This window comes from Phycicoccus avicenniae (assembly GCF_018139485.1).
Taxonomy (GTDB): domain Bacteria; phylum Actinomycetota; class Actinomycetes; order Actinomycetales; family Dermatophilaceae; genus Phycicoccus; species Phycicoccus avicenniae.
The window spans coordinates 112295-153252 of sequence record NZ_JAGSNF010000019.1 but is presented as its reverse complement, the minus strand read 5'-3'; the positions used below and the strand labels follow the sequence as shown (position 1 = coordinate 153252).

Here is a 40958-nt window from a genome sequence, read left to right as displayed (position 1 = left end):
GCGCCGGTGACCGTCGGCGGGAACGCCGTCTCGGTGATCGGTGACTCCTCGTCCGAGGGGTCGGTGACCGGTGTCGTGACCGGGGGCGGTGCCTCCAGTGGCGACTCCACCACCGGCGAGGACGGCCTGCTCGGCGGGAACATCCTCGCGCCGGGGATCGTGGCCCCCATCACGATCGGCGGCAACGCGGTGTCGGTCATCGGTGACTCCACCACCGAGGGCGCCACCACCACGGTGCCCGGCGGCCAGACGCCCGATCCGGAGGACCCGGGCACCCCGGGCGGGGAGACGCCCGACCCGACCGACCCGGGCACCCCGGGGACGCCGGGAGGGGAGACCCCCGACCCGGGGACGCCGGGCACCCCCGACGGGGAGACGCCCGGCCCCGGCACCCCCGGTGAGGGCACCCCGGAGGACTCCGACGAGGTGACGGGACCCGCGTCGGGCGGCGGCGCGCCGGCGGGCGCCGTCGGTGGCGCGGTCCCGTCCTCGGTCCCGACGGCTGCACTCTCGTCGCAGCTGGCGCAGACCGGGGTCGACCTCGGGCCCCTCGCTGGTCTCGGGGCGTTCCTGCTGCTGCTCGGGGCGACGTCCCTGCTCGCCTCGCGCCGCCGCACGTACGTGGTGAGCGCGGCCTGACCGCTCGGTACCGCCCCGGGTTCGCCCCCTGCCGAATCCGGTGCGGTACCGAGCTCGGAGGGGCGGTGCCGGACGCGGGACGACCCGCGTCCGGCACCGTCACGCGCCGTCAGGAGGTCGCTGCGCCGAACCGCCGGGCGACCTCGACCGATTGCGACACGTACGGGCCCCCGAACAGCACCGCGTGGACGACGAGCGGGTGCAGCTGGTGCAGGGCCACCCGCTCCGGCCAGCCCCGGGCGAGCGGCGATGCCTCGTCGTAGGCGGCGAGCGTCCGGTCGAGGTGCGGTGCGCCGAAGAGGGCGAGCATCGCGAGATCGGCCTCGCGGTGCCCTCCGTGGGCCGCGGGGTCGATGAGGGTGACACCGTCCTCGGTCCACATGACGTTGCCGGACCACAGGTCGCCGTGCAGTCGTGCGGCCTCCTCCCCGGTGTCGAACCGGCCGGAGGCGACGGCGTCAGCGCACCGCCCCAGCACGGCGGCGTCGGACGCGTCGTAGGTGCCCCGGTCGCGCCCCATCCGGACGAGCGGCTCGATGCGCGCCTGCGCGTAGAACGTCCCCCAGTCCTCCCACCGCCCGAGCCGCAGCGGCAGGGGTTCGCTGAGCGGCCCCAGCCACCCGTCACCGTCCCATCCGCGGGGTGCGGCTCCGTACCCCGCGGCACCGGCGGCGTGCGTGGCCGCGAGCCGCCGGCCGAACTCCTCGGCCGCAGCGGGCGTCGGAGGGGCCGAGTCGAGGAACGGCAGGTCGAGGTGGGTGTCACCGACGTCGAGGACCTCGGCGACGGGTGCGCCGCCGGTGACGGCCAGCCACCGCAGACCGGCGGCCTCCCACGCGAAGTACCCGTCCGGGACGGCGCGTGCGCTCTTGCGGTGCGTCCGGGCCATGGGTGTCATCGTCGCACTCCCGACGCGCGGCGTCGGGCGCTAGAGTCGGGGCCCGCCGGACCAGCACTTCCGAAGGACCCTCGCATGACGAACGCCGTGGTCACACCTTTCCCGGAGGACGAGGACGTCGACCCCTCCGCGGCCATCGCACGCCTGAGCCAGGAGCTGGGCGGTGTCCTCGAGTCGATGGAGGAGCTCTCCGACTACCTCGAGCGGGTCGTCCACACGGTGCGGCGCTTCGTCGACGGCTGCGACGAGGTGGGGATCACCGTCGTGAGTGGCGACCGGGCGCACACGGCCGCCTACACGACGGTCAAGACGCTCGAGATCGACGCCGCGCAGTACGCCCTCGGCGAGGGACCCTGCCTCGACGCCGCCGCCACGCGTGAGCCGCAGACCGTCCCCGACCTCTGTCACGACGACGGCCGCTGGCCCGACTTCGCCCGGATCAGCCGGCAGGACGGGATGCGCAGCCTCTACGCCGCACCGCTCATCAGCGGTGACGAGTGCGTCGGCGCCATCAACCTCTACGCGTGGGCGACCAACGCCTTCGACGACCTCGACACCGCGGTCGTCGAGATCGCGGCCGGCCGCTGCGCCGACGCGGTCGTCGCGGTCACCGCCCTCGACGGGATGCGCCGGCTCGCCGGGCAGCTCGAGCAGGCGATGGCCAGCCGGGCGGTCATCGAGCAGGCGAAGGGCGTCATCATGGCGATGCGCGGCCTCAGCGAGCACGACGCCTTCGAGGTGCTGCGCAAGGCGTCGCAGGACCGCAACGTCAAGCTCCGGCTGCTCGCCGAGGAGTTCGTCGCCTCGGTGTCGGGTCCGAAGCCCCCGGAGGACGCGGCCGCCGACGCCGCGCCGGAGGCCGCGCCGGCCGCAGCGGGCACGGGGTCGGAGGACTCGGTGACCCCCGTCCGCACACGGTGACCGGCCAGGTCATCTAGCATCACGGCATGGCGCGACCCCACGCGGCGGCCCTCGTCGAGGACGCCTACACCCGGCGCAAGGCCGGTCTGTTGGAGTCGCGGGGATGGGGGACCCGGGTCATCCCGTCCACGGGCTACGGCAGTGCCACCCAGCTGCGTCTGTTCGCGCGCGTCATCATGAGCCGGCGCCGCCCGGAGGACGAGCCCACCGAGCCGTCGTACGACGCGCAGCTGCGCGCCGTCGAGAGCGAGACGCGCGGATGGCGCGCGTTCTTCGCGACCCCGGTCGCCGACGAGCCGGTGACGATCCGGGTCGGCGGACGCATCGTCACCGCGCGGACCGACCGCGGGGGGTACGTCGACCACGTCGTGCGAGGCCACGGGCTCGCCCCCGGATGGCACCAGGTGTACATCGACTCCCCACGGGCCGAGCCGGTCGAGTGCCCCGTGCTCGTCGTCGGCTCGACGGTCACGTACGGGATCATCAGCGACATCGACGACACGGTGATGTCGACCTCGCTGCCCCGTCCGATGATCGCCGCGTGGAACACCTTCGTCCGCTCCGAGGGGGCCCGGCGGGCCGTCCCCGGCATGGCGACGATGTACCGCGAGCTCATGGCCGCCCAGCCCGGCACACCGGTCGTCTACCTCTCGACGGGGGCGTGGAACACCGCGCCGCACCTGCACCGGTTCCTCGAGCGGTGCGGCTACCCGGCCGGTCCGATGCTGCTCACCGACTGGGGTCCGACGCACACCGGGTGGTTCCGCTCCGGTCAGGACCACAAGCGCGCCCAGCTGCACCGGCTCGCCAGGGACCTGCCGAACATCCGGTGGCTCCTCGTCGGGGACGACGGCCAGCACGACCCCCGCCTGTACACCGAGTTCGCGACGCGGCGTCCGGACCGGGTACGTGGCATCGCGATCCGCGAGCTGACGGCCGGCGAGCAGGTCCTCTCGCACGCCATCCCCGTCGCGAATGACGACATCCTGCCCGCGCCGACCGAGCGGCTCGAGGTCCCGGTCGTGCGCGGGGCCGACGGGTACGAGCTGCGGCGACGGATCGCGGACGTCTGGGACGGCGACCTCGGGTACCGGACGCTCGCCGAGTACGCCTCCGGGGTCATCACCGACCCCGACGACCCGCCGGACTACCTCGTCCCGGAGCCAGACGAGCGCTGACCCGCCCACCCGTGGCGCGACCTCCCCTGCGGTGGACGTCGCGCTCACGACGACCACCGCTGCAGGGTCGGTCGCAGGTCAGCGGGCGATGCGGATGCGCAGGGCGGCCGACGGGTCGGTCGGCGTGACCCGCACGGACCCGTCCGGTCCGGTCGCGACCGTGTACGACGCGTCGCCGCCGACCGCCGTGCCGGGCTCGAGGTCGACGTGGCCCGCGCCCCCACCGACGGGGACGAGCGGACGGAACCGGATGCCGTCCTCGTCGACCCCCGCGACCTCGCCGCTCCCGCCGACGATCCGGATCGGCCCGACGTCCACCCCGAGCGGCAGGACGTACCCGGAGCGCGGCGGCAGGTCGAGGGTCCGGCCGTCGAGGAGTGCCCGACCGTCCACCGACACCGTCGTCGGCATCGGCACGCCGGTGATGTTGACGACGTGGAGCGCACGCTGCCCGTCCCCGGCGGTCGTCGTGACCACGACGCCGCGCCACGGGGCGTCGTGGCGGACTCCCGGTGTCGACCCGAGCCGGCTCGTCGCGCGCTCGACGACCTCCCGGCTCGGCGGTAGGCCGGCGGCGAGCAGGACGAAGCGCCCGTCCCCGACGGCGACGTCCACCCCGCAGACCGCCCCGTCGACGTCGGTGAGGACGACCTCCGCCTCGTCGGGCGCCACGACCTCCTGGCGCCACGACACCCGCAGCTCGGCCGACGGCGCCGCCCAGCCGTGGACGTGGACCGACGGGAAGGTCGAGCGGTCGGCCGCGAGCACGTCCCCGCCGTGGACACCCAGCCCGTCGGCGAGCACCGTGCACGGCCGGCCGTCGAGGTCCCGCTCCGGCACACGTCCGAGGAGCAGCACCCCGCCGCCGGCCCGCGCGTGGGCGAGGACCCGCCGCTGCACCGCCTCGGACAGGTACCGGCCCGAGCCCTGGACGAGGACCGACCCCGGTGCCGGGTCGCGCTCCTCGAGGTGGACGGCGCCGAACCGGTACCCGGCGTCGAGGAGGGACCGGGCCAGCGCGCGACCCTCGCCGGCGCCCCGGTGGGCCGTGAGGTCGTCGACGACGTCGGTCATGACCGCCGAGCCGGGGTGGTGGTACTCCGTCGCGTACGCGTCGAGGACGAGGCCGAGCGCGACGTCGTCGTGCTCCTCGTCCATGACGGCGAGCCACGGCGCGTTCGCCCGCAGCGCGTGCCCGACACCGGCGGTCGCCTCGTAGGCGAAGCCCTTGCGGCCCTCGGGGTCGACCGGTGCCGCCGTCCCGTGCCGCTCACCCGTGAACGAGACGCGGTCGTTGCCGTCGCCGACCGGCTCGTCGAGCATCGGGTTGATGCCACCCGCGAAGAGGTAGTAGCTGACGAGCCGGGCGCCCTGCGCGACGCACAGCCGGGTCTTGAGGTCGACCGTCGCCGGGTCGTACTGCCGCCCGGCGCCGGCGCCGTAGTCCCCGCTGCCGGCCTCGAACTCCAGGCTCGTCACCGGCTGGTCGGCGTCGTGGACGGCGTCCATGAACGCGTTCATGACGTAGAGGTCGGCCGTCGTCGTCGGGGTCATCTCGCCGAGGTAGTGGTCGCTGCCGGACACCATGCCGGGGATGCCCGAGTAGGTCCGCACGAGCTGGCTGATGCCGATGGGGAACGGCTGCCCGCCGGCCTCGCTCTCCGTGCCGTGGATGTTGACGAGGAACGGCACGTCGTCGACGCCGCGCTCGCGGGCCATCGCGACGAGGGCCGCCATGTAGTCGGCGAAGCGGACCCGCATGAACTCGCCGAGGTCGCGGCGCAGCGGGCCGGCCCACCCCTCCCCGGGGGAGCGCACGGCCTCGGCCCACCCGTCGGTGCCGGGCTCGAGCGGGTACGGTCCCGCGCCGTCGTACCGGTCCCGGACCCATCCGGCGAAGTGGTCGAGCAGGTGGTCGGTGAGGTCGGGGCTGTTGGTGACCCAGGCGAGCATCCCCACCTCGTTGTCGAGCTGGACGGCGACGACCGGACCGCCGCGGTGGTGCAGCCGGGAGGCGATGACCGGCAGGATCGCGTCGTACCAGCGGGCGGTCTCGGCGAGGAAGGCCGGCGCGAGGTAGTCGACGGTCCGGGTCGGGGCGGGCGCGCCGTCCCACCCGAACGGGACGATCTCCGGGTGCTCCCGGTAGACCCGGTACGGCACGCCTTCGTTCTTCAGCTCGGCCATGACGAACGGCCCGGGCCGGGCGATCACGAGGAGGCCGCGCTCGCGGCAGAGGTCGACGAACGCGCCGACGTCCCGCTCGGGCCGGGTGCGGCCCTCGACGTCGAGGCTGCCGTCGGGCAGCTCGTGGAGGAGCCACGGGATGTACGTCGAGACCGCCGTGAGGCCCGCCTCGAGGACGAGGTCCAGCCGCTGCCCCCACTCCTCGCGGGGGACGCGGAAGTAGTGGACCTCCCCGGCGAGGATCAGGCGGGGGACACCGTCGACGACGATGCGCTTGCGACTGGTCTCCACGGGCACCCGGCCATCGTGCCCCGGCGGCGGGGTGCCTCCAAGCCGAGCGGTCGCGGTGCTCCGATGGTCCGCCCGAGCCGCTGACGGGTGTCGGGGTGGGGCGGTAGCGTCGGCGTCATGCCCGAGCTGCCCGAGGTGCAGGCGCTCTCCGACTTCCTGCGCCAGCGCACGGACGGGCTCGTCGTCACCGGCGTCGAGCTCGGCTCCTTCGCGGTGCTCAAGACCTTCACCCCGCCCCCCGACGCGCTGGTCGGGGCACCGGTCGACGGGGTCGCCCGGCACGGCAAGTTCCTCGACCTCGACTGCGGCGGGACCCACCTCGTCTTCCACCTCGCGCGCGCCGGCTGGCTGCGCTGGTCCGACGCCGCCCCGACGGCGCGGCTGCGACCGGGCAAGTCGCCCATCGCGGTGCGGGTGCGCTTCGACGACGGGTCCGGGTTCGACCTCACGGAGGCGGGGACGAAGAAGGGTCTCGCGGCGTACGTCGTCAACCGGGTCGAGGACGTCCCCGGCATCGCCTCCCTCGGTCCCGACCCGCTGCTGGACGACTTCACCGAAGAGGTGTTCGCGGGCATCCTGCGCGGCCACCGGATGCAGGTGAAGGGCCTGCTGCGCGACCAGTCGATCGTCGCGGGGGTCGGCAACGCCTACTCCGACGAGGTGCTCCACGTCGCGAAGCTGTCGCCGTTCGCCATCTCCGCCTCGCTCGACGACGACCAGGTGACCCGCCTGTACACGGCACTGCGCGAGACACTCGGCATGGCCGTCGCCGCCGCGTCCGGCAAGCCGGCCAAGGAGCTCAAGGACGCCAAGCGCGCGGGGATGCGGGTCCACGGCCGCACCGGTCAGGCCTGCCCCGAGTGCGGGGACACCGTCCGGGAGGTCTCGTTCGCCGACTCCTCGCTCCAGTACTGCGCGACGTGCCAGACCGGCGGCAAGCCCCTCGCCGACCGGCGCACGAGCAAGTTCCTCAAGTAGGCGTCCGGGGCCCACGGCCGGAGGCCGCTGGCAGGATCGCGGCATGACGATCCTCCGGTCCGTGGCCCTCTTCGCGCTCGCCGCCGTCGCCGAGATCGGGGGCGCCTGGCTCGTCTGGCAGGGGATCCGCGAGCACCGTGGCCTGCTGTGGGTGGGCGCCGGCGTCGTCGCCCTCGGGCTCTACGGGCTCGTCGCCACGCTCCAGCCGGACGCGAACTTCGGCCGGATCCTCGCCGCGTACGGCGGGGTGTTCGTGGCGGGCTCCCTGCTCTGGGGGATGGTCGTGGACGGGTTCCGGCCGGACCGGTTCGACGTGACCGGCGCGCTCGTCTGCCTCGTCGGGGTCGCAGTCATCATGTACGCGCCACGCAGCGCGTGACCGGCGGCGCGGAGGGGTCGTCCGCGCCGTCGGTGGGCCGACGGCGACCTCGGCAGCGGCGGGGGTCCCCCGTGGTCTGCCATCCTGAGGGCATGAGCCAGTTCCCCGACGTGCCCGTGACCGACGTCGCCGACGACGCGGCGGTCCTCGACATCCGCGAGCAGGACGAGTGGGACGCCGGCCACGCGCCGAACGCCGTCCACATCCCGATGAACGACCTGCCGGTCCGCCTCGACGAGCTGGCCCCGTTCCTCGACCGGGACGAGCCGCTCGTCGTCACCTGCCGGTCCGGCGGCCGTGTCTCACGGGTGCTGCCGTGGCTGGAGCAGCAGGGCTACGACGTGGCGAACATGGAGGGCGGGATGCGCGCCTGGCACGCGGAGGGCAAGCCGCTCGAGGGGACCTCGGGCCAGCCGACGATCATCTGACCGCGCGGGAACGACCCGCCGCCGTCGACCGACGCCGCCCGACCGCTCCGGCCGGGCGGCGTCGACGCGTCAGTGGGTCAGCTTGAGGCCGGCGACGCAGCCGACGACCCCGAGGACGAGCAGGAGGCGGACGAGGCTCACCGGCTCCTCGCCGGTCGCCATCCCGTAGGCGACGGTGAGGACGGCGCCGATGCCCACCCAGACGGCGTACGCGGTCCCGGTCGGCAGCTCCCTCATCGCGTAGGCGAGCCCGCCCATGCTCGCGACGAGCGCGACGGCGAAGACGATGCTGGGGGCTACCCGGGAGAACCCCTCAGAGCGGCCGAGGGCGGTGGCCCAGACGGCTTCGAGGACTCCGGAGATCACGAGGACGATCCACGACATGGCTGGTGCTCCTGGGCCGTCTTGTCGCGTCGCCGGGTACGGCACCCCTCGTCCGGGAGCCCGTGACGGGCTCTGGGGACCACGATCTCACGTCCGGCCTCGCGCGGCGAACCGCGGAGCCCGGGGCGGTCGATCGGGGTCTCTCGTCCTCTCTAGGGCTGGTCGTAGACGCCCGCAGACGAGCGCATCGACCGTCGGTGACCGCACCCGCCGGCCTCTCCGTGACCACACCCTGACGACGCCCTGACGAAGCCCAGACCGGACGTCCACCGCAGGGGCGCCGAGGCTTCACCCGTCGCACGTGCAGCGCTCGTCCGCACGTCGTCCTCGCCCGGCCACAGTGACCGCCATGGTGATCTCATCCTCCCGCCGAACCCTCCTGCACGCCGGGGCGGTCGCCGCCGTCGGCGTCGCCACGACCACCCGCGTCGTCGCGGACGCCCGGCCCAGCGCCGCCGCCGTGACCCCGCGCACCGACCCGTTCACCCTCGGCGTCGCCAGCGGCGACCCGTCCGCGGACGGCTTCGTCATCTGGACCCGCCTCGCCCTCGACCCGCTCGCCGCCGACGGCCGTGGCGGCATGCCCGACAGGACCTACCGGGTGCCCTGGCAGGTCGCGACCGACGAGGCCTTCACCGATGTCGTCCGAGCCGGCGCGGCGACCGCCGACCCCGCGTGGGGGCACTCGGTCCACGTCGAGGTGGGCGGCCTGCGCCCCGGCCGCGAGTACCACTACCGCTTCCGGCTCGGCAGCCACCGCTCCGCCGTCGGCCGCGCGGTGACGACGCCGGCCCGTGGTGAGACGCCGTCCGCGCTGACGATGGCCTTCGCCTCGTGCTCGAACTTCCCGGCCGGGCTGTTCACCGCCTACGGGCACCTCGCCGACGAGCGGCCGGACGTCGTCCTCCACCTCGGCGACTACATGTACGAGGGCGCGGGCAGCGGCGTCGGCCGGGCCCACCTCGGTCCCGAGACGACGACGCTCGCCGGCTACCGGCAGCGGTACGGGCAGTACAAGACCGACCCCGACCTCCAGGCGGCGCACGCCGCCGCCCCGTGGCTCGTCGTGTGGGACGACCACGAGGTCGACAACAACTACGCCGACGACGTCCCCGAGCGGGCGGCCGACGCCCCGACCTTCCTCCAGCGCCGGACCGCGGCCTACAAGGCGTACTACGAGAACATGCCGCTGCGCCGCTCCTCGGTGCCGAGCGGCCCCGACCTCCAGCTCTACCGCCGGGTCCACTACGGGGACCTCGCGACCTTCCACATGCTCGACACCCGCCAGTACCGCTCCGACCAGGCGTGCGGCGACGGGTACAAGGACTGTCCCGACGCCGCCGACCCGTCGCGCTCCCTGCCCGGGGCCGAGCAGGAGCGGTGGCTGCAGGACGGCTTCGGCTCCTCGACGGCGCGGTGGGACCTGCTCGGGCAGCAGGTGTTCTTCGGTCGCCGCGACCGGGACGAGTCCGAGGAGGCGACCACCGTCTCGATGGACGCCTGGGACGGCTACCCCGCCTCGCGCCGGCGGGTCACCGACGCCTGGGTCGACGCCGGGGTGCGCAACCCGGTCGTGCTCACCGGCGACGTCCACGCGCACTGGGCGTCGGACCTGTTCGAGGACTACGACGAGCCGGGCGCCGTCGTCGGGTCCGAGCTCGTCACGTCCTCGATCACCTCGGGTGGCGACGGGTACGACGAGCCGACGGGGGAGCACCCGTGGGCGGACTGGAACCCGAACCTGCGGTTCTGGACGAACCTGCGCGGCTACGTCTCGACGACGATCACCCCCGACCGGCTCGAGGCCCGGTTCCGCTGTGTCCCGTACGTCGCGACGCCGGGGGCCGAGGTCTTCACCCGCGCCACCTTCGTCCTCGACGACGGGCAGCGGGGACTGCGTCAGGTCGAGGACGCCCCGCTGCCGTCGACCCAGCGCGGTGCCACACCGCGGACCGACGCGGAGAAGATCGCCGACACCCTCCGCTCGGAGCTGCACGGGTCGGAGTGACCACCGTCCACTCGCTCCGGCGCGTCCCCGCACCCGCAGGGTCGTGCCGGAGCGGTGCGCGCCCGCGACACGCCGTAGCAGTGTCTGCGGATGTATCGGGACCACGCTAGAGAGCCGCATACGCTGCGATCGTGGATCCCGTCCGGAACCCGTACGCCCCCGGTGCAGGCCAGCGACCCCCCGAGCTGGCCGGCCGGGACGAGCAGCTCGACGCCTTCGACGTCGTGCTCGAACGCGTCGCCCGCGGACGGCCCGAGCGATCCGTCGTGCTCACCGGGTTGCGTGGGGTCGGCAAGACCGTCCTGCTCAACGCGCTCCGCTCCGCCGCCGTCCGGGCGGGGTGGGGCACCGGGAAGCTCGAGGCACGGCCCGACCAGTCCCTGCGACGGCCCCTCTCGTCGGCCGTCCACCAGGCGGTCCGCGAGCTCGGGCCGGCCGGGGGCGCCGGCGACCACGCCCTGGGCGTCGTCCGCTCCTTCGCCCAGCGCGAGCCGGTCGCGGCCTCGTCCGGACGCGGCAGCCGGTCGGCGCCGGCGCTGCGGGATCGGTGGAACCCCGGCATCTCGGTCCCCGCGGTGTCCGGACGGGCGGACTCGGGCGACATCGAGATCGACCTCGTCGAGCTCCTGTCCGACCTCGGCGGGATGGCCTCGGACACCGGGCGTGGTATCGCCGTCTTCATCGACGAGATGCAGGACCTCGGCCCCGAGGACGTCTCCGCGCTGTGCGCCGCCGCGCACGAGATCAGCCAGACCGGCCTGCCGCTCATCGTCGTCGGCGCCGGGCTCCCGCACCTGCCCGCCGTCCTCTCCGCGTCGAAGTCGTACTCCGAGCGGCTGTTCCGCTACTCCCGCATCGACCGGCTCGACCGGTCCGCAGCCGACGCGGCGCTCGAGCGGCCCGCAGCCGAGGAGGGGGCGGAGTACGCGCCGGAGGCCCTGACGGCGATGTACGCCGCGACCGGGGGCTACCCGTACTTCATCCAGGCGTACGGCAAGGCGGTCTGGGACCGGGCGCCCGGCTCGCCGATCACCGCCGCCGACGTCGAGGTGGCCGCCCCGGAGGCGGAGTCCGAGCTGGCCGTCGGGTTCTTCGGGTCGCGCTTCGAGCGGGCGACCCCCGGCGAGCGGGAGTACCTGAGGGCCATGGCGGAGGTCGCCGCCGGGACCGCGTCCGACGGGGAGCCCGAGGTCGACGCCGTGCCGACCTCCGACGTCGCGGCGCACCTCGGCCGCAAGCCGCAGTCCCTCTCGCCCGCGCGGGACGCCCTGCTCAAGAAGGGGCTCATCTACTCGGGGGAGCGGGGGCTCATCGCCTTCACCGTCCCGCACTTCGGCCGCTACCTGCGCGAGTTCACGAGCGCCTGACCGGCCCGGGACCGCAAGGACGACGGGAGGTCAGCCCGGCGCGCCCCCGCCGACCAGCCGTGAGACGACGTCGAGCTCCCCGAGGACGGCACGTGCCGCGACCCGGGTGTCGGCGTCGTCGGCGTGCGGGCCGCGCAGCCAGTCCGAGTACGACCGGACCTCGTCGAGCGCCCACTCGAGCCGGAACAGGCGGAGCAGGTCGGGGTCGCCCTCGACGTGCTCGCCGACCTCACCGAGCAGGTCACGTTCCGCAGGAGCCGACCGCACGCTCTCCCAGTCGATCAGCAGCAGCCGGCCGTCGGCGCCACGCCACTGGTTGTGGACGCCCGGCTCGCCGTGGGTCACGACGTAGGTGTCCGGGTCGAGCCGGCGCACGAGGCCGCGGTGGACCCGCAGCCCGGCCGCGAGGTCCCCGAGACGGTCCCGGACGGCGGTGCGGGTCGCCGCGCCGAACGGTCCGCCGTCCCAGGGCACGTCGGTCCAGCCCCGCACCTCCTCGACGAGACCGTCCCCGACCGCGGGGGCCCAGGTCCTCAGCGTCGCCGGGGCGGGGGCGGCGTGCAGGGCGCTGACGGCCCGTGCCGCCTCGGCGCCGAACCTCTCCGGGCGGGACCCGGCGACCCACGGGGTGACGCTGAGCCATCCGTCGTCGAGCGGCACGCACCGGCCCCCATTGTCGCGGGGGAGCGGGGCGAGCACGAAGGGCAGGTCGTCGGCGAGCCGCCCCGCGCTCGCGTACGCCGCCTCGAGGCTGTCGGCGGTGTGCCACCGCGGGGGGTCCAGGGTGGCGAAGAGGACAGGACCGTCGGCGGCGTCGACCCGCCAGTGCCACCCGCCGAAGCCCACTGCCACGTGCGCCACCGACAGCGCCGCCGGCGCCCAGTGGGACCGGACCGCGTCGAGCACCCGGTCGTCGGACACGGTTGCGGGAGGCTCGAACACGAGCGCGACGCTACGCCGTCGTCGCGACGCGTGACCGAACGGCCGATGCCGGGGCGTCGTCGGGTGGGCAGGCTGGGCGCCCAGTATCGTCGTGTGACGAAAGCCGACCCGGGGGGATCACTGGATGACCGTCAGCCGCTACGTCGAGGCGTACCCGGACCTGTTCTCGCAGCACGACGACCGCGTCCACCGGCTCGTCGAACAGGTCCTGGGCTCGACCCACGACGGGCGGCTGTGGCCGGAGCAGGACGTGAGTGACCTCATCGACCGCGTCACCGGGCGCATCTCCTTCGAGGAGTACCGCGGGCGAGGACGCCGGGTCGCTCGGGCCTGAGCACGCAGGCCGTCGGCGGGTCCCGCCGACGCGTCGGCGGCATGTCCTCCGGGCCCACGGCGGGTCGTCGGTTGTGGGGCCGGCCACCACCCCACCACGGGGCCGGCGGTGCCACGGTGCGAGGAGTGGGGCGTCACCGTGGCCGCCCCGGACCGGAGGCGATGACGATGACCGCAGTCCCGATCGTTCGAGGACGGGGGTGGAGCGCCCGGTCCGGGCGGGCCCTCGCGATGCTGCTCCTCGCGACCCTGCTCGCCGCAGCGGCGGTCGTCCTCGTGCGCCCGCCGGACGCCCGGGCGGCCCAGCTCGAGCAGGTCCCCTCCTTCGGCAGCAACCCCGGCGCGCTCGCGATGTACGGCTACCGCCCGGACGGGCTGCCCGCCGGCGCCCCGGTCGTCCTCGCCCTCCACGGCTGCACCCAGGACGCCCCGACGTTCTTCGCGCAGTCCGGCTGGCGGGAGATGGCCGACCGGTACGGGTTCGCGCTCGTCCTCGCTCAGCAGAGCACCGCGAACAACTCCAGCCGCTGCTTCACCTGGTTCGAGACGGGCGACACCACGCGGGGTCAGGGGGAGGCGGCGAGCATCGCCTCGATGCTCCAGCACGCCGTGTCCGCGTGGGGGGTCGACGGCTCCCGCGCCTACGTCACCGGTCTGTCGGCGGGCGGGGCGATGGCGGCGGTCATGCTGGCGACGTACCCCGACCGGTTCGCCGGCGGCTCGACCGACGCGGGCCTGCCCTACCGGTGCGCGACGTCGATGGTGTCCGCCTTCTCCTGCCTCAACCCCGGCGTCGACCGCACCCCACGGGCGTGGGGGGACCTGGTGCGGGCCGCGTCGTCCTTCTCCGGCCCGCGTCCGGTCGTGTCGATCTGGCAGGGCACCTCCGACACGACGGTCGTCCCCCGCAACGCCACCGAGCTGCGCGACCAGTTCACCGACGTCGCGGGCGTCGGCCAAGCCCCGACGAGCACGGGCACCATCGCCCCCGGCGTGACGTGGGAGGACCACGCGGGCGCCGTGCGGGTCACCCGTGTCGAGGGGATGGGCCACGGCACCCCCGTCGACCCCGGGTCGGGCCCGCAGCAGTGCGGCACCGCCGGGGCGTACTTCCTCGACACCGTCTGCGCCGCCTACCACGACGTGCGCTTCTTCGGCCTCGACGACGGCACGGCCCCCGAGCCGACGCCGACGCCCACTCCGACCGGGACCCCGACGGCGACACCGAGCCCGACGCCGACTCCCACCGCGACCCCGACCGTGACACCGACGGCGGCCTGCGTCACCTCGTCGAACTACACCCACGTCGTCGAGGGCCGGGCGTACCAGAGCGGCGGCTACGCGTTCGCGCGGGGATCGGAGGAGAACCTCGGGCTCTACAACACCTTCTACACCGCGACGCTGCGCGAGACCTCGCCCGGCTTCTGGGAGAGGTGCTGAGCCGGGGCCGCCGCGACGCGGTGTCGAAGGTCCGTCCCCCGGACCCCCGGGCGTCGGCGCCGAGGCGTAGGTTCGAACACATGAACGACCAGCAGACGACCGACGACACCCACGACACGCTCGGCAGCCCGGTGCCCGAGACCGGCCCCGAGCGGGACCCCGAGGAGTGGGCGACCGGCGACGAGCCGATGACCGACGCCCAGCGCAGCTACCTCGACACCCTCGCCCGTCGGGCTGGTGAGGAGATCGACGCGAACCTCACCAAGGCGCAGGCGAGCGAGCACATCGACCGCCTCCAAGGGAAGGTCGACGGGGCCGGCTGAGCGGGGCCCGGGCTCTCACCCCGGGGTCGGGCGCCAGTCGTCCGGCGGGTCCTCACCGGTCCGCCCGTCGACGGCCTCGCGCAGCAGGTCCGCGTGGCCGGTGTGTCGTCCGTACTCCTCCAGGAGGTCGCACACGAGACGGCGCAGTGACGCGTGCTCGCCGCCCCACCCCATCTCCACGGGACGGTCGAGACCACCGGACGCGGCCGCGGCCGAGAGCCGCGTCCGCGCGCGCTCGACCGCGTCGTCGTAGAGGCGGTACAACGAGCCCGCGTCGTCCGCGGCGGCAGAGGTGAACTCCCACCCCTCGCCGTCGTGGGTCGACCACACCTCGGGCATCCCGCTGCCGTCGAGCCTCGTCGTGGCGTAGTGGTCCTCGACCAGCGCGAGGTGCTTGAGCAACCCGCCGATCGTGAGCGAGGAGGCCCCCACGGTCGTGCGCAGGCCCGTCGCGTCGAGGCCGTCGGCCTTCCACCGGAACGTCCACCGCTGACGGTCCAGGGCCGCGAGCAGCTGCTCGGCGTCGTTCCCCGCCAGCGGCGGCTCCCACGGGGGCGGGACCCGCTCCCCGGCGCTCACCCGAGCCGCCCCAGCAGGTCGAGCGAGCGCTCCACGACGAGCGCCGTCGCGTCCGGGTCGTAGGACTCGAGCGAGGCGTCGAGGAAGAGGTGGGAGGAGCCGGGGTAGTCGAACACGTCCGCGTCCGCGCGCCCCTCGGCGAAGGCGCGGGCGGCTGCGAGGTCGCCCTCCTCCGCGAAGAACGGGTCGGCGTCCATCCCGTGCACCTGCACGGCGACGCCGTCGGGCCACGAGCCGAAGGTCGCGGGGTCGACGAACGCCTCGTAGAGCAGGGCGGCGCGGATGCCGGGCAGGGTCTGCGCGGCCTCCTGCGCGGCCACGACGCCCATCGAGATGCCGGCGACGACGCTCGCGCCCGGGTGCTCCCCGACGGCGGCGACGCCCTGGGCGCGGACGGTGGCGAACCCGACGTCGCCCGCGTACGCGGCACCCTCCTCGATCGACCCGAACGTCCGGCCGTCGAAGAGGTCCGGGGTGTGCACGGTGTGGCCGGCCGCCCGCAGGGTGTCGGCGAGGGCGAGCACCCCGGTCGTGAGTCCGCGGATGTGGTGGAGGAGCACGATCTCTGTCATGCCCCCACCGTAGGGAGGGTTGCGGACGGAAGCCTTCCGGATGACGATGACCCGATGACGGACGGGACGAGCCCCACCGCGCGAGCCCTGATGACCCTCGTCGCCATCCAGGAGAGCCCGGGCATCGGCGCCGAGCGACTGGCGCGCCGGCTCGGGGTGACGACCCGCGCGGTGCGGCGCTACGTCGGGATCCTGCGCGAGGCCGACATCCCGGTCGAGTCGGTCCGCGGCCCCGAGGGCGGCTACCGGCTGGGGCGCGGGGTGCGCTTGCCGCCCATCGTGTTCAGCAGCGACGAGGCGCTCGGTCTCGTCATGGCCGTCCTCGACGGGCACCACGCGGCGTCCGACGCCGAGGACCTCGTCGGCGCGGCGGTCGGCAAGCTGTTGCGGGCGATGCCGCAGCACGTCGCCGAGCAGGCCGATGTCGTGCGTCGGATGGCGACGACCGCCCCGGACCGTTCCGCCGCGCGCCCGGACCCGGGGGTCGCCGTCGCCCTCGTGCGGGCCGCCGCGGACCGGCGCCGGGTGGCGCTCGGCTACCGCTCCGAGGCCGGGCGCGACCTCGACCTCGACGTCGAGCCCTGGGCCGTCGTCGTCCGGCACGGCCGCTGGTACCTCCTGTGCCGGTCGCTGCGGGCCGGGGCGGTGCGCACCTACCGGGTCGACCGGGTGCGGTCCGTCACCGTGCTCGAGCACGTCTTCGACCCGCCCGCGGGCCTCGACCCCGTCGCGGTCCTCGAGGAGCACCTGGGTACCGGGTGGGAGCACCGCACCGAGGTCGTCGTCGCGGCGCCGCTCGCCGACGTCGAGTGGCTGCCCCGGACGATGGGGCGGCTCGAGGCGGTCGACGCGCGGACGACCCGGCTCGTCGGCAGCACCGGGAACCTCGCGGGGTACGCCGCCGACCTCGCCCGCCTGCCCGTGCCGTTCCGGGTCGTCGACGGGGACGGGCTCCGGGAGGCGGTGGCCGCGCTCGCGGCGCGGCTCAGCGACGCCGCGCGGGTGGAGGAGGAGCCAGCCGGTGAAGCCGGACGTCGTGCACCCCGCCCGCCTCGAGACGCGCCGTCACCCACGTGAAGTCGGGCTGACGCCGCCGGTCCGTCGGTGAGCCGGGGTTGAGCAGCCGCAGCCCGTCGTACGCGGTGTCCCACGGGATGTGGCTGTGCCCGAAGACGAGGAGGTCGACGTCGGGGTACTCGGCCCGCATCCGCTCCTCGCGGCGCTGCTTCTGCCCCGTCTCGTGGACGACCGCGACCCGGACCCCCTCGACCGTGGCCCGTGCGACCTCGGGAAGCCGCGCGCGCAGGTCCTCGCCGTCGTTGTTGCCCCAGCACGCGAGCAGCCGGCGGCTGCGGCCCTCGAGGGCGTCGAGGGTGGCGACGTCGACCCAGTCCCCGGCGTGGACGGCGAGGTCGGCGGCGTCGACGGCCTCCCACAGCGCCTCGGGCAGGTCCTTCGCGCGCTTCGGGAGGTGGGTGTCGCTCATGATCAAGACGTCGGTGCCGGACACGGCCCCAGCCTCGCAGACACCGCGTGGGCGGTCAGCCGTCGTCGCCGGCCGGCGCCGGGTGTCGTCCCCGGCGACAGCGCTGCGAGCAGTAGCGCACCTCGTCCCAGTCGTCGGCCCACTTGCGGCGCCACGTGAACGGGCGGCCGCAGGTGGCGCACACCTTCGTCGGCAGGTCCCCCTTGCGGCGCATCCGCCCGCCCATCAGGTCACCTCCGGCTCCGCCGACGTCGGACGCCCCGTGCGGGGCCCGGCGGCGGAGAGCTCCTCGAGGACCGGGACGAGCTGACGCTCCTCGTACCGGAAGTGGCTCTCCATGATGGCGTCGAGCCCGTCGAGGTGCCGCACGAGCATCGCCGGGTCCTCGCGGCCGTCGAGCTCCTCTGCGACGGCCTCGAGGAGCGTCGCGACGAGCCGATGGTCCTCCTCGAGCCGTCCCACGACCGCGCTCATCCCCGGCCGCAGCCGCAGCAGCCACGGGAAGAGCGCGACGTCCTCGCCCTCGTGGTGCTCGGTGAGCGCGGTGCAGAACGCCCGGCAGTGCGAGACCGGGTCCGCGAGGAGGCCGGCGGCGACGACCGCGGGGTCGAGCCCGGCCCGGGCGTCGTCGAGCAGCTCGCGCAGCCGGACGTGGAGACGCCGCAGCTCGCGGCCGATCGCCACCGCGCGGGTGGCGTCGGCGCTCGGGTCCTCGCTCATCGACGGCCAGCGTTCCACGGCCGGTGCCGGGTCGTCAGCGGAACGCGGGATCCCCGACGGCGACGACCGGCCCCCTCACCGGGAGCGCAGGTAGCGGTCGTGCGAGGCGACGACGACGGCCGGCGCGCGCCCCCCGGGGAGCCACGCCCGTACGCTCGGCCGATGGGACGAGGGACACCGCGCCGATGAGTCCGCGTCGTCGCGCGGCGGTGCTCGGCCTCGTCCTGCTCGTCCTTCTCGCGGCCGGGGGGCTCGTGCTCCTCGAGCGGCGCTCCGGTGCCTCGGCGGTGGCGCAGGACCGTCCCGGCACCGTGCTCCTCGTCCCGGGCTACGGCGGCGGCACCGCGTCCCTGCAGCCCCTCGCGACGGCGCTGCGGGCGTCGGGTCGTGAGGTGGAGGTCGTCGAGCCCGAGGGCGACGGCACGGGCGACCTGCGGCGGCAGGCCGACGCGCTCGCGGCGGCCGCGGACGCGGCGCTCGCCGCCGGCGCGCCCTCGGTGGACGTCGTCGGCTACTCGGCGGGAGGCGTCGTCGCCCGGGTCTGGGCGGCCGAGGACGGCGGGGCCGACCGGGCGCGCCGGGTCGTCACGCTCGGCTCGCCCCACCACGGGACGGACCTCGCGGGGCTCGGTGCGGCCCTCGGGACGGGCGCGTGCCCCCCGGCCTGCCGTCAGCTGGCCCCGGGCAGCGACCTCCTCGCGTCGCTCCCCGAGACCCCCGCCGGCCCGCGCTGGGTCAGCGTGTGGACGGCCGACGACGAGACGGTGGTCCCCCCGGACACGGCCGTCCTCGACGGAGCCCTCGACGTCGAGGTGCAGGCGGTCTGCCCGGACGCCCGGACGACGCACGGCGAGCTTCCCCGGGACCCCCTCGTCGTGGCCGTCGTCCTCCGCGCGCTCGCCGTGGAGCCCCTCGGGGACCGACCCGCACCGGACCGGTGCGACGCCCTGCGGCAGGAGGGGACGCGCGCGCTCAGCTCGTGACGTCCCGGGTGGAGAAGTTCGCCCAGGCGGCGCCGAGCAGGACGACGACGTAGCCCGTCTGGACGAGGACGCCGGCCGTGACGTCGCCCCAGGGCACGGGGTCGCGGAAGAGGTCGACCCAGGCGAGCCAGTACCGCGTCGGCAGGTAGTCGCGCACCGCGCCCGCGGCGTCGAGGGTCACGAGGACGGTGCTGCTCACGAGGACGGCCAGCCCGCCGAGCGCGGCGGCGAGCGGGGAGTCGGTGAGGGTGGAGAGGAAGAGCGCGACGGAGGCGACGCCCACCATCGACCAGCCGATGTAGAGGACCATGACGCCGGTCCGCCACGCGAGGTCCGCGGGCGTGAGCGTCGTGCCCGACAGGGTGGTCGTCGTGACCTGCCCGGAGTTGCCGAGCAGGCTGATCCCGGCGAGGTAGCCCGTGGCGGCGACCGACAGGACCGCGAGCAGGGTGTAGGCGAGGACCGAGACGAGCTTCGCGACGAGCAGGCGCGTCCGCCCGACCGGCCGGACGAGGAGGTAGCGCAGCGTGCCGGACTGCGCCTCGCCGGCGACGGACTCCCCGGCCTGCACCGCGACGGCGATGGGCAGGAAGAACGGCAGGACGATGCCGAGCGCGGCGGCGGGGAAGAGTGCGCCGTTGCCGAGGACCGCCGACAGCAGGGTCGGTCCCTGCCCCGGGCGCGGCGCGATCCCCGTCACTGCGAGGAACACCGCGACGACGACGGGCAGCAGGCAGAGCAGCCCGATGGACACCCAGGTGCGCGGCCGTCCCAGCAGCTTGCGCAGCTCGACGCCGATCACGAGGTGAGCCCCAGGACCGACTGCTCGAGGGTCCGGCGCTCCGGGGCCGCCTCGAGGACGGCGACCCCGCCCCGCACGAGGGCGGCCGTCGCCTCGGGGACCGGGAGGTCGTCGAGGACGAGCAGCCCGTCGTCCGTCGTCCGCGCCGCCGGCAGGCCCAGCACCCGGGTGGCCGCGTCGACGTCGTCGACCCGCACGAGGGTCCGACCGGTCGGGCCGCGCAGGGCGTCGAGGTCGTCCTGGGCGACGAGCCGGCCCCGGTGCAGCACGCCGACCCGCGTGCAGAACAGCTCGACCTCGGCGAGCAGGTGGCTCGAGAGGAACACCGCCGTGCCCCTTCGGTTGAGGTCGAGGAGGAGGTCGCGGATCTCGGCGATCCCGCGCGGGTCGAGACCGTTCGTCGGCTCGTCGAGCACGAGGAGGCGGGGGCCGCGCAGCAGGGCGGCGGCCAGCCCGAGGCGCTGACGCATCCCGAGGGAGTACGCGCGCACCGGACGCCGGCCGACGTCGGTGAGGCCGACCTGCTCCAGGGCCGCCTCGATCCGCGAGCGTCGGGTGCGCCGCGACCCGGTGTCGGGGGCGAGCGGGTCGCCGCCGCGCGCCGGTCCGGCCGCGTCGAGGAGGCGTAGGTTGGCCCGCGCCGACAGGTGGGGGTAGGCGCCCGGACCCTCGACGAGGGCCCCGACCTCGGGAAGGACGTCCTTCGCGTGCCGCGGCACACGGCGCCCGAGGACCTCGATCTCGCCGCTCGTCGCGTGGACGAGCCCGAGGAGCATCCGCACCGTCGTCGTCTTGCCCGACCCGTTCGGCCCGAGGAACCCGTACCGGTCCCCGGCCGCCACCCGCAGGTCGAGGTCGTCGACGGCGGTGACCCGCCCGTACCGCTTCGTGAGCCCGCGGGTGACGACGACGGCGTCACCGTCCGCTCCGCCGCCGGTCGTGGGTGCCGGACGCCGTGCCGGGTCGTGCTCGCGGGCGGTCATCGCATCGTCCGCGGCGGGGGCGGGTCGCCGAGCAGGTCGGCGGCCATCGCGTCGAGGAGGGCCGGGTCGACGAGACCGACGAGGACGTAGGCGTGCTGCCCGTCGTCGTCCCGCACGAGGGCGGCGTTGAGCAGGCCGGACCCGACGCGGGTCACGGCGCCGCCGGGCACCCGTTCCTCGGCGGTGCCCACGGACGACGCGTCGCCGACGACCTCGCCCGCAACCCGGGGCGGCAGGGGGAGCGCGAGGACCCGGACCAGGCCGCTGCCGTACGTGGGGGCGCGGGCGACGTCGACCCCGCTCGCAGTGAGCCCGGCGAGCGCGTCGGGCATGAGCCACGGGCTCGCCGTCGCCGCCCGGGCGACGAGGTCAGGCGCCCGGTCCACACCGCGCCGGGCGTCCGGTGGCGCCGGTGGGGTGACGACGGAGGCGTCGGGGCGCTCGAACGCCACGTCGTGGAGGGTGCTGACGAGCGAGGTGCGCCCGGACCGTCCGACGACCTCGACGTGGAGCGGGAGACCCGTCGCCCGGTCGACGCGGACGTCGGCCCGCTCGACGGTGCTGCGGACGTCGCCGGGCACGACGCGGACCCCGTCGGTCGTCCGGCCGTCGACGCGACGGGCGTCGAGCGCCTCCAGCCGGTCCTGGGGTCCGACCGCGGCGAGCAGCCGGCGGGCCGCCTGCGGGGCGAGGAGGTCGTCGGGTCGGGGGAGCCGGGCGGAGGGGTCGCCGACGACGACGTCGAGCCGCCGGCTGCCGGAGTCCCACGTCGTCACCGACGTCGCGAGCCCGTAGGTGTCCCGCTCCCCGGCGGGGTCGACCGCGTCCACCCGCCAGTGGCGGGGCCCGTCCCACCAGACGCGGGTCGAGGTCGTTCCCCCGAGCAGGGCGGCGAGGTCGCCGAAGCCGCGCAGGTCCGGCAGGGCGAGGTCGCCCCGGCTCTCGCCTCGGGCGACGTACGGGACGTCGGCGGACGCCAGGGCCCGCGCCACCACCTCGCCCGGGGTCGCCGTCGTCGGTGGCACCGCGGCGACGGCGAGGACCCGGGGCCCGCCCGCCAACACGGCCACGAGGAGGGCGACCCCCGCCCCGACGAGCGCCCAGCGCCGACGCGCGGCGGGGGTCTCGACGGTGCTCATACCGCAGTCTCACCCACGGGGTCCGTCCGTGGGACGACGGTCGCAGGATCCGTCCCGCGCTGTCCGCCCCGGGGCCGCCGTCCGCCCCCGGGGCCGCCGCCGGCCCCCGGGGCCGCCGTCCGGCTCCGGGGCGGCCGGCTCAGCCTCCGGCGTCCAGCAGCCGGCGCAGCGGACAGCCCGCGACGAGCCGCCAGCACACGGCCGCGGCGACACCCGCGGTGCCGACGGCGGCCAGGGCCGGGACGGCGGCCCCGGACGGCAGCTCCTGGCCGAGGACGACCACCCCCATGACGAGGACGAACCAGCCGAACCCCCGGCGCAGCCCGTCCTCGGGCACCCGGCCGACGAGACGTCCGCCGACGAGACCACCGAGCACGGCCGCGACCGTGACGCCGGCGACGAGCACCCAGTCCGGCTGGACGCTCCCCAGGTACCCGGCGACCCCGCCGAAGGACTTCATCGCGATGACGAGCAGCGAGGTCCCGACCGCCACGCCCATCGGCAGCCCGCCGAGCAGGACGAGGGCGGGCACGACGAGGAAGCCCCCGCCCGCCCCGACGAGCCCGGTGACGACGCCCACGACGAGCCCTTCGCCGACGACGTGCAGGACCGGCACGTCGCCGGTGCGCGGAGTGACCTCGCGCCGCCCGCGCAGCATCGCGACGGCCGTGACGAGCATCATCGCCGCGAACGCGACCAGGAGGACCGTCCCCGGGAGCCGGCCCCCGAGCAGGCCGCCGAGGAAGGCGCCGGCGAGACCGGCGAGGCCGAAGAGCAGCCCGGTGCGCCATCGCACGCGATGCTCCCGCGCGTGCCCCAGCATGCCGGCCGCCGAGGTCACGCCGACGACGACGAGCGAGGTCGCGATGGCCTCCTTGGCCTCGAGGCCGGTGACGTAGACGAGCAGCGGGACGGTGAGGATCGACCCGCCGCCGCCGAGCAGCCCGAGCGAGACGCCGACGAGGACCGCGAGGACCAGCGTCAGCCAGAGCACGTGCGGCGCGACCGTGGTCATCGGGCCTCCCGGAGGCCGGCGAGGACCTCGGCGCCGAGATCCTCGGGCTGGGTGCGGCTGGTCATGGGGAGGCTCCTCCGTCGTCGATGCCGGACAATATACCCTAGGGGGTATTATCCGGCATGTCACACGAGGGTGGACGGGCCGCGTCGACGGCGGCGCCCGACGGCCCGGGCATAGCCTGGGTCCACGCACCTCGACCGACGAGCGTGCGGGGAGGAGATCGGCGATGAGCGCACCCCCCGGATGGCACCCGCAGCCCGACGGCCGCGACCGGTGGTGGGACGGCCAGCAGTGGACGGAGCACTTCCGCGACACCGAGCAGCCCACGAGCACCTACGAGACGTCCACCCAGTACGGCCAGGACCCCTACGGACAGCAGTCCTACGGCCAGGGTGGCTACGGCCAGCAGCCGCCGCCGAAGCAGGGGATGAGCAAGGGCCTCAAGGGCTGCCTCATCACCGGGCTCGTGGTCGTCCTCGTCCTCGCGGTCCTCGCCGTCGCCGCGGTCGTGTGGTTCGGCCGCACCGTGAACCAGTCCGTGCAGGACGTCCAGGAGTCGATCGGCAACCTCCCGACCGACATCCCCGAGGGGCAGGGCGAGACGATCGTCATCGTCGTCGGCGAGGGCTTCGACGTCGGGGGTGCGAGCGTGTCCGACGGCTGGACGCTCGAGGACACCGGCGCCGGCATCGGCCAGAACGTCGAGGGCATGACCGCCGAGTTCGACGAGAGCCAGTCGCTGCCGCTGCTCTTCACGATGGGGTTCGGCGAGGACGCCTCCGCCGAGACCGTCTGCACGGCGGTCCCGCCGGACGGCGGCGGCTCGAGCGACGTCTCGTGCGTCCCCGTGTTCGGCGACGTCGACCCCGACGGCCCCGTCACGGTGACGACCGCCTACTGACGCCGCGCGGCGCCGCGGGTGGTCAGCCCGCGGCGCCGAGGGTGACGAGGTCGCGGACCAGCCCGTCGGTCCGCAGGTCCTCGGCGTCCACCTCGGGCGAGAACCCGAGTCGGAGCACGACGAGGTCCTCCGACGGGACGACGTAGAGCCGCTGGCCGTCGTGGCCGCTCGCCCAGTACGCGTCGGCCGGCAGGTCCGGGTTCACGAGCGAGCCGTCCGGCAGCTCGTTGACCCACCAGCCCGCGGCGTAGTTCGGGTCCTCGCTCTCGGCGACCGAGGTGAGGGTCGTCGACCGGGTCATCCAGCCCTCGGGCAGCAGCCGCCGCTCGCCCCACACGCCGTCCTGCAGGGCGAGCTGGCCGAGGGCCGCCCAGTCCCGGGGGCTCGCCCACAGGTAGGAGGAGCAGACCGGCCGGCCCGCGGCGTCCGGCTCCCACACGGCCGAGGACAGCCCGAGCGGGGCGAAGAGGGCGCGGCGCGGGAAGTCGGTGTCCGGCACGTCTGCCTGGGCGGTGAGCCAGGAGCACGCGATGTTCGTCGACCCGCTGGAGTACTGCTGGTAGGTGCCGGGCTGGTGCGCCAGCGGCCGGGACGCCGCGTACGCCGCCATGTCCGGCTCCGCGTAGAGCATCTGCGTGATGGGGGTGCCGAGGGCGTAGGTCTCGTCCCAGGACAGCCCGCTCGTCATCCGCAGCAGCTGGTCGACGGTGATGTCGGCGCGCTCGTCGGTCCACTCCGGGCGCAGGCCGCTCTCCTCGATCGAGAGCCCGCGCTCCTGGACGTACCTCCCGACGAGCAGGTTCGTGGCGCTCTTGGCCATCGACCACCCGAGCTGGCGGCGCTGGGCGTCGAACCCCTCGGCGTACCGCTCGGCGACGAGGTCCCCGCCCCGCAGGACGACGACCGCGCGGGTGCCGAGCCGCTCCCGGTCCTCCTCGTCGAGGTCGTCCCCGAAGGCCAGGCCGAGGGCGTCGCTCAGCCCGCCGGTCGGCTCCGGGGAGGGGGCGTCCGAGAAGGGGTTCGGGTCCCCCGACACCTCGGTGGCGCGGCCGGGGTCGGCCGGGCGCTCCTCGGCGACGGTGCAGCCGTAGCCGGGCTCGTACCAGGCCTGCTGCTCGGCGAGGAGCCACGCCACCGCCGAGGTCGACGAGCGGCCGGCCTCGTTGACGTAGCCGGTGAGGTACGGGACGAGGGGGTTGGGCGGCAGGTCGGTGTCGGGGTCCTCGCGCCCCGCGAGCAGCGTCACCGCGCACGCGTTGTGCGCCGCGTACCCGGTGCCCGTGTGGAGGAGGGGGCTCTGCTGCCGGTAGACGTACACCCCGCCGGCGACGGCGACGACGAGCAGCACGAGGAGCAGCCGACCGAGGACACGCATGCCGAGACCGTACCCGCCGGGAGGCCCCCCGAGGTGCCGCTCGGCGGCCGGTCAGGCGGCCGTGACGTGACCGAGACCGTCGCGCAGCCGGTCGAGCAGGGCGGCGAGGAGGCGGGACACCTGCATCTGGCTCACGCCGATGTCCTCGCCGATCTCGCGCTGGGAGCGCTCCTCGACGAAGCGCAGGACGAGGATCCGGCGGTCGCGCGGGCCGAGCCGGGCGATCTCCGCGCGGACCGCGGCCCGGGTCGCGACGAGGTCGGCCTCGTCGTGGGCGTCCGGGAGCAGGTCACCCAGGCTGCCGCCCCAGGCCGTCGGGGCGTCGAGCGAGGACGGCGTGAAGGCCGACGCGCAGGCCATGGCGTCGCGCACCTCGTCGACGGTGCGTCCCAGCGCCTCGGCGACCTCGTCGGGGGAGGCGTCCCGGCCCAGGTGGTGGCGCAGGTCCTCGTCGGCGCGCGTCACCTCGGCCCGCAGCTCCTGGAGGCCGCGGGGGGGACGAACGACCCATCCGCTGTCGCGGAAGTGGCGCCGCAGCTCGCCGCGGATCGTCGGGACGGCGAACGCCGCGAAGCCGTGACCGGCGTCGGGACGGTAGCGGTGGACGGCGGCGACGAGGGCGGCCCGGGCCACCTGGAGCAGATCGTCCCGCTCCAGCCCGCGGCGGAAGTACGAGCCCGCGATCTGGTCGGCGAGCGGCAGCGTGCGGGAGACGACGGCCGACACGAGCCGCGCCCGGTCGTCCGGGTCCTCGGTGCCGCTCAGGTCGAGGAGCAGGTCCTCGGTCGACAGGTCGTCGTCGGTCTGGGTCTGGGTCATCGCCACCTCCGGTCCGTCGTGGACCGGTGGCACGCTGCTCGACCACCGGGGCCCCGGGGAACGGGGCCGTCCTCCTCGACCGTACCGGTCGGGGGCGGGTGTGGCGAGCGCGAGCGACCGACGGTTCCGGTCGGGTTCGCCCGGTCGGGTTTGCCGGTCGGCGCCACGGGGTAGTGTCGAGAGGGCCCGCACGACCTGCGGGCGCGACGGACAGGGAGGTCCGGATGACGACGGTGGGGCATGTCGAGGGGATGGCGGCGGACGACGCCGACCCCCGGCTCGCGGACGACCTGACGGACCTGCGACGCGCACTCGCGGACCATCCCTTCCCCACGCTCCAGGACGACCTCATCGCGGCCTGCCTCTCGCGCGGCGAGCCCTCGCGCCTGGCCTGCCGGCTCTCCCGCCTGTCCCGGACGCGGGTGTACACCTCGCTCGACGAGGTCTGCGCCGAGATCGAGCTCGCCGCGACCACCGGCTGAGCCTCGCAGAGGGTTCCCGGGGAGATTTTCTCGGCCGGGGTGTCGCATCCCCCCTCTCCCGTTCGTCGAGGGGGTGAGGGACCGGCACTGGCGTCGGACCCCACGACCCGGGAGGATCCCGCCATGACCCAGTACCTGATGTCCGTGTGGCACGAGAACGACGACGAGGTCTACGCGAGCGAGGAGGAGATGCAGCAGGCCTTCGCCGACACCGGACGCTTCAACGACGAGCTCCAGGCCGAGGGCCACTGGGTCTTCGCCGGCGGCCTGCACCCGCCGTCGACCGCGACCGTCGTCGACGGCACCGGCGCCGACGTCGTCATGACCGACGGGCCGTTCAGCGAGGCCAAGGAGCAGATCGGCGGGTTCTGGGTGGTCGAGGCCCCCGACCTCGACGCCGCTCTGGCGCTGGCCGCCCGCGGGTCGAAGGCGTGCCGGGGCCGGGTGGAGGTCCGCCCCTTCCAGGGCGAGTGACCCCGACGGTCGAGGAGGTCCACCGGGCCGAGTTCGGACGCGTCGTCGCGGCGCTGGCCGGCCGGTTCGGGGACCTCGACCTCGCGGAGGAGTGCACCCAGGAGGCCTTCGTCGAGGCGGTCCGTCGCTGGCCGGAGGAGGGCACCCCGCCCAACCCCGGGGGATGGCTCACCGTCGTCGCACGCAATAAGGCCCTCGACCGGCTGCGCCGCGAGTCCACGCGACAGGCCCGGCACGAGGAGGCCCACGTGCTCCACGACGCGTCGCACGACACCCCCGGGCCGCCGTCGTCGGTCGTCGACGACCGGCTGCGTCTGCTCTTCACGTGCTGCCACCCCGCGCTCGCGCCGGAGGCCCGGGTGGCGCTCACGCTCCGGCTGCTCGGCGGGCTCACCGTCCCCGAGGTCGCTCGCGCCTTCCTCGTCGAGGAGCGGACGATGGCGCAGCGGATCACCCGCGCCAAGCGGAAGATCGCCGCGGCCCGCATCCCGTACCGGGTGCCGTCGGACGCCGAGCTGCCGGACCGGCTCCCGGCCGTTCTCGCGGTCGTCTACCTCGTCTTCACCGAGGGCCACCTGCCCGGTGACGGCGCGGAGGAGGTCCGGGCGGACCTCACCGGCGAGGCGATCCGGCTCGGCCGCCTGCTGCGGACGCTCATGCCGGACGAGCCCGAGGTCGCCGGCCTGCTCGCCCTCATGCTCCTCACCGAGGCCCGGCGGGCGGCGCGGTTCGACGGTGGCAGGCTGGTCCCCCTCGCCGAGCAGGACCGGTCGCTGTGGGATGCCGCGCTCGTCGCGGAGGGGCACGCCCTCGTCCGTGAGTGCCTGCGGCGGAACCGTCCCGGGCACCACCAGCTCGTCGCGGCCGTGAACGCGGTGCACACGGACGCCGCGACCGCGGCGGACACCGACTGGCGACAGGTGGTCGCCCTCTACGACCGGATGCTCGTCGCGACGCCGACGCCCGTCGTCACCCTCAACCGGGCGGTCGCCGTCGCGGAGGTCGACGGGCCGGCCGCCGGGCTGGCGCTCGTCGACGACCTGCCCGGCCTCGACGGCTACCACCCGTTCCACGCGACCCGCGCCGACCTGCTGCGCAGGCTCGGACGGCGGGACGAGGCGCTGGCGGCCTACGACCGGGCGCTGGGGCTCGCGACGAACCCGGGCGAGCGTGCGTTCCTCACGGCGCGGCGCACCGAGGTCGTCGACGGACCGTGACCCGACGGCCCCCGGTCAGACGGAGACGCCGTCCCGGCCGGCCTGCTTGGCCCGGTAGAGCGCCCGGTCGGCGGAGGTGCGCAGCGCCTCGAGGTCGGTGACCTTGCCGATGGCGAGGCCGACGCTCACCGTGACGGCCAGGCCCTCGGCGGTCTCGTGCCACGCCCCGCTGCGGATGCGCTGGGCGATGGAGAGGCACCGGCGGCGGGCGCCGGCGAGGTCGTCGCTGTCGAGGAGCAGGATGAACTCGTCGCCACCCCAGCGGGCGACGACGTCGCTGTCGCGGACCTCGGAGACCAGCGCCGCGGCCACCTTCTCGAGCACCTCGTCGCCGACCTCGTGGCCGTGGGTGTCGTTGACGGCCTTGAAGTGGTCGACGTCGACGAGCACGAGGGTCATGTCGGCGCGCGAGCCGAGCTCGGCGGCCTCGGCGAAGGCCTCGACCCGGCGGGTGAAGCCGTGCCGGTTGGCGACCTGGGTCAGGGCGTCGACCTCCGCGGCGACCCGCAGGCGGGTGTGCTCGGCGGCCATCTGCTCGTTCTGGACGAGCGAGGCCATCGCCTCCGCGGCCGCCTCCCGCGTCCGGACCCGCCCACGGGCGAGCTCGCGGCCGAGGCGGAGGCCGGCGGTCTCGGCGCCGCTCTCGCGGGCCTCGAGCTCGGCGTCGACGGTGAGGGCGAGCAGGTGCAGCTCGGGGTCGCCGGCGCCGTCGAGCATCCGCACGGCCGCGGCCGCGTGCCGTCGGGCCTCGACGACGTCGTCCTCGGTGAGGGCGGCCGCGAGGTCGAGGTAGGCGGCGAACTCCGCGTCGCGGGTGCAGGCGGGCTCTCGGGGCGCCTCGTCGACCGGCGCCGCGATGGCGTCGACGAGGTTCTCGAAGGTGTGCAGGTCGATCCGCCAGCTCTGCGGCAGGTCCTCGAGCGGCACCCGGCGCAGGGCGGCCCGGGCCTCGGCGGCCTCGGCGACGAGGGCGTCGTCCGGTCCGGTCTGACGCCGCGCGCAGAGCCGGCGGAGCAGGATCTCCGCGCGGTTGTAGAGGGCCGTGGCCCGGCGCCACCCCTCGACGTCGGGCGCGTCGAGCCACTCGCTCGCCGCCTCGGTCTGGGCGATGGCGAAGTCCCACAGGTCGCGGGAGAGGAACCCGGTGGCGCACTGGCCGTGGGCCGAGGCGAGCATCTCGTGCGGGCCCTCGACGCCCTGGAGCAGGACGACGGCGCGGGCGAGGTCACGGTCGCGGACGAGCGCGGGCCGCGGGTCCGGGACGGCGTCGGTGCTCGACATCGCGAGGGCCAGGGCCTCCCACACCGGGTCGCCCGAGGACCGGGCGCGCTCGAGGAGGCGGGTCATGTGGGCCCAGCCGTCGATGCCGGCGTCGTAGCGCGACGCGAGCACCGTGACGAACTCGGCGAGCATGACGACGTCCGGCCAGTCGCACTCCTCGCCCTCGAGGACCATCGCCTCGAGCTCGGCGGAGGAGACGCTGCCGGGCGTCTGGGCGGTGAGGATGAGGCCGGTGGCGCGTGCCACCGCGGCCTCGTGCTGCGGGGAGCGGGAGATGCGCGTCGAGGAGACCCGGGGAAGGGCTGGAGCGGCCGTCATGGCCCCAGTGTGGGGTCGGCCCGACCCCGTGGAGGCGGTTCCGGGAGGGATGCGCCGAACGGACGACTCCGGGGCGGCCTGTTGCCCGATCCCGCTCGCCCGGAGGGATCCCAGCGTCGCGGCTCGCGGCGAACCCGGGGCCGGGCGACGTGGGGAACCCGGACGTGGGGGTCCGAGGACCGCTAGCGTGGCCGCACCGGCACCCCGAGGGCGGGTGCGCGGGGAGAGGACCTCGGATGGCCGGCGGACTGGTGGCGCTGCTCGACGACGTGGCGGCGCTCGCCCGGCTGGCGGCGGCGTCGGTGGACGACGTCGGTGCCGCGGCCGGCCGTGCCGGCGCCAAGGCGGCGGGGGTGGTCGTCGACGACACGGCGGTGACCCCGCGCTACGTCCACGGCGTCCGGCCCGAGCGGGAGCTGCCGATCGTCCGGCGGATCGCCGTCGGCTCGATCCGCAACAAGCTGCTCGTCATCCTCCCGGTGGCCCTGCTGCTCAGCCAGTTCCTGCCGTGGCTGCTCACCCCGATCCTCATGGCGGGCGGCACCTACCTGTGCTTCGAGGGTGCCGAGAAGATCTGGGAGAAGCTCTCGCACCACGAGGCCCCGAAGGCGCCGGTGACGGACATCGGTCCCGAGCAGGAGGAGACGATGGTCAAGGGGGCCATCCGCACCGACCTCATCCTGTCCGCCGAGATCATGGTCATCGCGCTCGACGACGTCGCGTCGGAGCCGTTCGTGACGCGGGCGCTCGTCCTCGTCGTCGTCGCGGTCTTCATCACGGCGCTCGTCTACGGGGTCGTGGCCCTCATCGTGAAGATGGACGACATCGGGCTGAGCCTCGCCGAGCGCGAGTCGGCCGGGGCGCAGCGGGTCGGGCGGGCGCTCGTCGCGGCGATGCCGAAGGTCCTCGCCGGGCTGTCGACGGTCGGCGTCGTCGCGATGCTCTGGGTCGGCGGGCACATCCTGCTCGTCGGGACCGACGACCTCGGCTGGCACGCCCTCTACGACGTCGTGCACCACCTCGAGGAGGCCGTGCACGACGGCACCGGTGCCCTCGGCGGCGTCCTCGGCTGGGTGACGAACACGCTGGCCTCCGCCGTGGTCGGGGCCGTCGTCGGAGGGGTCGTCGTCGCGGTCGTCCACGCCGTGACGAAGGCCCGCGGCGGGCACGGGGCCGACGCCTCCGCCGCCCATTGACCACGCCCGGTGGGGCGGCGAACCGGGGTGACCACCCCGGCCCACCACCCCGCTGAGGGGACGCTCAGCCGGTCGGAGCGGCGTCCCGGAGCCGGGCGAGCAGGTCGGCGGCCGGACCGTCGAGGAAGCCGCGCTGCTGCTCGGTCTCCCCGCCGACCTGGACGAGGGCGACGTCGGTGAAGCCGGCCTCCCAGAACGCGGACACGGCCTCGACGATCCGGTCGAGGTCGGGGCCGCACGGGATCGAGGCGGCGACGTCCTCCTCGCGGACGAACTGGGTGGCCCCGCTGAACCCCATCGGCGTCGGCAGGTCGGCGTTGACCTTCCAGCCGCCGGCGAACCACCGGAACTGCTCGTGGGCCCGGGTGACGGCGGCCTCCTCGGAGGGGTCCCAGCAGATCGGGATCTGCCCGATGGCCCGCGCGTCCTGCCCGATCGTCGACCCGGCGAGCTCGTTCCACGCGCTCACGAGGTCGCCGTTCGGCTCGACGGCGACGAGGTGGTCGGCGTCCGGTCCGAACCGCTCGATGCCGGCCCGTCCGCTCACGGCGACGCCGATGCCCACCGGCTCGTCCGGGAGGTCCCAGATGCGCGCGGAGTCGACGTCGAAGTACTCGCCGCGGTAGGTGACGAGCTCGCCGGTGTGCAGCCGCTTGATGATCTGGACGGCCTCGTCGAGCATGTCCTGGCGCTGGGCGACGGGCGGCCACCCCTGGCCGATGACGTGCTCGTTGAGGTTCTCCCCGGCGCCGAGCCCGAGGGTGAAGCGCCCGTCGGCGAGGATCTGCAGGGTCGCGGCCTTCTGCGCGACGACGGCGGGGTGGTACCGGATCGTCGGGCAGGTCACGTACGTCATGAGCTCGACGCTGCTCGTCGCCTGGGCGACGGCGCCGAGGACGGTCCAGGCGTAGGGGGCGTGCCCCTGCTCGGTGAGCCACGGGGAGTAGTGGTCGCTGGACACGAGCAGGTCGAAACCGGCCGCCTCGGCGCGCACGGCGCTGTCGACGAGCTGCTTCGGGCCGCTCTGCTCGGTCATGAGGGTGTAGCCGAACCGCGTCACGGTGTCGCTGCTCCTTCGGTCCTGGCCGGTCCCGTCGACCGGCCTCCCCCGCTCCCTACCCGGTCCGCGACGAGCGAACCGGAGCAGCCGACGCAGGACCCGCCGGATCCCGGCGTCGGTCAGGCGCGGGTCGCCGTGGACAGCAGGTAGGACCAGCGCATCGTGCCCCCGCCCTCGTCGTGCTCGGCGACGAGCGCGTCGACCGCCTCCTCCAGCGCGGCCCGCTGCTCCGGGTCGTCCGCCGTCGACCGGTACACCGTGAGCATCGGCCCGTACCCGGCGGCGAAGTACTCGCGGAACTCGGTGGGGCCCGTGAACCCCTCGACGACGACCTCGCCGCGGTCGTGCGTGAGGTCGGTGACCCCGTCGCCGAAGAGGTCGCCCACGTGGCCGGGCGTCCCCCACAGCGGCGGCGGCGACGCGCCCGGCGGCGGGGCCGGGGCCCAGGGCCGCAGGGTGGCGAGCAGCCGGCCGACGAACCCGTCCGGGGTCCACGACAGCACCCCGACCCGGCCGCCCGGCCGGCACACCCGCAGCAGCTCGGCGGCGGCCGTCTCGTGGCGGGGCGCGAACATCACCCCCACGCTCGACATCACGACGTCGAAGGACGCGTCGTCGTAGGGCAGCGCCTCGGCGTCCGCCACCTCCCACGCGAGGTCGAGCCCGGTGTCGGCCGCGCGCCGGCGTCCGGCGTCGAGCAGCTCCGGGGTGAGGTCCGACGCCGTGACGCGGGCACCCGCCCGGGCGGCGGGGAGGGAGGCGTTGCCCGAGCCCGCCGCGACGTCGAGGACCCGGTCGTCGGGCCCGACGCCGAGGGCGGTGACGAGCCGGCCCCCGAGGTCCGGGATGAGCCGGTCGGCGACGGCCGGGTAGTCACCCCGCGCCCACATCGCCCGGTGGGCGTCCTTGACGTGGCTCGGGCTCGGTCCTGCTGCGGTCTCCGCTGACATGGTCTCCCCCTCCCGGTGTGTCGACCCCAGGGTGCCGTCGCCGACCCGACGTGCGCCATGGCCCGTTCGAGCCATCCCGGCCGGAGGCGGTCGCGTGGTCAGGGAGCGCCCGCACCGCGGAGCCGGCGAGCGACGACGCCGGTGACGACGAGGAGCAGCACGGCGGCCCCGACGCCGAGGAGGACGACCGACCCGTCCGCCACGGCGGAGGCGCCGACGAGCGTGTACGCCACCGTCCCGGGCACGACGCCCACCAGCGTGCCGACGACGTAGTCCCGACGGCTCACCGCGCTCACCCCGCAGGCGTAGTTGACGATCGTGAACGGCACGACGGGGGTGAGCCGCAGGACGACGACGGACAGCACCCCCTGGTCGCGCGCGAGGTCCTGGACCCCGGCCAGCCGCGGACCGGCGACCCGGGCCACCGGCTCCCGCCCGAGCCGACGGGCGACGGCGAACCCGACGAGGGCGCTCACGACCGCGGCGACCCAGGCGACGACGACGCCGGTGGAGACCCCGAAGAGCGCACCCGCGATGGTCACGAGGATGCTCTTCGGCACCGGGGCCAGGGTGAGCAGGACGTGGGCGACGACGAACACGGCGGGACCCCAGGGCCCGGCGTCCCGGACGGCGGCCCGGACGGCGTCGAGGTCGCCGCCGAGGACGACGACGGCCACCGCGCCGGCGACGAGCGTGCCGAGCAGGAGGCCGAGGAGGCCCAGGCGGGCCACGGCCGGCTCACGCGCGGGCACCGCCGGGACGTCGGGGGCGGGGACGCTCATCGCACGGCGGGGGTGGGGGCGGTCCGTCGGGCCCGGACGGCGACGGCCCCCATGAGCAGGACGACGACGGTGATGATGCCGAAGCCCAGCCCCGGCCGGAGCGGGACGAGGATGCCGATCGTGCCGCCGACGACCCAGCAGGCCTGGAGGATCGTCTCCGACCACGAGAAGACCCGGGCGCGGGTCCGGTCCGGGACGTCGCGCTGGACGAGCGCGTCGAGGCACAGCTTCGAGAGCTGGGCGTACATCCCGGACACGAGGCCGACGAGCACGATGGCCCACACCGAGTACAGGACCGCGGCCACGACGGAGGTGACGACGGCGACGGCGGCCATCGCCGTCGCCATGACCTCGGGGGCCGGGGTGTCCTTGCGGTTCCCGACGAGCGACCCGACGGCGTTGCCGGTGCCCGCGGCCGCGACGACGAGGCCGATGACGAGGGGGCCGCTCCACCCGGGGATCGGCACCTCGCGCATGAGGAAGAGGAGAAAGAGGGTGAGGAACCCTGCGAGCATCCGGGCGCCGGTCGTCAGCCACAGCACGTACCGCACGGCGACCGGCAGGGCACGCATCCGGCGGGTGTCGCGGACCGGGTCGTCGAGCGGCTCGCGGTCGACCGGGGTGCCGTCGACGTCGGTCTCGCCGAGACTGGAGTCGACCCGGTCCGGGAGGCGGATCGACAGGACCGTGGCGACGACGAAGACGACGAAGGCGACCCGCAGCGACCAGTCCGGCCCGGCCTGCGCGGCGGCCCCGGCGAGCCCGCCACCGAGGACCATCCCGATGACGCCCGCGATGTTGAGCCGGGCGTTCGCCCCGACGAGGGAGACCTCGCGCGGCAGCAGCCGGGGGACCGCGGCGGCCCGGGCGACGGCGTAGGACCGCGCGGCGACGAGGCAGCCGAGGGCGGCCGGGAAGAGCCACGCGCTGTCGGCGACGACGGCGGACGCGAGCACCCAGGCGAGGAAGCCGCGCACCGCCAACGTCGTGCCGAGCGCCCAGCGCCTCCCGTGCCGGAAGCGGTCCAGGAGCGGCCCGATGAGCGGCGCGAGCAGGAGGAAGGGCGCCATCGTGAGCAGCAGGAACAGGGCCACCCGCCCCCGCGCCTCGTCGGTCGGCATCGCGAACACGGTGCCGGCGAGCGAGATCGTCACGGCCGCGTCGCCGGCGGTGTTCACGGCGTGCAGCTCGGTGAGCCGGGCAAGCCCGGTGGCCCCCGCGCCGTCGGCCGTCGTGAACCGGCGGAACCGGCGTCCGGCGGCCCGTCCGCCCCGGCCGACGGCCCGGACGCCGGCGGTGCCGCCCCGGACCGTCCCCCGCGCGGTGCTGCGTGCCGTCGTCCGTGCGGAGGCCGCGAAGCGCCCGGACCGGGACGTCCGCGGCGGCGCCTCCCGGTCCGTCGCGGGACGGTGGACGGACACGGCCCCGATCTTGCCAAACCGTCCCCGACGAGAGGGGCCTGCCGCGCTGGCGCCGGGGCTGGAAGGATGACCGCCGTCCGACCGCGACCCCCGCCAGGAGGACCCGATGGACGCGAGCGCCGCCATCCTCGTCGCCGCCCTCGTCGGAGGGCTCGCCGCCTCGGCCGTCCGGCTGCCGCCGCTCGTCGGCTTCCTGCTCGCCGGGTTCGTCCTGCGGGCCCTCGGGGTCGAGGAGGTCCCCGTCCTGCAGACGATCGCCGACCTCGGCGTCACCGTCCTGCTCTTCGGGGTCGGCCTCAAGGTCGACGTCCGGGGCCTCCTCCGGCGCGAGGTGTGGGGGACCGCGACGGTGCACCTCGTCGCGACGACCGTGCTCGCGACGGCGGCGCTCGGCGTGCTCGGCGCCGTCGGGGTGGGCCTCGTCGGGGACGAGGCGGTCACCTGGCTGCTCGTGGGGTTCGCCCTGTCCTTCTCGAGCACCGTCGTCGTCGTGAAGATCCTCGAGGAGCGGGGCATCGCCCAGTCCGTCGGCGGCCGGACCGCCATCGGCGTCCTCGTCGTCCAGGACATCGCCGCGGTCGTCTTCCTCGCGACCGCCGAGGGCGACCCGCCGAGCCCGTGGGCGGTGCTGCTCCTCCTCGTCGTCCCCGGCGCCGTCCTGCTCCGGCGGGTGCTCGCGGCCGTCGGGCACGGCGAGCTGCTGCCGCTCTTCGGCGTCGTCGTCGCGCTCGTCCCGGGCTACGCGCTCTTCGAGGCCGTGGGGGTCAAGGGCGACCTCGGGGCGCTCGTCATGGGGATGCTCATCGCCGGCCACCGCGGCTCCGGGGAGCTCGCGAAGAGCATCTTCGCGCTCAAGGACCTGCTGCTCGTCGGCTTCTTCGTCGCCATCGGGCTCGGCGGGCTGCCGACGGTGGGCGAGCTCGCGCTGGGGCTGGGCCTGCTGCTCCTGCTGCCGCTCAAGGCCCTAGGCTTCGCGGCGCTGCTGTGGCTCGCGGGCTTCCGGCGGCGCACGGCGGTGCTCACCGGGACGGCGCTCGCGAACTTCTCGGAGTTCGGGCTGATCGTCCTCGCGCTCGCGCCCCAGGGGCTGCTCGACGAGGGCTGGCTGCGGGTCGTCGCCACGGCCGTCGCGGCGAGCATGGTCCTCACGTCCCTGCCCGGCCGGCACCCGGAGTACCTCTCGAGCGCGCTGCGCGGGCTGCTGCCGGACCGGCCCGTCGAGCGGACCCACCCGGAGGACCGGCCGCTCGACCTCGGGCCGGCGGAGGCCGTCGTCCTCGGGATGGGGCGGGTCGGGCGGGCGGCCTACGAGCGGCTCGCCGAGGGGTACGGGCTGCGGGTCGTCGGCATCGAGGCGTCGAGGGACCGGTGCCGCCTGCTCGAGGAGGAGGGGCTCGAGGTCCGCGAGGCGGACGCCACCGACCCGGAGATGTGGTCCGACCGGCCGTTCCACGACGTGTCGCTCGTCGTGCTCGCCATGCCCTTCCACGGCAACAACCTCGACACCCTCGACCAGCTGCGCGCGCACGGGTACGCCGGGTCGGTCGCGGTGGTCGCCCAGCACGACGACGACCTCGAGACGGCGCTCGCGCACGGGGCGCACGCCGGCTTCCAGCTGTACGACGGCGCCGGCGCCGAGCTCGCCGACCGGGCGGCCGCGGTGCTGCGGCGGCCGGGTACGGGCGGCTCCGGCGGGACGGAACAGCCGGGGCCGCAGCCACGTTGAGCCGTCCATGACGTCCACCAGCAGCATCGCGGAGCGCTACGAGCAGGCGCGGGGCCTCTACCGGCACGGCGAGTACCAGGAGGCGGCGTCGCTGCTCTCGACGCTCGTCGACGAGAGCCTCCTCGCCCCGCCGCTGCACGGCACGACGGAGCTGCGGCTGCTGCTCGCCCGGGCGTACTTCCACTCCGCCCAGCTCGGCCGGTCCGAGCGGGTGACGCGCGCCGTCCTCGCCGACGACCCGGACGAGCCGTACGCGAACCTGCTGCTCGGGCGGACCCTGCAGCGGCAGGGGCGCGCCGGGGAGGCCAGGCCGCACCTCGCGATGGCCGAGCTGCTCGGCGGCTACGCCGGGGACGGCCGACTCGAGGTGCACGACCTCGGTCCGGGGGACCCGGGGGCGGCCTCGGCGGACGGCGACGCCGACCCCGACGCGGACCCGCGCGGATGACGGACTACGGGCACCCGCTCGAGTTCGGGGTCTTCCCGACCCCGGACGTCGCGAGGGCCGAGGACGTCCTCGAGATCGCCCAGCTCGCGGATGTCCTCGGGCTCGACCTCGTGAGCGTCCAGGACCACCCGTACCAGGCCCGTCACCTCGACACCTGGACCCTGCTGTCGGTCATCGGGGCCCGGACGACCGCCGTGCGCCTCGCGCCCAACGTCGCGAACCTCCCGTTGCGCCCGCCCGTCGTCCTCGCCCGGTCGGTCGCGACGCTCGACCTGCTCACCGGGGGACGCGTGGAGCTCGGGCTCGGCACCGGCGCCTTCTGGGACGCCATCGAGGCCGCGGGCGGCAGGCGGCTGTCCCCGGGTGAGGCCGTCGAGGGTCTCGTGGAGGCCGTCGAGATCATCCGGGGCCTCTGGTCCGGGCAGGGGTCCGTGCGGGTCGACGGGTCGGTCCACCGGGTCCGCGGGCTGCACGCCGGGCCGGCGCCGGCCCATCCCGTCGGCATCTGGCTCGGGGCGTACAAGCCGAGGATGTTGCGGGTCACCGGGCGGATCGCCGACGGGTGGCTGCCGAGCATGGGCTACGCCGACCCCGACGCGCTCGGACCGATGAACGCGACGATCGACGAGGCGGCGGTGGCGGCCGGGCGCGCGCCCGAGGACGTCCGGCGGCTCTACAACGTCTTCCCGGGCGGCCGGTCCGGCGGCGGGCTGGTCGGCGGACCCGCGGACTGGGTCGAGCAGCTCGCCGGGCTGACCCTCGAGCACGGGATGTCGACGTTCGTCCTCGCCGCCGACGACGAGGACCTCGTCCGGGTGTGGGCCCAGGAGGTCGCACCCGCGGTCCGCGAGGCCGTCGAGGTCGAGCGGTCGCGGGTCGCCGACGGTTCGGCCGTCGACGGGACCCGTCCTGCCGACACGGCCGGGGCCGCCGGGGTCGATGCCGGTGCGGGAGCCGCCGCCGACGGGGTCCGGGGCGCCGAGACAAGAGAACATCCCGCGACACACGAGAACGCTTCCCTTGCCTCACCGGACATTTCGGGGTCACCCCGAAATGTCGAGGCGGGTGGGGTGGTCGAGATCGGGGACCTGCGCACGACCGCCGACGACGGGACGCGGCTCACCGGCGACCTGCCGTGGGACGAGCCCGCTCGGCCGCGGTACCCCGTCCCCGACGACGGCCACGAGTACGCGCCCCACGAGCTCGCCGTCCCGCGCAACCTCGTCGCCATCCACGACCACCTGCGCGCCGAGCTCGACCAGGTCCGCGACATCGTCGACCAGGTCGCCCGGGGCGCGATGACCGTCGGTTCCGCGCGCTCCCACATCAACGCGATGACGATGCGGCAGAACCAGTGGACCCTCGGCGCCTACTGCGAGTCGTACTGCCGGGTCGTCACGCAGCACCACACGATCGAGGACGTCTCGATGCTGCCGCACCTGCGCGAGGCAGACCCGGCGGTCGGCCCCGTCGTCGACCGTCTGCAGGAGGAGCACGAGGTCATCGCGGACGTCCTCGACGACGTCGACCGGGCGCTCGTGGCCCTGGTGTCCGAGGACGACGGGGCGATGGACCGGCTGCGGCACGTCGTCGACCTGCTCACCGACGTCCTGCGCTCGCACCTGGCGTACGAGGAGCGCGAGCTCGCCCATCCGCTCGCCCGGCACGGGATGCACTGACACGCCGGGGAGCGGGCGGTCAGCGGTGGGTGCGGTGCCTGGAGGGGCGCAGCACGAGGGCCACGACGAGCCCCACCCCGACGCCGATCGCCGCCCCGGTGACGTTGTCGACGACGTCGGTGATGTCGCAGGCCCGGTCGAGGCGGGCGAAGACGAGCTGCGCCGTCTCGATCGCCACCGAGTAGCCGAGCAGGCCGACCAGCCCGAGCGGCACGAGGACCACCGCGGACCGCCAGCGCGCGAGCATCAGCGTCATGAGGGCGCCGGACGGCACGAACAGCGCCGTGTTGAGCGTCCGCTGTCCGTTGGAGAACAGCCAGAACCCCTGCGGCGCCGGTCCGCCGTAGTCGAAGGAGCACATCGTCTGCGCCTCGTCGGCCGGGACGATGCCGGGTGCCCCCGCGTACGGGATGAGGGTGACGAGCGCGACGACGACGAGCGACCAGAGGAAGCCGGCGAACGAGAACGCCCACACCGTCCCGAAGCGCCGCCGCAGGGCGGTCGCGAGGAGCAGGCACACGAGAGCGGCGACGAGCGCGCCGAGGAGCATGACGCCCACACCACCGACCGGGAACACTCGGCCGACGCTAGAGCACCCTGGCGGGTCGCCGCGGGAGGATCCACCCCGTCAGAGCGTGGTCGGACCTCCCACAGGGCGCCGCTCGCCCTGAACCGCCCGTGTGGAGCATCGTCGGCGCCATCACCCCGACGATGCTCCACACGAGCACCGCCGACGACGGAGCGAGCGGACGGGCGAGCGCGTCCCGGGTCAGCCGCGGCGGCGGCGGAGGAACCCGCGGCGCCGGCTCTCCGCCCGGGCAGCCGTCCGCACGTCCTCGGCGTGGTCGGCACGGCCGGCCACCTCACCGGCCACCGGGTCCGACCCCCCGCCCGGCGCGTCGCTGCCCGGGACGACGGACGCGACGAGCTCGAGCTTGTCGAGGACCGGCGCCGGGATGACGAACGGGTACAGGTCGTCCTTGCCCATCGAGCGGTTGATCTGGTTGAGCGCGGTCGACAGCGGGATCCACACCCCGACGACGAGGTCGCGCACGCTCGAGAACGCCGACGGGGACACCGCGAGCAGGCCCTGCTCGGCGGCGGTGTCCACGGTGTCGCAGATGTGCAGGTAGTGCGCGAAGCACTCGGCGAAGTCCTCGAACGGGTGCATCGTCGCGTAGCGGGAGATGAACCGCTCCGGCCAGTCCTCCGGCGGACCCTGCGCGTAGTGCCGGTCGATCTCCGCCTGGTAGTCGGCCCGCTCGTCCCCGAAGAGCTCGCGGTACCGGTCCCGCAGCGGGCCCTCGGTGACGAGCTGCCAGTCGTAGTAGTGCCCGACCTCGTGCCGGAAGTGGCCGAGCATCGTGCGGTACGGCTCGTCGAGCTGGACCCGGACCTTCTCGCGGCGGTCGTCCGCGGACTCGGCGAGGTCGATCGTCACGACGCCGTTCGCGTGCCCGATGACGACGTTCTCGTCGACGCTGGACAGCAGGTCGAAGGCGAGCCCGTTCTCCTCGTCCTCGTCCTTGCCGACGACCGGCAGGCCGAGGGTGTCGAGCTCGACGACGAGGTGGCGCTTGGCGGCCTCGGCGACCTGCAGCTGGGACATCCCGACCTCGTCGTCGTCCGCCGGGCGGGTGCGGGTGAGGTCGCACGCCGAGCACTGGCCGCCGCGCGATGACGCGAGCCAGGTGCAGCCGGACAGCCCGAGGTTGCAGCAGACGTGCCACACGGCGCCGGCGGCGTCGACGTACCGGCCCTTCTCGTCGAGCGGCACGATCGCCCGCTCGGCGCGGGAGAAGCCGAGGGAGGTCCCGCAGGAGACGCAGACGGAGTTCTCGAAGAACAGGC

42 protein-coding genes, 1 pseudogene and 1 riboswitch (1 of these 44 cut by a window edge) are annotated in these 40958 nt (G+C 75.1%); of the genes and pseudogenes, 21 read left to right on the top strand and 22 right to left on the bottom strand.

Features of this window, described 5'->3' with window-relative positions:
- Positions 1-639: pseudogene (locus KC207_RS13595) on the top strand (hypothetical protein); the annotation flags it as partial.
- Positions 640-748: 109 nt separating this feature from the next.
- Here the strand turns inward: KC207_RS13595 and KC207_RS13590 are convergent.
- Positions 749-1528: a fructosamine kinase family protein gene (locus KC207_RS13590; RefSeq protein WP_211603843.1), complete on the bottom strand. Its 780-nt coding sequence runs from the start codon at positions 1526-1528 to the stop codon at positions 749-751.
- Positions 1529-1612: 84 nt separating this feature from the next.
- On the opposite strand from KC207_RS13590, the gene KC207_RS13585 reads away from it, so the two are divergent.
- Positions 1613-2458: a GAF and ANTAR domain-containing protein gene (locus KC207_RS13585; RefSeq protein ID WP_211603842.1), complete on the top strand. Its 846-nt coding sequence runs from the start codon at positions 1613-1615 to the stop codon at positions 2456-2458.
- 26 nt (positions 2459-2484) lie between these two features.
- On the top strand, positions 2485-3636 hold the full coding sequence (locus tag KC207_RS13580; RefSeq protein WP_211603841.1) for an App1 family protein phosphatidate phosphatase: 1152 nt from the start codon (positions 2485-2487) through the stop codon (positions 3634-3636).
- Positions 3637-3714: 78 nt separating this feature from the next.
- Here the strand turns inward: KC207_RS13580 and KC207_RS13575 are convergent, their stop codons facing one another.
- Positions 3715-6120 carry a beta-galactosidase gene (locus KC207_RS13575; RefSeq protein WP_211603840.1) on the bottom strand — a complete coding sequence of 802 codons (2406 nt, stop codon included), beginning with the start codon at positions 6118-6120 and terminating at the stop codon, positions 3715-3717.
- A 111-nt stretch (positions 6121-6231) separates the two neighbouring features.
- Here KC207_RS13575 and KC207_RS13570 point away from each other — a divergent pair, with 111 nt between their 5' ends.
- The 3 genes from KC207_RS13570 (at position 6232) to KC207_RS13560 (ending at position 7899) form a co-directional block, all read left to right on the top strand.
- Positions 6232-7092, top strand: a complete 861-nt coding sequence (locus KC207_RS13570) for an Fpg/Nei family DNA glycosylase (RefSeq protein ID WP_211603839.1) — start codon at positions 6232-6234, stop codon at positions 7090-7092.
- 43 nt (positions 7093-7135) lie between these two features.
- Positions 7136-7471 (top strand): YnfA family protein, encoded by a 336-nt coding sequence (locus tag KC207_RS13565; protein WP_211603838.1) that lies wholly within the window; start codon positions 7136-7138, stop codon positions 7469-7471.
- A gap of 92 nt (positions 7472-7563) precedes the next feature.
- The gene (locus KC207_RS13560) at positions 7564-7899 is read left to right on the top strand and encodes a rhodanese-like domain-containing protein (RefSeq protein WP_211603837.1); all 336 of its coding nucleotides are present in this window, start codon (positions 7564-7566) and stop codon (positions 7897-7899) included.
- A 69-nt stretch (positions 7900-7968) separates the two neighbouring features.
- On the opposite strand, the gene KC207_RS13555 is transcribed toward KC207_RS13560, so the two are convergent.
- The gene (locus KC207_RS13555; protein WP_211603836.1) at positions 7969-8283 is read right to left on the bottom strand and encodes a DMT family transporter; all 315 of its coding nucleotides are present in this window, start codon (positions 8281-8283) and stop codon (positions 7969-7971) included.
- A 10-nt stretch (positions 8284-8293) separates the two neighbouring features.
- A riboswitch (guanidine-III (ykkC-III) riboswitch) is annotated at positions 8294-8359 on the bottom strand.
- A gap of 273 nt (positions 8360-8632) precedes the next feature.
- Here KC207_RS13555 and KC207_RS13550 point away from each other — a divergent pair.
- Positions 8633-10291 carry an alkaline phosphatase D family protein gene (locus KC207_RS13550; protein ID WP_211603835.1) on the top strand — a complete coding sequence of 553 codons (1659 nt, stop codon included), beginning with the start codon at positions 8633-8635 and terminating at the stop codon, positions 10289-10291.
- A 131-nt stretch (positions 10292-10422) separates the two neighbouring features.
- Complete coding sequence (locus KC207_RS13545; RefSeq protein WP_211603834.1) at positions 10423-11658, top strand: ATP-binding protein; 1236 nt, start codon at positions 10423-10425, stop codon at positions 11656-11658.
- A gap of 30 nt (positions 11659-11688) precedes the next feature.
- Here KC207_RS13545 and KC207_RS13540 read toward each other — a convergent pair whose 3' ends face one another.
- Positions 11689-12600 carry an aminoglycoside phosphotransferase/kinase family protein gene (locus tag KC207_RS13540; RefSeq protein WP_211603833.1) on the bottom strand — a complete coding sequence of 304 codons (912 nt, stop codon included), beginning with the start codon at positions 12598-12600 and terminating at the stop codon, positions 11689-11691.
- A 124-nt stretch (positions 12601-12724) separates the two neighbouring features.
- Here KC207_RS13540 and KC207_RS13535 point away from each other — a divergent pair, with 124 nt between their 5' ends.
- From KC207_RS13535 to KC207_RS13525, 3 genes are all read left to right on the top strand, one after another.
- Complete coding sequence (locus tag KC207_RS13535; RefSeq protein WP_211603832.1) at positions 12725-12934, top strand: hypothetical protein; 210 nt, start codon at positions 12725-12727, stop codon at positions 12932-12934.
- Between the two features lie 167 nt (positions 12935-13101).
- Positions 13102-14373: an extracellular catalytic domain type 1 short-chain-length polyhydroxyalkanoate depolymerase gene (locus KC207_RS13530; protein WP_249138742.1), complete on the top strand. Its 1272-nt coding sequence runs from the start codon at positions 13102-13104 to the stop codon at positions 14371-14373.
- 80 nt (positions 14374-14453) lie between these two features.
- The gene (locus KC207_RS13525; protein ID WP_211603831.1) at positions 14454-14696 is read left to right on the top strand and encodes a DUF3072 domain-containing protein; all 243 of its coding nucleotides are present in this window, start codon (positions 14454-14456) and stop codon (positions 14694-14696) included.
- Positions 14697-14711: 15 nt separating this feature from the next.
- Here the strand turns inward: KC207_RS13525 and KC207_RS13520 are convergent, their stop codons facing one another.
- Both KC207_RS13520 and KC207_RS13515 read right to left on the bottom strand, forming a co-directional pair.
- Positions 14712-15275 carry a mycothiol transferase gene (locus KC207_RS13520; protein WP_211603830.1) on the bottom strand — a complete coding sequence of 188 codons (564 nt, stop codon included), beginning with the start codon at positions 15273-15275 and terminating at the stop codon, positions 14712-14714.
- Positions 15272-15847: a dienelactone hydrolase family protein gene (locus tag KC207_RS13515; RefSeq protein ID WP_211603829.1), complete on the bottom strand. Its 576-nt coding sequence runs from the start codon at positions 15845-15847 to the stop codon at positions 15272-15274. Before KC207_RS13515 ends, KC207_RS13520 begins: the two co-directional genes overlap by 4 nt.
- A gap of 54 nt (positions 15848-15901) precedes the next feature.
- Here KC207_RS13515 and KC207_RS13510 point away from each other — a divergent pair, with 54 nt between their 5' ends.
- On the top strand, positions 15902-16924 hold the full coding sequence (locus KC207_RS13510; RefSeq protein WP_211603828.1) for a helix-turn-helix transcriptional regulator: 1023 nt from the start codon (positions 15902-15904) through the stop codon (positions 16922-16924).
- Here the strand turns inward: KC207_RS13510 and KC207_RS13505 are convergent.
- From KC207_RS13505 to KC207_RS13495, 3 genes are read right to left on the bottom strand one after another with little or no spacing between them, the layout of a single operon-like run.
- Positions 16833-17333, bottom strand: coding sequence for a metallophosphoesterase family protein (locus KC207_RS13505; protein ID WP_211603827.1), 501 nt, complete (start codon positions 17331-17333; stop codon positions 16833-16835). The two genes, KC207_RS13510 and KC207_RS13505, sit on opposite strands and share 92 nt — an antisense overlap.
- Before the next feature lie 55 nt (positions 17334-17388).
- Positions 17389-17547 (bottom strand): DUF2256 domain-containing protein, encoded by a 159-nt coding sequence (locus tag KC207_RS13500; protein ID WP_249138741.1) that lies wholly within the window; start codon positions 17545-17547, stop codon positions 17389-17391.
- 11 nt (positions 17548-17558) lie between these two features.
- Entirely contained in the window at positions 17559-18053 is a 495-nt protein-coding gene (locus KC207_RS13495) for a hemerythrin domain-containing protein (RefSeq protein ID WP_211603825.1), read from the bottom strand.
- Between the two features lie 185 nt (positions 18054-18238).
- On the opposite strand from KC207_RS13495, the gene KC207_RS13490 reads away from it, so the two are divergent.
- The gene (locus KC207_RS13490; protein WP_211603824.1) at positions 18239-19036 is read left to right on the top strand and encodes an esterase/lipase family protein; all 798 of its coding nucleotides are present in this window, start codon (positions 18239-18241) and stop codon (positions 19034-19036) included.
- Here KC207_RS13490 and KC207_RS13485 read toward each other — a convergent pair.
- The 4 genes from KC207_RS13485 to KC207_RS13470 form a co-directional block, all read right to left on the bottom strand.
- Positions 19026-19838, bottom strand: coding sequence for an ABC transporter permease (locus KC207_RS13485; protein WP_211603823.1), 813 nt, complete (start codon positions 19836-19838; stop codon positions 19026-19028). The genes KC207_RS13490 and KC207_RS13485 overlap by 11 nt on opposite strands.
- Entirely contained in the window at positions 19835-20821 is a 987-nt protein-coding gene (locus KC207_RS13480) for an ABC transporter ATP-binding protein (protein ID WP_211603822.1), read from the bottom strand. Before KC207_RS13480 ends, KC207_RS13485 begins: the two co-directional genes overlap by 4 nt.
- Positions 20818-21960, bottom strand: a complete 1143-nt coding sequence (locus KC207_RS13475) for a LolA-like protein (RefSeq protein ID WP_211603821.1) — start codon at positions 21958-21960, stop codon at positions 20818-20820. Before KC207_RS13475 ends, KC207_RS13480 begins: the two co-directional genes overlap by 4 nt.
- Before the next feature lie 139 nt (positions 21961-22099).
- Positions 22100-22975 carry a sulfite exporter TauE/SafE family protein gene (locus tag KC207_RS13470; RefSeq protein WP_211603820.1) on the bottom strand — a complete coding sequence of 292 codons (876 nt, stop codon included), beginning with the start codon at positions 22973-22975 and terminating at the stop codon, positions 22100-22102.
- A 229-nt stretch (positions 22976-23204) separates the two neighbouring features.
- On the opposite strand from KC207_RS13470, the gene KC207_RS13465 reads away from it, so the two are divergent.
- Complete coding sequence (locus KC207_RS13465; protein WP_211603819.1) at positions 23205-23879, top strand: DUF2510 domain-containing protein; 675 nt, start codon at positions 23205-23207, stop codon at positions 23877-23879.
- 22 nt (positions 23880-23901) lie between these two features.
- On the opposite strand, the gene KC207_RS13460 is transcribed toward KC207_RS13465, so the two are convergent.
- Together KC207_RS13460 and KC207_RS13455 are read right to left on the bottom strand one after the other, a co-directional pair.
- Positions 23902-25254: a serine hydrolase domain-containing protein gene (locus KC207_RS13460; RefSeq protein ID WP_211603818.1), complete on the bottom strand. Its 1353-nt coding sequence runs from the start codon at positions 25252-25254 to the stop codon at positions 23902-23904.
- A gap of 51 nt (positions 25255-25305) precedes the next feature.
- Positions 25306-26073, bottom strand: coding sequence for a sigma-70 family RNA polymerase sigma factor (locus KC207_RS13455; protein WP_211603817.1), 768 nt, complete (start codon positions 26071-26073; stop codon positions 25306-25308).
- Between the two features lie 224 nt (positions 26074-26297).
- Between KC207_RS13455 and KC207_RS13450 the strand changes: the two genes are divergently transcribed.
- From KC207_RS13450 to KC207_RS13440, 3 genes are all read left to right on the top strand, one after another.
- Positions 26298-26555, top strand: coding sequence for a DUF2795 domain-containing protein (locus KC207_RS13450; RefSeq protein WP_211603816.1), 258 nt, complete (start codon positions 26298-26300; stop codon positions 26553-26555).
- Positions 26556-26678: 123 nt separating this feature from the next.
- Positions 26679-27029 carry a YciI family protein gene (locus KC207_RS13445; RefSeq protein ID WP_211603815.1) on the top strand — a complete coding sequence of 117 codons (351 nt, stop codon included), beginning with the start codon at positions 26679-26681 and terminating at the stop codon, positions 27027-27029.
- A complete protein-coding gene (locus tag KC207_RS13440) occupies positions 27026-28246 on the top strand; it encodes an RNA polymerase sigma factor (RefSeq protein ID WP_211603814.1) in 1221 nt (406 codons plus the stop codon). Before KC207_RS13445 ends, KC207_RS13440 begins: the two co-directional genes overlap by 4 nt.
- Before the next feature lie 15 nt (positions 28247-28261).
- Here the strand turns inward: KC207_RS13440 and KC207_RS13435 are convergent, their stop codons facing one another.
- Positions 28262-29845, bottom strand: a complete 1584-nt coding sequence (locus KC207_RS13435) for a GGDEF domain-containing protein (RefSeq protein ID WP_211603813.1) — start codon at positions 29843-29845, stop codon at positions 28262-28264.
- A 236-nt stretch (positions 29846-30081) separates the two neighbouring features.
- Here KC207_RS13435 and KC207_RS13430 point away from each other — a divergent pair, with 236 nt between their 5' ends.
- Positions 30082-31041, top strand: a complete 960-nt coding sequence (locus KC207_RS13430; RefSeq protein WP_211603812.1) for a DUF808 domain-containing protein — start codon at positions 30082-30084, stop codon at positions 31039-31041.
- A 64-nt stretch (positions 31042-31105) separates the two neighbouring features.
- On the opposite strand, the gene KC207_RS13425 is transcribed toward KC207_RS13430, so the two are convergent.
- The 4 genes from KC207_RS13425 to KC207_RS13410 all read right to left on the bottom strand — a co-directional run bounded on the left by KC207_RS13425 (position 31106) and on the right by KC207_RS13410 (position 35254).
- Entirely contained in the window at positions 31106-32101 is a 996-nt protein-coding gene (locus KC207_RS13425) for an LLM class F420-dependent oxidoreductase (protein WP_211603811.1), read from the bottom strand.
- Positions 32102-32220: 119 nt separating this feature from the next.
- Positions 32221-33051: a class I SAM-dependent methyltransferase gene (locus KC207_RS13420; protein ID WP_211603810.1), complete on the bottom strand. Its 831-nt coding sequence runs from the start codon at positions 33049-33051 to the stop codon at positions 32221-32223.
- A 98-nt stretch (positions 33052-33149) separates the two neighbouring features.
- The gene (locus KC207_RS13415) at positions 33150-33833 is read right to left on the bottom strand and encodes a TVP38/TMEM64 family protein (RefSeq protein ID WP_211603809.1); all 684 of its coding nucleotides are present in this window, start codon (positions 33831-33833) and stop codon (positions 33150-33152) included.
- Positions 33830-35254: an MFS transporter gene (locus tag KC207_RS13410; protein WP_249138740.1), complete on the bottom strand. Its 1425-nt coding sequence runs from the start codon at positions 35252-35254 to the stop codon at positions 33830-33832. The genes KC207_RS13415 and KC207_RS13410 overlap by 4 nt, the downstream gene beginning before the upstream one ends.
- Positions 35255-35360: 106 nt before the next feature.
- Between KC207_RS13410 and KC207_RS13405 the strand changes: the two genes are divergently transcribed.
- The 3 genes from KC207_RS13405 to KC207_RS16950 are packed head-to-tail and all read left to right on the top strand — an operon-like array spanning position 35361 to position 39107.
- A complete protein-coding gene (locus KC207_RS13405; protein ID WP_211603807.1) occupies positions 35361-36980 on the top strand; it encodes a cation:proton antiporter domain-containing protein in 1620 nt (539 codons plus the stop codon).
- A 7-nt stretch (positions 36981-36987) separates the two neighbouring features.
- A complete protein-coding gene (locus tag KC207_RS13400; RefSeq protein WP_211603806.1) occupies positions 36988-37428 on the top strand; it encodes a tetratricopeptide repeat protein in 441 nt (146 codons plus the stop codon).
- Positions 37425-39107 (top strand): LLM class flavin-dependent oxidoreductase, encoded by a 1683-nt coding sequence (locus KC207_RS16950; protein WP_249138739.1) that lies wholly within the window; start codon positions 37425-37427, stop codon positions 39105-39107. The genes KC207_RS13400 and KC207_RS16950 overlap by 4 nt, the downstream gene beginning before the upstream one ends.
- Before the next feature lie 19 nt (positions 39108-39126).
- Here KC207_RS16950 and KC207_RS13385 read toward each other — a convergent pair whose 3' ends face one another.
- Together KC207_RS13385 and KC207_RS13380 are read right to left on the bottom strand one after the other, a co-directional pair.
- Positions 39127-39684, bottom strand: a complete 558-nt coding sequence (locus KC207_RS13385) for a VanZ family protein (RefSeq protein ID WP_211603805.1) — start codon at positions 39682-39684, stop codon at positions 39127-39129.
- Positions 39685-39876: 192 nt separating this feature from the next.
- Positions 39877-40958: the 3' portion of a zinc-binding metallopeptidase family protein gene (locus tag KC207_RS13380; RefSeq protein ID WP_211603804.1), read on the bottom strand. It continues 34 nt past the right edge of the window; only the last 1082 of its 1116 coding nucleotides appear in the window; its start codon lies beyond the right edge, outside the window; it ends in the stop codon at positions 39877-39879.

Excerpts from the sequence above, each read along its gene's own strand:
- KC207_RS13490 (WP_211603824.1), top strand. The coding sequence starts at position 18,239 with ATGAGTCCGCGTCGTCGCGCGGCGGTGCTCGGCCTCGTCCTGCTCGTC.
- KC207_RS13565 (WP_211603838.1), top strand. The coding sequence starts at position 7,136 with ATGACGATCCTCCGGTCCGTGGCCCTCTTCGCGCTCGCCGCCGTCGCC.
- KC207_RS13435 (WP_211603813.1), bottom strand. The coding sequence starts at position 29,845 with ATGACGGCCGCTCCAGCCCTTCCCCGGGTCTCCTCGACGCGCATCTCC.
- KC207_RS13430 (WP_211603812.1), top strand. The coding sequence starts at position 30,082 with ATGGCCGGCGGACTGGTGGCGCTGCTCGACGACGTGGCGGCGCTCGCC.
- KC207_RS13585 (WP_211603842.1), top strand. The coding sequence starts at position 1,613 with ATGACGAACGCCGTGGTCACACCTTTCCCGGAGGACGAGGACGTCGAC.
- KC207_RS13400 (WP_211603806.1), top strand. The coding sequence starts at position 36,988 with ATGACGTCCACCAGCAGCATCGCGGAGCGCTACGAGCAGGCGCGGGGC.
- KC207_RS13460 (WP_211603818.1), bottom strand. The coding sequence starts at position 25,254 with ATGCGTGTCCTCGGTCGGCTGCTCCTCGTGCTGCTCGTCGTCGCCGTC.
- KC207_RS13515 (WP_211603829.1), bottom strand. The coding sequence starts at position 15,847 with ATGACAGAGATCGTGCTCCTCCACCACATCCGCGGACTCACGACCGGG.
- KC207_RS13570 (WP_211603839.1), top strand. The coding sequence starts at position 6,232 with ATGCCCGAGCTGCCCGAGGTGCAGGCGCTCTCCGACTTCCTGCGCCAG.
- KC207_RS13405 (WP_211603807.1), top strand. The coding sequence starts at position 35,361 with ATGGACGCGAGCGCCGCCATCCTCGTCGCCGCCCTCGTCGGAGGGCTC.
- KC207_RS13555 (WP_211603836.1), bottom strand. The coding sequence starts at position 8,283 with ATGTCGTGGATCGTCCTCGTGATCTCCGGAGTCCTCGAAGCCGTCTGG.
- KC207_RS13470 (WP_211603820.1), bottom strand. The coding sequence starts at position 22,975 with ATGACCACGGTCGCGCCGCACGTGCTCTGGCTGACGCTGGTCCTCGCG.
- KC207_RS13505 (WP_211603827.1), bottom strand. The coding sequence starts at position 17,333 with ATGAGCGACACCCACCTCCCGAAGCGCGCGAAGGACCTGCCCGAGGCG.
- KC207_RS13415 (WP_211603809.1), bottom strand. The coding sequence starts at position 33,833 with ATGAGCGTCCCCGCCCCCGACGTCCCGGCGGTGCCCGCGCGTGAGCCG.
- KC207_RS13530 (WP_249138742.1), top strand. The coding sequence starts at position 13,102 with ATGACCGCAGTCCCGATCGTTCGAGGACGGGGGTGGAGCGCCCGGTCC.
- KC207_RS13500 (WP_249138741.1), bottom strand. The coding sequence starts at position 17,547 with ATGCGCCGCAAGGGGGACCTGCCGACGAAGGTGTGCGCCACCTGCGGC.
- KC207_RS13525 (WP_211603831.1), top strand. The coding sequence starts at position 14,454 with ATGAACGACCAGCAGACGACCGACGACACCCACGACACGCTCGGCAGC.
- KC207_RS13450 (WP_211603816.1), top strand. The coding sequence starts at position 26,298 with ATGACGACGGTGGGGCATGTCGAGGGGATGGCGGCGGACGACGCCGAC.
- KC207_RS13510 (WP_211603828.1), top strand. The coding sequence starts at position 15,902 with ATGACGGACGGGACGAGCCCCACCGCGCGAGCCCTGATGACCCTCGTC.
- KC207_RS13420 (WP_211603810.1), bottom strand. The coding sequence starts at position 33,051 with ATGTCAGCGGAGACCGCAGCAGGACCGAGCCCGAGCCACGTCAAGGAC.
- KC207_RS13475 (WP_211603821.1), bottom strand. The coding sequence starts at position 21,960 with ATGAGCACCGTCGAGACCCCCGCCGCGCGTCGGCGCTGGGCGCTCGTC.
- KC207_RS13495 (WP_211603825.1), bottom strand. The coding sequence starts at position 18,053 with ATGAGCGAGGACCCGAGCGCCGACGCCACCCGCGCGGTGGCGATCGGC.
- KC207_RS13455 (WP_211603817.1), bottom strand. The coding sequence starts at position 26,073 with ATGACCCAGACCCAGACCGACGACGACCTGTCGACCGAGGACCTGCTC.
- KC207_RS13590 (WP_211603843.1), bottom strand. The coding sequence starts at position 1,528 with ATGGCCCGGACGCACCGCAAGAGCGCACGCGCCGTCCCGGACGGGTAC.
- KC207_RS13465 (WP_211603819.1), top strand. The coding sequence starts at position 23,205 with ATGAGCGCACCCCCCGGATGGCACCCGCAGCCCGACGGCCGCGACCGG.
- KC207_RS13550 (WP_211603835.1), top strand. The coding sequence starts at position 8,633 with ATGGTGATCTCATCCTCCCGCCGAACCCTCCTGCACGCCGGGGCGGTC.
- KC207_RS16950 (WP_249138739.1), top strand. The coding sequence starts at position 37,425 with ATGACGGACTACGGGCACCCGCTCGAGTTCGGGGTCTTCCCGACCCCG.
- KC207_RS13560 (WP_211603837.1), top strand. The coding sequence starts at position 7,564 with ATGAGCCAGTTCCCCGACGTGCCCGTGACCGACGTCGCCGACGACGCG.
- KC207_RS13480 (WP_211603822.1), bottom strand. The coding sequence starts at position 20,821 with ATGACCGCCCGCGAGCACGACCCGGCACGGCGTCCGGCACCCACGACC.
- KC207_RS13580 (WP_211603841.1), top strand. The coding sequence starts at position 2,485 with ATGGCGCGACCCCACGCGGCGGCCCTCGTCGAGGACGCCTACACCCGG.
- KC207_RS13535 (WP_211603832.1), top strand. The coding sequence starts at position 12,725 with ATGACCGTCAGCCGCTACGTCGAGGCGTACCCGGACCTGTTCTCGCAG.
- KC207_RS13445 (WP_211603815.1), top strand. The coding sequence starts at position 26,679 with ATGACCCAGTACCTGATGTCCGTGTGGCACGAGAACGACGACGAGGTC.